Consider the following 57,671-nt stretch of genomic DNA (forward strand, 5'->3'; position numbering starts at 1 on the left):
TCGCAACCAACAGCCTCTTCTGGACATGGACCTGACCAAAAACGTACAAAGTCGAGCTCAGAGACCGTTTCGAAATTCGCTCTGGCGAGTCATATGGTGGTGGTTTTGAGAACCGGAGCGCAGCGGACATTCGGGTCCGTGAGCTCAGTTCTACTGCACGCAGTAGAACGGGGAAGCGCAGAAAACGCCATCAGACGGCCGCCAGAGCAGAATTTCCAAACGGCCTCAGGACTTGGTATGGGTGACCGTCCCCGCCGTCAGGATGCGCAGCACCCTGATTGCTTCCTCGCCGCTGGTGCGCGGCTCGGCCCGCGTCTCGATGCAGTGGATGAAATGCTCGAGTTCGCGCGTCAGCGGCATGCCTTGCCCGACCGCGACATAGGACGGCTCGTTGGTGGTGAAGGCCCATTGGCCGCTGTCCTGCCAGACCGCGTGGCGGTACACGGCAAGCTTGCGCTCCCAAGGCTCGACATCGTCGAACACCGCCATCGCCTTGGTGCCGACCACGGTCAGCCGTCGTTCGCGATAGGGATTGAGCCGCGAGGTGAAGAGATGGCTGCGCAGGCCGTTGGGAAAGCGCATGTGCAGATGCGCGAAGTCGCTGAGGTTGTCGAGGAGTGCCGCACCCTCGCCGCGCACCTCGATCGGCTCGGTGCCGGTGATGGCCAGGATCATCGACAGATCGTGCGGCGCCAGGTCCCACAGTGCATCGTTCTCGGTATGGAACTTGCCAAGGCCTAGCCGGTGCGAGTGGATGTAGCGGACCTCGCCAAGCTCGCCATTGTCGATCAGCCCCTTCAGCGTCTCGAAGGCGGGATGAAAACGCAGGACATGGCCGACCATGAAGACGCGGCCATTGTCCTTGGCCGCCTGCACCGAGCGCTCGGCATCCGGAACGGTCAGCGCGATCGGCTTTTCCACCAGCACGTCCTTGCCGCTCTCGACAGCGCGCACGGAAAGGTCGGCATGGTATTGCGGCGGCAAGGCCATGACGATGGCGTCGATGTCGTCCCGGCCGAACAGTTGGTCCGGCTCGATCGCCAGGCAATCCTGTTCGCTGGCAAAGCCTTCGGCACGCGCCCGGTTGGCGTCGGAAACCGCGTACAGCGCGCCAAGCGCCTTGAGGGTGCGGATATGGTTGCTGCCCCAGTATCCGCAACCGAGGACTGCAATGCGCGGCTTCATCTGTTTCAAACTCTAAAAACTCGTGGCCGAGACATAGCGACGTGCCCCTTCGAACTCAACCCCGGCGGTTGCAACCAAATGTCCATGCGGCAAAGCTTTTTCCGGCAATGAGAATATGCGGCGATATGGAATGCTTCGAAGCTTGACAGGCTCGCCCTCCCAACCTTATATCCGCGCGACCTTGGCGAACGCCTCGAAATGCCTTTCGATTTAAGGCGGATTTCGGGCCTTTCGCCGCCCTGGCGGGGTAGCTCAGTTGGTTAGAGCACGGGAATCATAATCCTGGGGTCGGGGGTTCAAGTCCCTCTCCCGCTACCACCCTTCTCCACGACAGAGCTTGCAGCAGGCGCGACCAATCGCGGCCAGCTACTTGAGTTGCCGACGAGGTTGGCTGGTTTATCGGCGAGCGAGTCGCAGTGGATCACCAACGTCATCGACGCGGCGCCCCGCGAGAGCCTGCATCGAGCGGCGTCAGCGTCCCTCAGTCGCTCGCCAAGCCGCCCGTCCCCGGCGAACATGTGGACGCTTCCCTGATCATTGCTTGGTGAACGCGCCCGTGTAGGTCTGGCCGGCGAGCGCATAGGTTCCGGCCAGCGTGCCATCAGGCAACATCGTCAAACTGATGTCGGCGCCATTCGGCAGGCGCCCGAGCTTCAATGTGGTCCCGACAATTCTTCCTTCACCGGCGGCCTCTCCCGGATTGTTGTCGCCCAGATTGCCCCACGCGAAGGTGACCGTCACCTTGCCGTTTGGTGAAATCGTCTGCACGGCTACCTTGGCTTCATACGTGCCCTCCAATCGCCCGGCCCACATGCCCGAAAAAGCGGCGTACTTTGTTGGAACGCCCTTCGCTGGCGGCGTAATCGTCACGGATGGATCCATGATGGTCGAACCTGCAGGAGCAGTCGCGGGAGCCAATGCAGGGGGAGCGACAACCGGAGCTGACGGAGGTTCGACAGCGGCGGGTTGCGGCTCCACAGGAGCCGATTGGCATGCAACCAGGGCAAGTGCCGCGAAGCCCAGCATCGTGTTCCGCATCAAGTTCTCCCCATCATAAGCGGTCGGTCGGCAACAGGCCGCCGAATTGCACATTATTCTGCTTCGTGCAGGTCATCAGCACGATTTTGCCGGGAACCCCGTACGAATGGGCGGCGCTTTTCCTCGTGTTTTACCGCATACCCGCTGCCCTGCGAAATGTCGGCGCCGATCGTCGCGACAGTCTAAGCTTTCTATTATAGCTTAATATATATTAGCTGTTTCTTGACAAACTGCCTAAGCTCTGGTTTCCTAATTTGACGGGTTTTTAGGCAAGTTCGTTGCGTTTTTTACGGACGGTGTTCGCATGTCAACTTTGGTTGTCGCGGACCCGCGGGGGGTGTATCTCGCCGGTCTGGAATGGGTCCTGCAAAAGGCAGGACACGATGTTGTCGCCCAGTGCCGCCGGCCTGCCGACATTCTCCTTCATGTCGCGCGCCATCGGCCCGATATCGTCATCGTCGGCTTGAACATCGCGGATCCGCAGACGATCGGTCTTTCCGCCCGGCTGAAAGCCTGCAACAGCACTCTCGGCGTCATCTTCATCATGCAGCCGAACGGCAGGCTCGACATCAAGGAAATTCAGGCGCTCGACAGCGACGGCCTGCTGCTCGACGGCATCAGCCACCGCTACCTCGTCGAATGTGTGAATGCGGTGGCCGCCGGCAAGAAGTGGATCGACCACAAGATCGTCCAGCAATTGCTGATGCCCCGATCGCAGCCCCAGCCGAAATCCAAGCTGACCGGGCGGGAGAGCGAGATCGCCGACCTCGTCTCGCGCGGGTTGCGCAACAAGATCATCGCACAGCGGCTGCATGTATCCGAAGGCACCGTGAAGATGCACCTGCATCACGTCTACGAGAAGCTGCACCTCGGCGGCCGGGCGGAATTGGCCTGGGTCGCGAATGGCAAGGATGCCGAGCATCCAGGAATAGGCCGAACCGGCCTGCTCTGATCATCGCTTTCAACCTGGCATCGACATGATGCCCGCAACCGGCCGGAAAGCCGCCCGACGGCAATGGCCCGCGGCAAAAGCGCAACCGCCCGCGCCGGCCTGATCTATCGAAGGATATATATCGTTCGATCAGGTGCGGCCATTCACCATAACACTATCGAAGCGGGAATGGACGCGCCCTCCGCGTCGGCGGCACATTGAGGATCAAAGGTCGCAATTTCATGCGCCGGCGGATGCGCTTGGGTAGGGGCATCCGGCATTTGGGGGGAGTTAACCCCTTTTCTTGATGCGTTTTGAACCGGGGAGAACCTCCATGGCACTCGACATCACAACTCAAGACATCATCATCGACGAAACCATCGGCCTTCAGGATAACGACGTTGACCCGTCCGTTGTGCCGCACAGCACCAACACAACGCTGACATACCTACTGGGTCTCGACGCGGCAGGCGGGCTGCCCTCACCGGAGGTTGCCTTCCAAAGCAACTTCGTGGTGGCTTCGGCGAGCGCGGGGGAAACCATCACCTCGGTTGTTCTCACGCAAAGCGCATCCGGGACCCCGTTTTCCACCACCGTCGGCGTGAACAGCGGAATTCAAACGATCGACGGCAATTATGTCTGGCTGTTCCAGGATGCAACGCACGCGAACGTCGTGATCGGTGTCATAGGCACCTCCGACCCGCTCGCCGAGCCCGCCGAGACCGGGCCGCTCGCCTTCTCGCTTGGGCTGATCAACACCAGCGCAACCAATGCGGATCTGTACACGGTCGAATATGTGCCGTTGCACCATCCGGACACAGCCAACCCGGACGACCGCATCGATCTGACCAACAAGGTGTTCGCATCGGTCGTGGGCACCACCGTGAACAATTTCTTAGGCTCGGCCGCCGCGCCCGGCAATCATGATTTCTATCTGATCAACTCATCCAATGACGCTTCCAAGCAGCTTCTGGTGATCGGCTTGAACGGTGGCACCGCCAACGTGAGTACACAGGGCTTCGGCGTCGACAACCAGAGCATCAATCCGAACGAAACGCTGCAGGTCGATTTTGTGACCGGCGGCAATCTGAACGCAGGCACCGCCGCGCAAATCCAGTATGGCGCGCATATCGAGACCATCACCCAGGCCGGGTTCACGATCAACCAGATAACGCCTTCCACTCCGACTGCGCGTGTGGACGTCAGCATCAGCGCCTTCAACAATACCGGCAACGAGCAAGGCACGGACTTTTTTGACGGCACCTCGACCAACCCCGTGGACATCACCGGCATCAAGTTGACGGGTACATCGGAATTTGCCTCCGTCATCACCGCTGATGGCACCTATGCCACGGGGGCCGGCAACATCACCGTCACCGGGCTCAGCGGGAGCGGGAACACCGTCACCATCACCGGGCTCGACAACGTCACGACGGTCGATGTCACCACCAGCAGCCCGATGGACCGGTTGCAGGTCAAGGGGGTCGATGCAAACGAAGGGTGCGACATCAGCGAGTTCCATTTCTCCGCGACGAGCACAAACGCCCACACCGAAGAGGTCGGCTCCTTCATCAACTTCGACGATGACGGCCCGAGCATCTCGACCACCGGCACCGAGCCGACGCTGACCGTCGACGAGACGGTGCTTGCCACCAACGACACGCGTAGCTTCGCCGCCAACTTCAGTCCGGCCTTTGGCGCCGATGGCGCCGGCACGCTCACCTATGCATTGAGCGTCGTGGCCGGCCCTTCGGGTCTGACCGACACCGCCACCAATGAGGCAGTCAACCTCTCGGTCAACGGCAGCGGCGTCGTTGAAGGCCGCACCGCCACCACCAACCTCCTCGTCTTCACCGTCTCGGTCGATGCCGCCGGCAGCGTCACCCTCGATCAGATCCGGGCGGTGGTGCATCCGACCGCCGACCCCGACGAGAGCAAGACCCTGAACGCCGACAATCTGGTCCAGCTCACCGCCACCATCACCGACAAGGACGGTGACCACCAGGCGGCCACCCTCGACATCGGCCAGAACCTCATCTTCAAGGATGACGGCCCGAGCATCTCTACCACCGGCACCGAGCCGACGCTGACCGTCGACGAGACCACCCTGGGGCCCGCCGCCACGCAGAGCTTCGCCGCCAACTTCAGTTCGGCCTTTGGCGCCGATGGCGCCGGCACGCTCACCTATGCGCTGGGCTTCAATCCCGGTGCAACCGGGTTGGTCGATACGCTAACCGGCGAGGCGGTCGTCCTCTCGCTCAATGGCGCCGTCCTTGAAGGCCGCACCGCCGGCACCAACGACCTTGTCTTCACCGTCTCGGTCGATGCCACCGGAAGCGCGACCCTCGACCAGCTCCGCGCGGTGGTGCATGCCAACCCTAACGACCCCGACGACAGCAAGACCCTGAACGCCGACAATCTGGTCCAGCTCACCGCCACCATCACCGACAAGGACGGCGACCACCAATCGGCCACCCTCGACATCGGCACGAACCTCGTCTTCAAGGACGATGCTCCGACGATCACGGTGCCGTTCGACGGTGACCAGAACGCCGGCAACGGCACCGGGACCCACGAGACCCTGCCTAACACGCTTAACGCGTCGGCCACCGGAGCCTTCGGGTACGACATCGGCGCCGATGCTCATACAGCCGCGTTCTACACCAGCGGTGGTTCTGACTTTGTCGACCAGAATGGCGCGCTTTCCGGCGTCCAGATCGGCCTGACTGGTACGATCACCGGCGGCGGTGGTGGCAATATCCTCACCCCCGACGTGACGCTCGCATCGGAGAGCCTCACGTCGGCGACGTTCAACTTCAGCTTCACCTACGACAAGGATCCAGCGGCTGGCGTCCAGACGGGCACGGCCGGCGGCACCCTCGTTTTCGACAAGGTTGCGGACACTTACACCATCCACCTGACCGACCCGCTCGAAGGTTTCAGCTTCGACGTAATTCACACCAGTGAGCTCCTGTCCAAGGTGCCCACGAGCAATACCGGCCACCCGCCGATCGTGCTGGAAAAGTTGCAGGCGGATGATCCAACTACGCCGGCTAATGAAAATTTCTACGTGCAGTTCACCGGCAACTTGATCAACAAAGCCAACCCGTTCAGCTTGACGAACAATGGTGAGGGGTCATCCAGTGACTCCACATTCACGCTCGGCGGCCATGAGATGGTGAGCAATGCCAATGAGACGTGGGTGTCCGCGACACAGGCCACCAACGGTGTCGCCGGCGACACGATCCAGAAAGGCGAACTGCTCACGTTGCGGTTCTTCAACAGCGACGTCGGTATCGTGAACGAGGCCACCACCCCGACGGCGACTGCAGGCGCCATGGCCATTAAGTTCGACGGCATCGGCAACAGCGAAGACCTGATGCTGATCCTCAACCTGCTCGACGACAAGGGCACGGCGTCCACAGCCGACGATGTTTCGATCACGCGGGCTATGTACGTGGAGAACGCCGACATCTTCAGGACAGGCCACGTCCCGGCCCCGTACAGCAGCGAGTTCACGCTCGACAACAACGACGGCCTCGTGATCATCGAGCAGAACGACTACAACGCAGCCGGCGAGCACTTCGTGTTGCAGGGTGCCCAGATCATGCAGTCGGGCAACGGCATCACCGGCAACAGCACGGCGATCAACCTGAACCCGACAACCGGCGCTGGCGGCGGCAGCAATGCGACCACCAGCCTGGTGAACTTCGACCCCACCGATAACGACGTGCTGAAGATCACGGACATCGGCTTCACCTCGACCGTGACCCAGACGCCGGATGCCCATCTCGACTTCGCCTTCAAGGTGGCGGACGCGGATGGCGACCAGACGGCGATGCAGCACATCCTTGTCGATGTCGCCTGAGACTCGACCAACGGGGGCAGCCATGGCTGCCCCCGCACCCCGCGATCTGTCGCCCGGAGATGTCAACCAGATGATGAAAAACAGACAACAGCCCCCTGCCCTGCAGGTGGTGATGAAAGAGGTCAGACGCGCCATCCGGCCGCTTATCTGGTTCAGCGGCGGCATCAACGTGCTGATGCTGACCGGGGCGCTTTATATGCTGCAGGTCTACCACCGCGTGCTATCCAGCCACAGCCTGGAGACGCTGGTGATGCTGTCGCTGATGGCGGCAGGCGCACTCGTGACAATGGCGGGGCTGGAGGTGGTGCGCGGGCGTCTGCTGGCCACCGTCGGATCGTGGATGAATGCGCGATTGGCACCGGTTCTCCTGACCGCATCGGTGGAATATGCCGCCTCGGCGCCGGGTCATGCCAACGCCCGTCCGTTGCGCGATCTGGATCAAGTCCGGAATTTCTTCACCAGCCCAAGCATCTTCCCGATCCTTGACGCGCCCTGGGCGCCGCTGTTCTTCGCCGCCATATTCGTCATGCACCCTTGGCTGGGCTGGTTGGCACTGTGCGGCGGGATCGTCCTGTTTGCCCTGGCGGTGCTCAACGAATACCTCACGCGCAAGCCCTTGACCGAGGCCGCGAACGCACAGTCGCGGGCCTATGTGCAGGCCGAGGCGGCGATCCGTAACGCCGAGGTTGTGCAGGCGATGGGTATGCTGAAGCCACTGCTGGAGGGCTGGAAGGCACAGCAGGACGAGGCAAACAAGGGACAGGTTCTTGCCGCCAACCGTGGCGGTGTCATCGCGGCCATCGCGCGTTGCCACCGGCTGGCCCTGCAAATGGCCATACTGGGCCTTGGCGCCTACCTGGTGCTTCGCAACGAGGCTTCGCCCGGCATCATGATCTCCGCCTCGATCCTGATGGGGCGCGCGCTGTCTCCGGTCGAGCAAGCGATCGGCACATGGAAGGCGACGGTCGGAGCGCGTGCCGCTTACCGGCGTCTCACCGCGGTCGCCGGGGAGCACCGGGAAGCCGCGCCGGTTCTGCCGCTGCCCCGTCCGAAAGGCAGGTTCGAGGCCGAGAACCTCGTGCTGGCCCGGCCGGGTGGCGAGCACATCCTGAAAGGCATCAGCTTCCGGCTCAACGCGGGTGAGGCCATGGCGTTGATCGGCCCGAGCGGGGCCGGCAAGACAAGCCTGGCGCGGATACTGGCCGGCGCCTGGCGCCCCTCCGCGGGGCGTGCGTTGCTGGACGGCATGGACGTTGCCCAATGGGCGGCGGAGGACCGTGGTCACTATGTCGGTTACCTGCCGCAGGACATCGAGCTCTTCGCCGGCACCGTCTCCGAAAACATCTGCCGCTTCGCGAATATCACCCCGGCGGTCTTCAACAACGTGGTCAAGGCCGCGCAGCTGGCGGGAGTCCACGAACTGATCAAGGGATTGCCGAAAGGTTACGCCACCGACATCGGCGAAGCCGGCGCGGTGCTGTCGGGCGGCCAGCGCCAACGCATCGGGCTGGCGCGGGCGCTCTATGGCGACCCGGCACTCATCATCCTGGACGAACCCAATTCCAACCTCGACCGCGAGGGTGAGGACGCTCTGATCGCCGCCCTCGGCGCGGTGAAGGCGGCGGGCACGACCGTTATCCTGATCGCGCACCGGGCGAACATGATGGACAAGGTCGACAAGATATTGGTTCTCAACCGGGGCCAACAAGACCTCTTCGGTTCACGCGACCATGTCTTCAACGAACTCGCCGCGCGCGTCCGCCAGGTAACTCAGATACCCGCAAATCCGGCGATACCGGCAAATCCCGCGCCGGAAATCTCCACCGCCGTGATCGGCGCCAGCAACGGGCCACGTCCCTCTTCAAAGCGTACGTCGCGTCAAAGCGCAATGAGCACGGCTGTCGTGGCGAACCAGGCATGAAATGAGAACAGCTATGAACGTCGTGCCGTTACCCGTCCCGCCGCCCTCCCTGCTGGAACCGGTCCCCCTGCGTCTCACGGGCGTGACGTGTACCGGCTTCGCCATCCTGTTCCTGTTCTTCGGCGTGGCCGGCGGCTGGGCCGCCCTGGCGCCGTTGGACAGCGCCGCGGTGGCCCCGGGCGTCGTGAAGGTCGCCGGCGACCGCAAGCTCATCCAGCACCTTGAGGGCGGCATCATCGCGGAGCTCAATGCCGCCAACGGTGATATCGTCAAGGCGGGCAAGGTCCTCGTGCGGCTCGACGACACCCAGGCAAAGGCGCAGCTCGACCTGATCCAGAACCGGATTGCCACGCGAGAGGCGCTGGCCGCACGCCTCAGGGCCGAGCGTGACGGCAAAGACGAGATCGCGTTTGACCCGGCGTTGCTCGCAAATCCCACCACCGCCGCGAAGGACGCGGTTGCCGCGCAGCGTGACGTGTTCGCGGCCAAGCATCACAACTTGACGGACGAGCAGGAAATTCTCAATCAGCGCCGTCGCCAGACCGAGGAAGAGATAACAGGACTGGAGCAGCTTATCGTCACCAAAGACAAGCAGATCGACGCGATCGAGGGTGAAACCAAGGATCTCGAGAGCCTGCTCGCGAAGGGACTGACCACGCGCGAACGGAACCTTTTGCTCAGGCGGCAACAGCAGGAGATCGAAGGGGATCGCGCTACCAACATCGCCGCGATCGCCCGTGCCAGAAGTGCCATGGCCGAGATCGACATGCAAATCCTGAACCTCGGCACAGTGCGGCTGAACGAGGCCGTCGACGAGTTAAGCAAGGTCGAAGCGGAATTGTTCGATCTTAGACAAGAGGAGCGTTCCGCCAGGGACGTGCTTGCCCGTACCGATGTTGTCGCCCCGGTTGACGGCATCGTCATGGATCTGAAGGTCCACACAGCTGGCGGTGTCGTCAAACCCGGTGAGACATTGATGACGATCGTACCGCTCGGACAACAACTCGTGGTCGAGGCCATGGTCAAACCGGAGGATGTCGAGACGATCGCTCCCGGACAGCCCGCGCACGTCAGCTTCCCGGCCTTCGCACGCTACAATCTGCCGCCGCTCGACGGCGTCGTGGAGATCGTGTCGGCCGACCGCATGGTGGAGGAGCGCAGCGGCGCACCCTATTTCGCCGCGACCGTGTTGATCGACAGAAACGAACTCGCCAAGCTGGAGGGTCGCAAGCTGCTGCCCGGCATGTCGAGCGAGGCGATGATCCGGACGGGCGCCCGCACCGTGCTTTCCTACCTCGCCGAGCCGATCACCCAGAACTTCCGCCGGGCGATGCGGGAAAAATAGCCATAGACAGCCCAAGCCGGGGCGCTGGGCTAGTCGCCCGGCTGCCAAGGACAGTCAGTACCGTTCGAGGAGGCGGCGTGCCCGTGAGCCACTGCGCACACGGGCGCCTGCGGAAATGCCTTTACTCGCCCAATACGACCCCGGATGCCACGATTTGTGCCGTGCGCTCGGTCAGCTTTCCGCGTTTCACAAGCGTGGGTTTGACGTAGGTCTTCTTCATCATCGCGATCCGCTGGCAGTGGCACCGGGACTAAACGACCTCGGCGCACCAACGTTCCATGGAACCCGGCGAAGGCGGCTGGCAGGCCGCCGCTCTTGTCCTTACCGTGCGCTCAACGCGACCATGCGGTCGAGCGCCGCGGTCAGGCCGTGCAGCGACACCGGGAATGTCAGTGGCGTCTCCGCATCTGTCGTGACATTGAGCTTCAGCACCTCGCCTACCCTCAGCTTTCCGAGCATGGATCGGTCAAGGGAAAACACCGCGATGCAGCCTGTCGGCAGGCAGGTCCTGAAGCGCTGTGGGGACAATGGCGGCTGATCGTCGATCTGGGGCGTCACTCCCGGATCGAGCAGGATGCCGAAGGGCAGAAGCAGGGTGGCCACCGTCGACCCGTCCGCGCGCCTCTGTATCTCCATGGCAAGCAGCCTTTGGCCGTTCTGCTGGACCTGGTCCTGTGAGAGCGAACAGACCCTGGCATTTTCCTTGACGGAGCAAGCCACGCTCCAGTCCTGATAGACTTCGCGCAGCGATGACGGTCCGTCTGGAGCCGCCGCCTGTTGTTCAGCCGACGCTGGCGACATCAACGAGAATGCGATTGCCCCGTATGCGCAGACGGCCTTGAGGCCACGCTTCATGTGCAGACCCATTCACGAATCTTGCATTTGGCCCCTGACGCCTCGCAAGCCTGCAAGGCGAGGTCTTCGGCCTCGCGGCGGGTCTCTGCCGAGTTCACGCCCCAGGGCGTGAAACGGTTCTCGACCTTGTCGGCCATGGCCAGCGCGCCGCAGTGCTTGTAGGGAAAGCCGGTCTGGTCGTCATCGGTCCAATGGCGATGGTTGCGGAAGACGGCGACGACGTTGCACGCCTTGCCGCCGGCGTTCTCGCAATGTTTCTGCGCGATGTCCTTCGCCTCCTGCCGCTTGTCGGCGCCCCAGAAGAAGCCGTATTTGCTGTCGGACTGGGAATAGGCGATGGCCGCCCAGATGCCTTTTTCCTCCTGCTGCGGCTCCGACGGCGCCACCAGGTCGGACGAGACGACGTGTCCGCTCCACAACAAGGTCAAGCCCAAAATTGCCAAAGCCCGCAATCTCATGGTCGGCACCCCTTTCCTTGATCCTGGTCGCTTCGCCTACTTCGCCGCTGACGCGACGGAGATCACCACGCAGCTTTTGCCTGTCGGCAGCAGAAGGGCCTCACCGGCATTGCCGCCGAGTTCGTAAACCTCGACCTGCCCGAGATGGTCGGTGATCTTGCTGCCCTGCGGAAGAATGGACGGAAGATCGGCGCACGGGCTGGCGAACGGCGCTACCCGCACCATCGTCCCCTCGCAACCCGAAGCGGTGGGCGATGCGAAAACGACGCCGGCGGCGGGTCCACTATAGCGTTCCGTCGCATAGTCCATGCCGACGAAGGCCTGGACGGCGTGCTTGTCGGCGGCCTGGTCGTTCCACAGGGATTTGACGCTGTACTTCGTGCCTGTCGTCAAGATCTGCCCGAGCACCGGATAGATGGTCGAACAGGCCTGCACCCCGGCCTGCTTGACATGCTCGAGGAAAGGCGTGTCCGGAAGCGCCGGGTTGGCTGTCTCGGCCTGTGCGGCGGTCGCGCTGCCGACCAGATTGGCGATCGCGGCATAATTCCCGGCGGCAAAGCCAAGGCCCGCCACGACGAGCCCCAACAGTGAAAATCCGACGACGCGCGGCCATCGCCGCCGCGTCGGTTCGACAAGCCTCTGCCGGTCGGCCTCGACGGCCTGGCTGCTGCGTTTTGCGGACATGAACTGGTCCTGCTGGCTCATTGTGCTGCCCCGGTCATTTGAGTGGCGAAAGGGCTGCCGTCAGCCCCTTGAGTGTTGCCGCGGTCACGGTGATCGTCTTGCCGTCGACGGTCGGATAGGAAATCGCCGGCGTCGCATTCTGCGAGATCTGCTGGCGCATGACGGGGCCGACCGGCAGCATGCCGACACAGACCACTTCATTGCAGCCGTTCAGGTGGACGTCGATCGCCTGGTCCCGCCCGTCGAACTTCAGCGACACCAGGCCATCGCTCCTGGCGTTCGGCGCGGTGCGGACGATCATGTAGGGCTTGCCGTCCTGCGTGGCGGCCAGCGACCAGCTGAAGGCCATCTTGCCCGAGGAATCCTCGATCACCTGAGAGACATTGCAGACCTTCTTGCGCGCCTTGAGGTTCTCGTCGCAGATCAGCGTCCAGTTCTCGAAGGGACGGATCGTGCGCTGATAGGTTCCCAGTTTCACGTCGGGCGGCAGCACCACATCCGAGGGCTTGATCCTGTAGGGCGACGCCACCTGCCCAGCGGCCGGCACGAGGCCGCCGCAGAGCGCCAGGCAGGTCAGTACGGCAAGTCCTTTCATTCCTGCCTCAGTTCAAGGTGAAGCTGATGCCGGCGCCCACGCCGACATGACCGCCGGCGGCCGTGCCCGACACGTTGCCGCGGATGCGGCCGTCCTCGCTCGTGTAGCCCGCACCGAAGGCCAAGGCGCTCGAATCCCGCCAGAAGCCGCCGCCGGCCGCGACGCTGAGCTTGCCGGGACGGTCGTCATAGCGCAGCGAGGCCGCGGCCAGCCCGATCGCCGCCGCCTGGCGGGCTTCGTCGCGTATGCCGCTGATGTCGGTATTGAGCTGGCTGAGCTTCTGGTCGGTATAGTTGTTGGCCTGCTGCAAGGTCGTGGCGGCCACCTTGTCGGTGTAGGTGTTGGACGTGCTGATGGCGTTGGTCAGGCCCTGGTTCAGCTGGTTGACATTGACCGCGTCGGTGCCCGCCACACCGGGTCCGACATTGGAGATGACCACCGGCGCGTTGACGTCGCCGCCCTGCAGCGTGATGCTGTTCTTCTTGCTGCCGTCCGGATTGGTGTCATAGACGACGGCATTCTGGGTGAGCGATCCGAGGCCCGATTTCAGGTCCTGGATCGCCGTGTTGGTGGCGTAGAGCTGCGAGCCGTTTATCGCATCGGTGCTGCCGGCGTTGATCTGTCCGGCGGCGACGTTGGTGATCGTGCGCTCGGCGCCGGCACTGCCGACGCTGACGGTGCCGATCGGGGCGGTGCCGGCGAAAGTGTAGGTCTTGCCGTTGATGACGGTGCTGGAAGTGCCGACCGCTGCCTGCGTCACTGCGCCGGAACCGAGCGCCACATCATTGGCGTTGTTGGCCTTGGCGCCCTGGCCGAGCGCCACGGCGCCTTGGCCCGTGGCGGTCGAGCCATTGCCGGCGGCGAGGCTGTTGGTGCCGCTGGCCACGCTGGCCGGCCCGATCGCCACACTGTCGGTGCCGCTGGCGGTGGAGTCGGCCAGCGTCGAATTGGCGTGGAAATACTTGATGCCGGCGCCATTGCTGATGGTGGTCAGCGCATTGTTGACGGCCGTGAACCCGTCATAGACGGTCGAGTAGGTGTTGCCCTGGATCGTATAGGTCGGCCCGGTGATCGACCCGTCGGGATTGACCGTGGTGCCGCCGCCGAAAAGGTTGCTGATGTTTTGCGACACCCCGCGCAGCTGCGAGACGTTGACGGCATCGGTATTGGCCGAGCCTGCCGCGACATTGGTGAGCTTGCGCTCGGCTCCCGCGCTGCCGATCGACACTTCGCCGGCCGAGGTCTGCGGGCCGGTGAGCGCAAAGGCCGTGTAGCCGGCCTGGGCGCCGACCGTGGTGACGGACTGCGCGCCCAGCGCCACGCTGTTGGCGAAGGTGCTGTTGGCGCCCGCGCCGAGCGCCACCGACTGGACGCCGGCCGCGGTCGAATTGGTGCCGAGCGCCAGGCCGTCGGCCAGCATGACATGGGCGTTCTGGCCGATGGCCGTTCCGCCGGGCGCGGTCTGGTCGACGATGGCGCCATTGCCGATGCCGACGCCATTGTCACCGTTGACGACCGTCGTCGGGCCGACCGCGACCGACTCCGCCCCGACCGCGAGCGAGTCGCCGGCCGTCGAATTGGCATGGAAATACTTGGTCGACGTCGCCGAGACCGAGGCGATCACCCCCTGCAGCTGGCGCACGGTCACGGCATCCTGCGCCTGCGTGCCGTCAGCCACATTGGTGATCTGGCGGTAGGACGTGGCCGTGCCGACCGACACGGCGCCGAGCAGCGTCTTGTCGGTGGTGTTGTACTGGATGAAGTTGGCAGGACCGGCCGCGATCTGGCCGGTGGCGGGCGCCACGGCCCGGTCAGCCACGGAACCCGAACCAAGCGCCACGCTGCCGTCGATGCTGGCCAGTGTGCCGCGGCCGAGCGCCAGCCCGCTGACGCCGGTCGCGGTCGCCTGGTAGCCGACGGCGGTGGAGCCGACCCCTTGCGCGAAGGAATCGGTTTGCGCCAGGCCGGCCTCGTTGGTGCGGGCGTAGCGGATGCCTATGCCGTTGGCGTCGGTATAGGCGGTCGAGGTGTCGCCGGCGATGTTGTTGATCGTGTTGCCAAGATTGGTGACGCCACTGCCGATATTGGCGATATCGGTCGTGTTCTGCGTCACCTGCTGGTTGGTGGCGAAGAGCTGCGAGCCGTTGACCGCATCGGTCGAGCCGCCATTCAACTGTCCGGCCGCGACGTTCTGGACCTGGCGCTCGGCGCCTGCCGACCCGACCGAGAAGGCGCCTGCCGGCGTGCCGCCGGCGAAGGTGTAGGCGGTGCCGCCGATCGTGGCTCCGCCAACATTGGTCGTTGCTCCTGACGTCGAATTCAGGCCGATCGCCACATCGCCGGCGTTGTTGGCCACGGCGTTGGGCCCGACCGCGACGGAATTCGTTCCCAGGGCCTGAGAATCCGGCAGGGCCGAATTGGCGTGGAAATACTTGATTCCGCCGCCGACATTGATGTTGTTGAGCGTGGCGCCGATGGCGTCGACCGCCTGGTTGGTGGCGAAGAGCTGCGAGCCGTTGACAGCATCAGTCGACGTCAAGCTGATCCGCCCCGCCGCCAGATTGGTGAGCGTGCGCTCCGCACCCGGCGCGCCGATGCTGACCGTCGAGGTCGGATTGGTGCCCTGGAAGGCATAGGTCGTACCGTTGATCACGGCGCTTGCCGTGCCGACCGCCGCCGTGGTCACGGAACCGGAGCCCAGCGCCACGTCGCCGGAGCTTGCGGCTGCGGTAGCGCCATTGCCCAGCGCGACATTGCCTGCGAGGCCGGCGGCACCAGCAGTCGAGCCATTGCCCAGGGCAACGGAGCCCTGCCCGATCGCCTTGTTGTTGTTGCCGATAGCGACAGCGCCGTTGGCCATATTGGCCGCGGTGGCGCTCGCCGTGCCGTCGCTGTTGGCGATGTTGTTGGCGCCGCCGGTGAAGGCGCCGGTGCCGCTGGCATAGCTGGGATCGCCGATGGCGACCGCGCCGTCGCCGTAGGCGGTGTTGCCGGAACCGATGGAGACAGCCTTGCCCCCGGTCGCCACCGCATTGGTGCCCATGGCGACCGCTTCGGCAGAACTGGCCTTGGCATTGTTGCCGACGGCAATGGCGCTCGTCGCCGACGCATTGGCGCCGATGCCGAGTGCCGTACTGCCAATTCCGCCGGCGTTGGCGCTGACGCCGGCGGCGAGAGAATTGTCTCCTGTCGCTTTCGCGCCGGACCCGAACGACGAAGCGTTTGCGCCACTGGCGACAGCGACGTTACCGACCGCTGTACTGGCGGTGCCACTCGCAATTGAGGTGGTGCCCATGGCGATGGCGTCCTGCGCGCTCGCATTGGCCGACTTGCCGATCGCCGTGCCGTCTACGCCGCTTGCAGTGGCGCCTAGTCCCAGGGCACTTGCGTTTGCGGCGGTCGCAGCGGCGTTGTTGCCGAGCGCTGTGGTCGAGACGTCCGTGGCCTGGGCTCCCGATCCGGCCGCGACGGAGCCTACTCCGCTCGACACGGCCGAATTGCCGAGCGCCAGCGCGAAGTTGCCCGAAGCATTGGCGACGTTGCCGAGAGCTTGCGAGTTCAACCCTCCGGCGCTGGCCTGGTTGCCAATCGAAACGGCATTCGTCCCGGCGGCTTTGGCCAGGTAACCCATGGCCGTGGTCCCGACGCCGGAGGCGGCCGCCCCGTTGCCGATTGCCGTGGACTGGTTCGCCGACGCCGTGGCGGAGGTTCCGAACGCGCTGGACCCGGTCCCGGTCGCGGATGCGCTCGAGCCTACCGCGGCCGACCATGCCCCCGTTGCGGTTGAGGCTGTGCCGAGCGCAACGGCCTCGAACGTGAAGCCGGCAGGAGCGGTGCCGCTTGCATTGGCATTCGTGCCGATGGAAACGGGAGAACCGCCGCCCGCTCCAGCGTTTGCCTTGGCGCCGACCCCCATGGCTATGGCTGAACCGTTTGCAGATGAGGCGTTGGAAGACAATCCAATCGCCACCGAGGCGCCACCCGAAGCGCTGGCCGTTGAGCCGAGAGCGACGGCGTTCGCCCCGTTTGCGGTGCTGTTGACACCAAAAGCCGATGCTCCGTCCACGAGTGCGCGGGCGTTCCCACCTACGGCAAGAGCGTTAACGCCGGTGGCGTTCGCGAAGACACCTATACCTATGGCGTTGAGGCCATTGGCACCCATCGCATAGCCGATGGCGATCGAAGCATCGCCCGTTGCGGTGATACCGGTGCCCAACGCCAAGGCGTTGTTGCCATTCACGTGGGCGTTGTTGCCAACGGCGGTTGAGGCAGCGCCGGGGGCGGTGTTGCCACAACCGATCGCTATGCTTTGCACCCCTGCGGAGGGGTTCGTGCAGTTCGCGGCGTTTGTCAGAACCCCGTTACCAATGACAACCTGCGCGAAAGCCGCCTGCGGGATCATGATCCCCATGACTGCCCCGAGCATCCCACCGGCGCCCAGCGCTCCGAGCCCCAGGCGCTTGCGCCCCATACCGAGCACGCAATGAGCCATGCGCAGCACCGCCATCAGGCGGCGGCGGAGCGCGCGGGAGCCGTGCTCGGCCCCGGCAATCCAATGCCTGGCGAAATGCGCCGTGCGATGCTGAACAAACGAGCCACTCGAAATGCGATTGTCGCTCATGGTCCCTCTCCGTTCGCCAGCGGTCGGCAAATGTCTGACAAATTCCAGCACTCGCAGAAAGCCATGATTCTGGTTTGCCGTATTTCAGGAAATTGCTATTTTGTCAGAAAAAATAGCGGCAACTTCGCAGGAGTTAACGGATAGTTACTTTAGTTAGCGCTTTAATAAGGCAAAGTAAGACAATTAAGCGATCAATATATCACCTAAGCTTCGAATTAAGCTTGCCGAAGCGAAGCTGCAGTGGCGTCAATCGCCGGTATTTCTTCATCACGGTAGTAAAATGGCTCTGGCTCGAAAAACCGCTCAAATGGGCGATATCGGCGATCGTCATGTGGGTTTCGGCAAGCAGCTTCTCGGCGAAATCCAGCCGCAGATCGAGGACATATTGATGCGGCGGCACCCCGAACGTCCGGGAGAAAGCCCGCACGAAATGATAGGATGAAAGCCCGCAAACCGCCGCCATCTCGGCAAGGGCTATCTTGCGCGTAAAATTCTGATCGAGGAATTCCTGCACCTTGCGCGCGCTGTGGGCGGAAAGGCCGCCCTTCACGTTCAGCGCCGGCTGTCGCGCGGGACTGGGTCCGGACGCCGATCCCGGAGGGCCATCATCAGGCCGCATCTTTCGGTCCCTTGATATTTCGCAGATGGAATTCAACCCGAGATCGCCCTCCCCGTTCCCCCCAAAAACAATTCGTGATTGATCGAGCTGTGGCTGCATTGTCGCTCCGGTTCATTCGATCAGTCCGGCCAGATGGCGAATAATGCACAGGCTGCATGCTATTTCGAATGACTCCCGTAATGCCTGGGTCACAGTGGTGACGGACGTATTTTGGAAAACTCCGGAAGCTTTGTAGGAAATTCCGGTCTTGGATTATCAGACGGCAGGTGTTGCCACTTTGCCATCCTGAGCCTTCGGTTTCTGCCCGGCGCATTTCCGGTCATGGTCGGTGTTCTGCCCCTGTATTTCTTCATGGTTGCAGCCAGATGACTCTGGTCCGAAAACCCCGCGAGGTAGGCGATTTCGGCGATTGCAAGCTCGCCGTCAACGAGTAGTTTTTCGGCGAAGTCCAGGCGCAGGTTGATCAGATAGCGATGCGGCGGCATCCCGAACGTGCTGGCGAACCTTGCTATGAAATGATTGGGGGAAACCCCCGCGACCGACGCCAGTTCAGCGACCATGACCTTTCGCACGAAATTCTCGTCGAGATCCTCGCGAACGCGTCGAGCACCAGCGGCGGAGAGCCCGCCCTTGGGCGACGCGGCCTGCCGGCTGCGGCCGGTGTAGGTGCGCAGCAGATGCACCCCGAACACCGTGAGCAGCGAGTCCAGATAGAGTTCGTTCGGCGGCAGCTTGCCGGTCAGTTCGGCGGTGATCATCTGGGCGATGTTGAGCGCCCTCAGGTCGACCTTGCCGAACGCAGGTGGCTCGAGCTTCACGTCGGAGTGATCGAGTTCATGCGCGGCCAACTCCGACAGCGCTTCGGGAGAGATGGAAACGACGGCATTTTCCCTGGTCTGCGACCAGGCGAAGGTGCTGTCGACTCCAGCGGGATTGACGATGAGGCATCCGACCGGCGCATCGTGTTCCGTGATCTTGTCGCTGCCGAGCGAGGCCCTGAATTTGCGCCCGGGCCTCAGCACGATGCCCGCGGAATGTTCCCTGGCCAGGAACGTCTGCGAGCCGGGACCGCGGACGGAATGGATGACGCTGCCACGCGCGGTGGCTCTTCTGGGACCGGCACTTTCTGGAATGATGTCCAGCACATATCGGGCTACCCGATCGACGCCTCGGGAAACGCCGCGTTCCCGAGCTTCGTCCGCATTTTTCATTCGCGTCGCCTCAGCCGCCTTGCCGCCGCTTGAAATCCCCTTGCCCGAACCCGGAACAAGCGTAACGCAGGCGTCTCGGCTAGGGAAGAACTCCCCCGCGCAAAGAAAAATTCTTATTCGCGAAAAGACAGAAAAAAAGACCGACCGAGGAAGTTGACGAGCATTCTATTCCACGGCGGCGGCAGGTCTGCGCCATCCCTGAGAATTCATTGCTCGTTTTTTGCGCCAAAAATCGGCAACCAGGCAGGACGGAGCGCCGAGCGGCTACAGATCACCGCGACGTTTCTCGTACAGATCCCAGGTGAGTTCGACAAAAGCCAGAAGAACATCGTCGCGGTTCCAGCCGGCCGCGACCGCCGCCTGGACGATATCATGGATGAGAGGTAGCAACTGGCGCTGGCATTCGGCCGACATGTCGCCATCCCCCACGGGAGGCGCCTCGAAGTTGAATTTCGTCATTCGGCGTTCCCCCCGCCTCCAATCGAAGTGTTATACCGCTAATTTCGCCTCCTCTGATATACAACAGATATGGCACCAAAGTACAGGAAGCCTTGGATCACCAGGGCAGCACAGGATCACGCGGTCTCAATGCTTTCCCTCGCGTCAAGTTGGTTTTCCCAGGCCGGAGTCTAGAGGCAATTTCATCGGCTAAAACGGCGCCTGGGAATAGTTTTTTCAACCGAAACACTGGCCGGGCCGCGGCCGCCATCCGCCGATGCGAGGCGCTGACCGGCCGCATTGCCTTCTGCAACCGCTCGCTGGATAGTCCCGGCAATGTTCGAGACCATTGCGACTCACTGGACCCAAATCCTGGCGATCATCTCGGTGGTGATGGCGACCGTCGGCATCGCCCACGCCGTCATGACCAAGGAGGATGTGCGCGCCGCCACCGGCTGGGTCGGCGTGATGGTGCTGTCGCCGATCCTTGGCGTGCTGATCTATGCGGTGGCCGGCATCAACCGCATTCGCCGCGCCACGATCACCGCGCAGCGTCCGTTTGCCGGCGACGCTGCCACCACCAAGATCGAGCGCGATGTCGCCGCCGAGGAGGCCCAGATCGTCGAGCGTTACGGTCAGCGCTTCACCGGCCTGCGGACGCTGGGCGACAGGGTGGCGCGGCGCGCGCTCAACCCGGGCAATGCCATCGACGTGCTGGAGACCGGCGACGAGGCATATGCCGCCATGCGCGCGGCGATCGACGGCGCCGAGCGCAGCGTCCTGCTGGAGACCTATATTTTCGACAATGACGCCGTCGGCCTGCTTTTCGTCGAATCGCTGGCCGGCGCTGTCGCGCGCGGCGTTACTGTTCGCGTGCTGATCGACGCCGTCGGCGCTCGTTACTCCGTTCCCAGCATCCTCGGCCATCTGCGCCGCGCCAACATCCCCGCCGATGTCTTCAACGGCAACATCGTCATGGGCCTGCGCCTGCCCTACGCCAATCTCCGGACTCACCGGAAGATCCTTGTGGTCGACGGCACCGTTGTCTTCACCGGCGGCATGAACATCCGCAAGGGTTTTTCGGCCGAATTCGCAGGCTCCAACAGCGCCAGGGACACGCATTTCAAGGTCACCGGACCTGTCGTCGCCGACCTGTTCTCGGTCGCTGCCGAAGACTGGCGCTTCGCCACCAACGAAGCACTGAAGGGCGACGCCTGGCGAATTGCCCCGCTGTCGCCGGCTCCCGGCCAGCCGATGCTGGTGCGGGCCGTCGCATCCGGGCCGGATGCCAGCAATGAGACCAACCACAAGCTGCTGATCGGCGCCTTCTCGGTGGCGCGCAAGTCGATCCGTTTGATGTCGCCCTATTTCCTGCCGGACCGCGAACTGATCAGCGCCTTGATCACCGCCGCGCGGCGCGGCGTCGAGATCGACGTCGTGGTGCCGGCGGTCAACAATCTCTTCCTCGTCGACCGCGCCATGACCGCGCAATTTGACCAGATCCTGAAGAATTATTGCCGCATATGGCGCACGGGGGGCCCATTCGACCATTCCAAGCTGCTTTCGATCGACGGTGTGTGGGCCTATGTCGGCTCGTCCAATCTCGACGCCCGGTCGCTGCGATTGAACTTCGAGATCGATCTGGAGGTCCTCGACGCAGGCTTTGCCCGCGAGATCGAAGCCCGGATTGGATCGGCGATCGAAGCGGCCACTCCCGTCACCCTGGACTCCTTGCGAGCCCGCCCCTTCATCATCCGGCTGTTCGACCGCATCCTGTGGCTGGGATCGCCCTATCTCTAGATGGGGTTCTCACCCCTATCTCTAGATGGGGTTCTCACCCCTATCTCTAGATGGGGTTCTCACCCCTATCTCTAGATGGGGTTCTCACCCCTATCTCTAGATGGGTTCTCACCCTATCTCTAAAAAAGTCTCTGGCTTTAACAAAACGACGTGTTTGACGGATAGTTTGGTGTCGGCCATGGAACATAAGCACAAAGACTCTATTTGAGGTGCATGGTGAGACCAGCAGGCATGGCAGGCACACGGTGCGGATGAACGGACGCAGCCTCCCGGCAACCGTGCTTTTGTCGATTCGCGACAGGCGGATGCGCAAGGCAAACGCGGCTGCGCACAAGACGACGGCCGCAACTGGAACGCTGGTCGCCTCGTACAACGTCCACAAATGCATCGGCGTCGATCGCAAGTTCGATCCCGAGCGCACCAGCCGGGTCATCCGCGAGATCGACCCCGACGTGATCGCCCTGCAGGAGGCGGACAACCGCTTCGGCGACCGTGACGGGCTTCTCGACCTGCCCCGCCTCGAGCGGGAAACCGGCCTGGTGCCGGTGCCGATTTCGGCCACCGGCAAGGGCCATGGCTGGCACGGCAATGTCCTGCTGTTCAAGAAGGGCGTCGTCCGTGACGTGCATCAGATCAGGCTTCCGGGCCTGGAGCCGCGCGGCGCGGTGGTGGCGGAGATCGAATTGAACGGAAGCGGGACGCTGCGCATTATCGCCGCCCATCTCGGCCTGCTACGCCACTCGCGCTCGCAGCAGGCCCGTGTCGTGCTCGATCTCATGAGCAGCCCGGACGAAAAGCCGACCTTGCTGCTTGGCGACCTCAACGAATGGCGGCTCGGCAACCGCTCCGCGCTCAACACGCTGCACGCGACGTTCGGGCCTCAGCCGCCGGCGGTCCCCACCTTCCCCTCGAACCTGCCGCTTTTGGCACTCGACCGGATCATGACCAACCGGCACGGAATGATCGCAGCCGTGGAAGCCCACGACACACCGCTTTCGCGCGTCGCCTCCGACCATCTGCCGCTCACGGCATTCGTCCGCCTGTAGGACCGGCTTGTCGTCCACGGCCTCGAAAAGCGCCGTGATTCATTTTGGAACGCTAATTCTCTCCGTGAGTTGATACGCATTGAACCCGTAGGAGGACGAGACGTGAAAAAGCTATTTCTGGCTTCCATGGTGGCATTGGCCGCCACAGCCGCAGTCATTGCGCCGACGCAAGCCGCAAGCGTGATTATTCAATCCGACGACAACAACCAGTATTCACCGGACGATCAGTCCGACAACGGCCAGATTGTCGTTCGCCGCCATCACCGCCAGAATTACGACAACCAATATGGCAACCAATATGGCGGCGACCAGAACGCGCAGTATGATGACAACTACAATGGCGATTATCGACGCCATCACCGCCACCACCGCTGCCATATCGAACTGGTCAAGCACTGGCGCCACCACCACAAGGTGATCGAGCAGGTCCGCGTCTGCGGCTGACCTACCCATGAAATAGCGGAACACCGCAGCGCCGTTCCCACAGGCGATCCATGGCGGCATGCAATGATGCGGCATAGTCACGCCCGTTCCAAGGACGTGGCCATGCCGCATTGCACAATTTCGCGGCCTTGCCCACAATGCAGGCATGGTCCGATCCTCCTTAGCCGTCCTGGTGATCGATGAAAATCGCATCCGCGCCTCGATCATCGAGGCCGGCCTGCGCGAGGCCGGGCATCAGCATGTCACCGTGATCCATGACGTGACCGGCATTGCCCGGCGGATCGCCGAGATCGAACCCGATGTCATCGTCATCGATCTCGAAAATCCCAACCGCGACATGCTCGAAAACATGTTCCAGCTGTCGCGCGCAGTGAAGCGTCCGATCGCCATGTTCGTCGACCGCTCCGACCAGGCCTCGATCGAGGCCGCGGTCGACGCCGGCGTGTCCGCTTATGTCGTCGATGGTCTGCGGCAAGAGCGCGTCAAGCCGATCCTCGACATGGCGATCAGCCGCTTCAATGCCTTCTCGCGCATGGCGCGCGAGTTGGAAGAAGCGCGCAGCGAACTCGAGAGCCGCAAGGTCATCGATCGCGCCAAGGGCATACTGATGAAGTCGCGCGGCCTCTCCGAAGAGGCCGCCTACACGCTGTTGCGCAAGACGGCGATGAACCAGAACCGCAAGATCAGCGACATCGCCCAAAGCCTGGTGACCGCGGCCGGGCTGCTGGGGCCGGCGGAGGACGAACGAGCATGAGGCACCAGATCACCGCCGGTTTCATGCCGCTTTTCGACAGCGCCGTTCTGGTCGCCGCGAGCGAACTTGGTTTCGCCGCCCGCGAAGGCATTGAGCTTACGCTGCACCGCGAAACCTCCTGGGCCAACATCCGCGACCGCATCGCCATCGGCCATTTCGATCTCGCGCATATGCTGGGACCGATGCCGCTCGCCTGCAATCTCGGGCTGACGCCGCTCGCCTCCGAGACCATCGTGCCGTTCTCGCTCGGGCTCGGCGGCAATTGCGTCACCATCTCCAACGCTGTCTGGGCGGGCATGGCGGCGCATGGCGCCAAACCCGATCTCGATCCGGCACGCGCAGGCGCGGCACTCGGCGCATTCATCCGTGATCGGGCAGTCGCGGGCCGCGAACCGCTGCGCTTTGCCGTGGTGCATCCGCATTCCGGGCACAATTACGAACTGCGCTACTGGCTGGCCGCCTGCGGCATCGACCCGGACCGCGCAATCGAGATCGTCATCGTGCCGCCCCCCTTCATGGCCGACGCGCTCGCCACTGGACGCATCGATGGCTACTGCGTCGGCGAGCCCTGGAACAGTGCCGCGGTCGCCGCCGGTACCGGCCATATCGTCACCGTCAAGGCGCAGATATGGCGCAATAGCCCGGAGAAGGTGATCGGCGTGCGCAAGGCCTGGGCGGACGAGAATCCCGAGGCGCTGGCGGCGCTGCTGCGCGCGCTGCACCATTCGGCCCGCTGGTGCCAGGATCCGGCCAACCACACCGAATTGGCCGCCGTGATGGCGCGGCCAGGCTTCCTCGGCCTGCCGCCGGCCGTGCAGATGCCGATCCTCACCGGCCATCTGCAATTGGGTGGCGGGGCGGAGCGGGATATCGACGACTTCTTCCTGCCCTTCGACAAGGCGGCGAATTTTCCCTGGAAGAGCCATGCGCTGTGGTTCTACACGCAAATGGTGCGCTGGGGGCACGTCGCGCACACGCCCGACAATCTCGCCATCGCCCGGAATTGCTACCGGCCCGACCTCTACCGCTCGGCGCTGAAGCCGCTCGGTGTCGCGCTTCCCGGGGCCAATGCGAAGGTCGAAGGCGCGCTCAAGGTCGCCACCGCGGTCGGCGCGACCGGTGCCGGCCTGATGCTCGGCCCGGACGGTTTCTTCGACGGCCAGATCTTCGATCCCGATGAGATCGAGAGGTATATTGCCGGCCAGAAATCGGTCCGCGCGGAAGCCTGATCATTTCCGCGCCATTCTTGTGCATTGCACAAAAATTGTGCGCGCGATGGCCCTAATGAACAATCTTTGGCCTGCCCGCCATATTGCCCGGCGCGCCATCGACCGGCATGAATCTCTGATTTCATTGATGTTTTTCCTTTCAACCGAAACTGGCACGGTTCCTGCTTTGGAATAACCAGGCCCTTCGCGGGTCACGGAACAGGCGTCCAATGGCGGGCGCCACAGGCAAAGCTGCCGCTCAGGTCAAAACGCGCTCCCGGTCTCTCGGGCGCGAAGACCTGGCCGGCGGCTTTTTTGTTTTGGAATCGCGTTCAACCGGAGACGACGATGAAGAAGACGATGAAGAACTGGATCGGGACGGGAACATCGCCCAAGGATGTGACGCGTCGCGATTTTCTGGTCAGCAGCGCCATGACGGCCGGCCTGTTCATGGCGGCCCGCAAGCTGTTTCCATCCGGCGCCTATGCCGCGACCGCCGCGCCGGAAGTCACCGGGGCCAAGCTCGGCTTCATCGCGCTGACCGATGCCGCACCGCTGATGATCGCCAAGGAGAAGGGCCTGTTCGCCAAATTCGGCATGCCTGATGTCGAGGTGCTGAAGCAGGCTTCCTGGGGCGCGACGCGCGACAATCTGATGCTTGGCGGTGCCGCCAACGGCATCGACGGCGCCCACATACTGACGCCGCTGCCTTACCTCATGCACACCGGCAAGGTGACGCAGAACAACCAGCCCATGCCGATGGCGATCGTGGCGCGGCTCAACTACGACTGCCAGGGCATTTCGGTCGCGCAGGAATATGCCGGCACCGGTGTCGGCCTCGACGCTTCCAAGCTGAAGGATGCCTTCGCCGCCAAGAAGGCGGCCGGCAAGGAGATCAAGGCCGCCATGACTTTCCCGGGCGGCACGCACGACCTCTGGCTGCGCTACTGGCTGGCCGCCGGCGGCATCGATCCCGACAAGGACGTCTCGACCATCGTCGTGCCGCCGCCGCAGATGGTGGCCAACATGAAGGTCGGCAACATGGACGTTTTCTGCGTCGGCGAGCCGTGGAACGAGCAGCTCGTCCGCCAGGGCGTCGGCTTCACCGCCGCCTCCACGGGCGAATTGTGGAAGGGCCATCCGGAAAAGGCGCTCGGCCTGCGCGCCGAATTCATCGAGAAGAACCCGAACGCCACCAAGGCGATCCTGATGGCCGTCATGGAAGCCCAGCAATGGTGCGAGGCCAAGGAGAACAAGGACGAGATGGCCGCCATCATCGGCAAGCGGCAATGGATGAACGTGCCGGTCGCCGACATTATCGGCCGCCTCAAGGGCGACATCAACTACGGCAATGGCCGCGTCGCCAAAGGTACCGACCTCTACATGAAGTTCTGGAAGGGCGGCGTTTCCTACCCCTTCAAGAGCCATGATTCGTGGTTCCTCGCCGAGAACATCCGCTGGGGCAAGTTCGCGCCGACCACCGACGTCAAGGCGCTGGTCGATCAGGTCAACCGCGAGGATCTGTGGCGCGAGGCGGCCAAGGATCTCGGCGTGGCGGCGGCCGACATTCCGGCCTCCTCGTCGCGCGGCGTCGAGACCTTCTTCGACGGCAAGGTCTTCGATCCGGCCAACCCGTCCGCCTATCTCGACAGCCTGAAGATCAAGGCGTCGGCCTAGCCGGCGCAAACGACGCCCTTGCGCTGTTTGTCGCAGCAAATCCCGACCACGGAGTTTTTCCCAGACATGTCGATCCAGACTATCGAGGATACCAAGGTGAAGGCGTTCCCCGCCAAACCGGCCGAGGTGATTGCCTTCACCGCCAAGGCGCGGCGCCGCTTCGACCCGCTCGCCATCGCCGGCAAGCTGGCGAGCACACTGGTGCCGCCGGTCATCGTCATCGCCCTCATGCTCGTCGTCTGGCAGGTCGCCTGCTCGTCGCCGACATCGAGCCTGCCGCCGCCGAGCCAGGTGTGGAACGAGGCCTACGACCTCATCGCGCATCCGTTCTTCGACAATGGTCCGCAGGATATCGGACTGGCATGGCGGGTGCTGATCTCGCTGCAGCGCGTCGCCATCGGCTTCGGCCTGGCGGCGATCGTCGGCGTGGCGCTCGGCGCGCTGGTCGGCCAGTCGATATGGGCGATGCGCGGCCTCGATCCGGTGTTCCAGATCCTGCGCACCGTGCCGCCGCTGGCCTGGCTGCCGCTGTCGCTGGCGGCGTTCCGCGATTCCAGCCCGTCGGCGCTGTTCGTCATCTTCATCACCTCGATCTGGCCGATCATCATCAACACCGCCGTCGGCGTGCGCAACATCCCGCAGGATTATCGCAACGTCGCGCGCATCCTGCGGCTCAACCCGTTCGAGTTCTTCGTCAAGATCATGGTGCCGGCCGCCGCGCCCTACATCTTCACCGGCCTGCGCATCGGCATCGGCCTGTCCTGGCTCGCCATCGTCGCCGCCGAAATGCTGACCGGCGGCGTCGGCATCGGCTTCTTCATCTGGGACGCGTGGAACTCGTCGCGGCTGCCCGACATCATCGTCGCGCTCGCCTATATCGGCGTCACCGGCTTCTGCCTCGACCGCCTGGTCGCCGGCGTCGGCGCCTTCGTCACCCGCGGCACAACGGCAAAGTGAGGAGAGCGCGATGACCGCCTATCTGAAACTCGACCATATCGACAAATCCTTCGCCCGCGGCGGCCAGGTCAGCGAGGTTCTGAGGGACATCAGGCTGACCATCGACAAGGGCGAATTCGTCTCCATCATCGGCCACTCCGGCTGCGGCAAGTCGACCTTGCTCAACCTGATCGCCGGCCTGACCAAGGTCTCCGCCGGGGCCGTGCTGCTCGAGAACAAGGAGGTCGACAGCCCCGGCCCCGAACGCGCCGTGGTGTTCCAGAACCACTCGCTGCTGCCTTGGCTGACCGTCTACGAAAACATCAACCTGGCGGTGTCGAAAGTCTTCGGCCGCTCGAAGAGCAAGGCCGAGCGGCATGACTGGATCATGCGCAATCTCGACCTCGTGCAGATGGCGCACGCCAGGGACAAGCGGCCGGCCGAGATCTCCGGCGGCATGAAGCAGCGCGTCGGCATTGCCCGCGCGCTCGCCATGGAGCCGAAGATCCTGCTGCTCGACGAGCCGTTCGGCGCGCTCGACGCGCTGACGCGCGCCCATCTGCAGGACGCGGTTATGGACATCCATTCCAGGCTCGGCTCGACGACGATCATAATCACCCATGATGTCGACGAGGCGGTGCTCTTGTCCGACCGCATCGTCATGATGACCAACGGCCCGGCCGCGACCATCGGCGAGGTGCTGCCCGTGCCGCTGGCAAGGCCGCGCCGGCGCATCGAGCTCGCCTCCGACCGAACCTTCCTGCGCTGCCGCGAGGCCGTGCTGAAGTTCCTCTACGAACGCCACCGCTTCGTCGAAGCCGCGGAGTAGCATCATGACCGAAAGATTAGTCATCATCGGCAACGGCATGGCCCCCGGGCGCATGCTGGAGCATCTCCTGGAACAGGCGCCCGGCCGCTACGCCGTCACCATCTTCAATGCCGAGCCGCGCGTCAATTACGACCGCATCATGCTGTCGCCGGTGCTGTCGGGCGAGAAGGCCTATGAGGAAATCATCATCCATGGCGATGGCTGGTACATCGCCAACAACATCACCCTCTACAAGGGCCACAAGATCGTCGCCATCGACCGGGCGGCGAAGACCGTCACCTCCGATCATGGGGTGACCGAGGCCTACGACAAGCTGGTCATCGCCACCGGTTCGGTGCCGTTCATCATTCCGGTGCCGGGCCACAACCTGCCCGGCGTGCTGACCTACCGCGACCTCGACGACGTCCAGGCCATGATGCTGGCCGCCCAGTCGCGCGCCAAGGCCGTGGTCATCGGCGGCGGGCTGCTCGGGCTGGAGGCGGCGGCGGGCCTCAACGCGCAAGGCATGGACGTCACCGTGCTGCACGTCATGCCGACGCTGATGGAGCGCCAGCTCGATCCGGCCGCCGGCTATCTCTTGCAGCGCGCGGTGGAGCAACGCGGCATCAAGGTCATCACCAAGGCCAACACGCAGGCAATCACGGGCAACGGCAAGGTCGAGCAGGTGGAACTCGCCGACGGCACCATCATTCCGGCGACGCTGGTGGTCATGGCCGTCGGTATAAGGCCGAATGCGGCGCTGGCGAAGGAGGCAGGCGTCGCCGTCAACAGAGGCATCGTCGTCGATGCCGGCATGCGCAGCAACGATCCCGACATCTACGCGCTCGGCGAATGCGCCGAGGTCAACGGCATGGTCTATGGGCTGGTGGCGCCGCTCTACGAGATGGCGCGCGTCGCGGCCCACCAGCTTGCCGGCAACGAGGCGGCCGCCTTTGTCCACATGGACACGCCGACCAAGCTCAAGGTCACCGGCATCGACCTGTTCTCGCTCGGCGACTTCGCCGAGGGCGAGGACCGCCAGGAGATCGTTCTGCGCGACGCCGCCGCCGGCGTCTACAAGCGCCTGGTGCTCAAGGACGACCGCATCATCGGCACTGTGCTCTATGGCGAGACGGCGGATGGCGCCTGGTTCAACGATCTCAAGAAGAAGCAGACCGACATTTCGCAGATGCGCGATACGTTGATCTTCGGCCAGTCATACCAGGGGGGTGCCCCGCTGGACCCTATGGCGGCCGTTGCAGCCTTGCCGGATGATGCGGAAATCTGCGGCTGCAACGGCGTCTGCAAGGGCAAGATCACAGGCGCGATCACGGCCAAGGGCCTGACCTCGCTCGACGACGTGCGCGCCCACACCAAGGCGTCGGCCTCCTGCGGTTCCTGCACCGGGCTGGTCGAGAAGCTGATGGTGCTGACCCTCGGCGACACCTACAACCCCGCCGCAGTGCAGCCCATGTGCTCCTGCACCACCCTCGGCCATGACGAGGTGCGTCGGCTGATCATCGCCAAGCAGTTGAAGACCATTCCAGCCGTCATGCAGGAACTGGAGTGGAAGACCTCCTGCGGCTGCGCCAAATGCCGGCCGGCGCTCAACTACTACCTCGTCTGCGACTGGCCGGACGATTACGCCGACGACTACCAGTCGCGCTTCATCAATGAGCGGGTACACGCCAACATCCAGAAGGACGGCACCTACTCGGTGGTGCCGCGCATGTGGGGCGGCGTGACCAATGCCGCCGAACTGCGCGCCATCGCCGATGTTGTCGACAAGTTCGAGATCCCGATGGTCAAGGTCACCGGGGGCCAGCGCATCGACATGCTGGGCATCCGCAAGGAGGACCTGCCGGCGGTATGGGCCGATCTCGGCCAGGCCGGCTTCGTCTCCGGCCATGCCTATGCCAAGGGCCTGCGCACGGTGAAGACCTGCGTCGGCTCCGACTGGTGCCGCTTCGGCACGCAGGACTCGACGGGGCTCGGCATCCGTATCGAGAAATTCATGTGGGGCTCGTGGACCCCGGCCAAGGTCAAGATGGCGGTGTCGGGCTGCCCGCGCAACTGCGCCGAGGCGACCTGCAAGGATGTCGGCGTCATCTGCGTTGATAGTGGCTACGAGATTCATTTCGCCGGCGCCGCCGGCCTCGACATCAAGGGCACCGAAGTGCTCGGCCTGGTGAAGACCGAGGACGAGGCGCTGGAGCACATCGTGGCGCTGACGCAGATGTACCGCGAGCAGGGCCGCTATCTCGAACGCATCTACAAATGGGCCAAGCGCATCGGCATCCCCGAGATCAAGCGCCAGATCATGGACGATGGCGCGAAGCGCAAGGCCTACTACGAGCGCTTCGTCTTCTCCCAGAAATTCGCCCAGGTCGACCCGTGGTCGGAACGCGTCTCCGGCAAGGACAAGCACGAGTTCCGCCCGATGGCTTCAGTCGGGTTTGCGCAGGCGGCGGAGTGAGCGCGATGAATTGGATATCGATCGGCACCCTCTCCGACATCCCGCGCCGCGGCGCGCGCTGTGTCGCCACCCCGCAGGGCAAGGTCGCCGTCTTCCGCACCCAGGACGATCAGGTCTACGCCATCGACGATCATTGTCCGCACAAAGGCGGCCCGCTGAGCCAGGGCATCGTCCATGGCGCGGCGGTGACCTGCCCCTTGCACAATTGGGTGATCTCGCTGGAGACAGGCAAGGCGCTCGGCGCCGACGAGGGCGCAGTACGCACCATCCCGGTCAAGGTCGAGGACGAGAGGCTTTTCCTGGCGCTTGAAGCGCTGGCCAGCCGCGCTGCCTGACCATGGAGATCGGCGCGGCACGCGAGGTGAGGACCACCTGCCCCTATTGCGGGGTGGGCTGCGGCGTGCTGGCAAAGGTCGCCGCGGACAGGCAAGTGTCCGTCCGCGGCGACCCCGATCATCCCGCGAATTTCGGCCGGCTCTGCTCCAAGGGCTCGGCACTGGCCGAGACCATCGATCTCGACGGCAGGCTGCTCCATCCCGAAATCCACGGCCGCCGGACAGACTGGAACGAGGCGCTCGATCTCGTCGCCTCGACCTTTTCGCGGACCATCACCGAGCACGGCCCCGATGCCGTCGCCTTCTATGTCTCGGGCCAGCTGCTGACCGAGGATTATTACCTCGCCAACAAGCTGATGAAAGGTTTTGTCGGCTCGGCCAACATCGACACCAACTCACGCCTCTGCATGGCCTCCTCGGTCGCCGGCCACCGCCGCGCCTTCGGCTCCGACACGGTGCCGGGAAGCTACGAGGATTTGGAACTTGCCGACCTCATCGTGCTGGTCGGCTCCAACCTCGCCTGGTGCCACCCCGTGCTCTACCAGCGCATCGCGGCGGCCCGGGAAAAGCGGCCGGAGATGAAGATCGTGCTGGTCGATCCGCGACGCACCATGACATCCGATATCGCCGACATGCATCTGGCGATCGCGCCCGATGGCGACGTCGCCCTGTTCACCGGCCTGCTCGCCTGGCTCGGCCAGCACAATGCGCTCGACCGCGCCTATGTCACGGCGCACACGACTGGCTTCGGGCAAGCCCTTTTTGCGGCCTCGGCGCTCGATCTTGCCGGTGTTGCCGCTGCCACAGGCCTCAGCGAAGACGAACTTGGCCGCTTCTACGGCCTTTTCGCCGCGACCGCGAAGACGGTGACCGTTTACAGCCAGGGCGTGAACCAGTCATCGTCCGGCACGGACAAGGTCAACGCCATCGTCAACTGCCATCTCGCCACCGGCCGCCTCGGCAAACCGGGAACCGGCCCGTTCTCGGTGACCGGCCAGCCCAACGCCATGGGCGGCCGCGAGGTCGGCGGCATGGCAAACATGCTCGCCGCCCATATGGAGATCGAGAACGCCGAGCACCGTGACCGCGTGCGGCGCTTCTGGAGCGCGCCTGACATTGCGCAAAAGCCCGGGCTGAAGGCCGTCGAAATGTTTCAAGGCGTGGCCGACGGGCGCATCAAGGCGCTGTGGATCATGGCCACCAACCCGGTGGATTCGATGCCGGACGCCGATGCCGTCGAAGCGGCGATCAAGGCTTGCCCGTTCGTTGTGGTGTCGGACGTGCTGGCCAGCACGGACACAGTGCGTCACGCCCATGTGCGGCTGCCCGCCACCGCCTGGGGCGAGAAGGACGGCACCGTCACCAATTCCGAGCGCCGCATCTCGCGCCAGCGGTCGTTTCTGGCGGCGCCCGGCGAGGCGCGGCCCGACTGGTGGATCATCGCGGAGGTGGCGCGGCGGATGGGATTTGCCGAGGCGTTCGCGCACGAGACGCCGGCGCAGATTTTTGGCGAACACGCCGCCCTGTCCGGGTTCGAGAATGATGGTGGGCGGGATTTTGATATTGGAGCTTATGCTGGCATCGATGCTGTAAGCTACGCATCGCTCGAGCCATTCCAATGGCCAGCGCCGGAGAGGGCCGTTCAAGCTGAGCCTCCGCCAGAGCCCGTCGCCTCGACCGAACGCCACCCCATCCGTTTCTTCGCCAGCGGCCATTTTTACACGCCCGACCGCAAGGCGCGTTTCATCGCCATCCGTCCCATCACGGAAACCCGCACCACGCCCGACTTCCCGCTCGTCCTCAACACCGGCCGCATCCGCGACCACTGGCACACCATGACGCGCACCGGAAAAAGCCCGCGTCTGTCCCAGCACATCGCCGAGCCCTTCGTCGAAATCCACCCCGCGGACGCGCAGCACCACGGCATCGGCGACGCCGACATCGTGCGTGTCTCCAGCCCGCGCGGCGACGTCCTGGTCCGCGCCCTGATCACGCCCCGCCAACGCCAGGGCGGCGTCTTCGCGCCGATGCACTGGACCGATCAGTTCGCGGCTAAGGGCCGGCTCGACGTATTGACCGCACCGCTCGTCGATCCGGTCTCCGGCCAGCCCGCGTTGAAACATGTCGCGGCCCACATCGAGAGATTTGCCGCAAAGGCCTTTGGTTTCGCCGTGATGCGCCAGAAGCCGGAACGGGTTGACGCAAGCTACTGGGCGGTTGCCAGGTGCCGAGGCGGATGGCGGGTCGAGCTCGCCTTTGCCGACGCCACCGACTGGACGGCCTTCGCCGGCTCGCTCTTCGAGGCTCCCTCGGCCGAAATGCTCGCCTATCACGACCGCGACGCCGGCCAGCACCGCATCGCCGCCTTCGACGGCGAGCACCTTGTCGGCGCCCTGTTCGTCGCGCCGGGCCCGGTCGCGGTGTCGCGCGGCTGGGCAGTCGAACAGCTCGAAGAGGTCCACGCCAGCCAGCGCGAGCGCTTCAGGATCGTCGCCGGCCGCGCCGGCGCCGATCGGCCGGACGCCGGTGCCACCGTCTGCTCCTGTTTCAACGTCGGAGCCAACCAGATCGTGGCGGCGGTGGCAGCCGGCTGCACCACCGTCGAAGCCATCGGCGGCGCGCTGAAGGCCGGCACCAATTGCGGCTCCTGCCGGTCCGAGATCCGCGCCCTCATCCAGGCTGGCCGCGTTCAAGCGGCCGAGTGAGCAGCAATCTGAGGCGATTGAGCAGTCCGCAGACCGCGCCAAACCTGTCCAACTGTTAATTCGACTTCGCCAGGCTTCGGTCATATTGGTTGATGGGGGTGAAAGATGCCACCATGGACCAGCAATTGGAAATGCCCCTGCAGACGACCGTCGCGCCACGCCGTTCGCGTCGCTGGATTCCCTGGCTGATCTTCATTGCCATTGTCGCCGCAACAGGCGCCTATCTCTATCAGCGTCCGCATGTCGAGGCGAGGCAACCCGGCGGCAGGCGCGGCGCGCAACCGACGACGATCGGCGCCGCCGTCGTCGAAAAGGGTCCGATAGACGTCACCCTCAACGCGCTTGGCACGGTAACGTCGCTCTCCACCGTCACCGTCAAGCCGCAGGTCACCGGCCCGCTCACCCAGGTGAATTTCAAGGAGGGCCAGGACGTCAGGAAGGGCGACCTGCTGGCCGAGATCGATCCCCGCCCCTACCAGGCAGCGCTCGCCCAGGCCCAGGGCCAGCTGGTGCGCGACCAGGCCATGCTCAGGGATGCCCAGCTCGACCTCGTCCGCGACCAGAAGCTGGTGGCGCAAGGCGCGGCGACACCGCAGACCCTCGACGCGCAGGTCGCCCTTGTCACGCAGGACCAGGGCTCCGTCCAGGTCGACCAGGCGATGATACAGACCGCCACCCTCAATCTCGACTATTGCCGCATCCTGGCTCCCGTCGACGGACGGGCCGGTCTGCGCCAGGTCGATCAGGGCAATTACGTCACCCCCGGCGATGCCAACGGCATCGTCATCATCACCCAGGTTCAGCCGATCAGTGTGCTGTTCACCGTGCCCGAGGATGAACTGCCCGCAATCGCGCAGCGCATGCAGCAGGGCGCCATACTGCCCACTTCAGCCTTCGACCGCGCTGGAGCCAAGAAGCTCGCCGACGGCCAGCTCGAAACGTTCGACAGCCAGATCGACCCGAGCACCGGCACCATCAAGCTGCGGGCGGGCTTCGCCAACGAGGCGCGGGTCCTCTATCCGAACCAGTTCGTCAACGTCGCGCTTCTCGTCGACGAGCATAAGGACGCGGCCATCGCCCCGATCGCGGCGATCCAGCGCGGCCTGCCCGGCACTTTCGTCTATCTGGTCAACCCCGACAGCACGGTCGCCGTGCGCAAGGTCACGCTTGGCGTCACCAATGGCGAACGCGTCGAGATCCTCGCCGGCCTGAATCCGGGCGACCGCGTCGTCGTCGACGGCGCCGACAAGCTCCGCGACGGCGCCCACGTCAACCTTCAGCAGGACGGCCAGGCGCCGGCACCGGCACAACCCTCGGCACCGGCCACGGCGCAGTCACCGGCATCGGCTGCCGCGCCAGCCGGGACAGAGCCTCAGTCACAGTCATCGGCGCCGGACCAGCCCGCATCGGCTACGCCAAAGCCGGATGATACGAGCAGGCGCAAGGGCCAGGGCCGCAAGCATCGTCACGCGGAGTCCGGGCAGCAGCAATGAGCCCGTCGCGCGCTTTCATCCTGCGGCCGGTGGCGACATCGCTGTTCATGGTCGCCATCATGCTGTCCGGCCTATTGGCCTATCGCTATCTGCCCGTCTCCGCCCTGCCCGAGGTCGACTATCCGACCATCCAGGTGCAGACCTTCTATCCCGGCGCCAGCCCCGACGTCATGACCTCCTCGGTCACCGCGCCGCTGGAGGTCCAGCTCGGCCAGATCGCCAACCTCAACCAGATGAACTCGGTAAGCTCGGCCGGGTCCTCGGTCATAACGTTGCAGTTCAGCCTGGCGATCTCGCTGGATGTCGCCGAGCAGGAGGTGCAGGCCGCCATCAACGCCGCCGGCAATCTTTTGCCGGCCGACCTGCCGGCGCCGCCGATCTACGCCAAGGTCAATCCGGCCGACGCCCCGGTGCTGACGCTGGGCCTGACCTCGGCTACGATGCCGCTGCGCGACGTGCAGCAGCTTGCCGACACCAGGCTGGCGCAGAAGATATCGCAGATGCCGGGCGTCGGCCTGGTCAGCCTCAGCGGCGGCCAACGGCCTGCCGTGCGCGTCCAGGCCGATCCGCGCAAGCTCGCCGCCTACGGCCTCAATCTCGACGATCTGCGCACCACTTTGGGCAGCGCCAACGTCAACACGCCGAAGGGCAATTTCGACGGGCCGTCGCGCGCCTACACCATCAACGCCAACGACCAGTTGAAGAGCGCCGGTGAATACAATTCGCTGATCGTCGCCTACAAGGACGGCGCGCCCGTTCGGCTGAGCGATGTGGCCGATGTGGTCGACGCCACCGAGAACAACCGGCTGGCCGCGTGGATGAACGGCACGCCGGCGATCATCCTAAACATCCAGCGCCAGCCCGGCGCCAACGTCATCGACGTGGTCGATCGCATCAAGGCGCTGCTGCCGCAGCTCCAGGCCTCGCTGCCGAATGCCATCGACGTGAAGGTGCTGACCGACCGCACCACCACCATCCGCGCCTCGGTGCGTGACGTCGAATACGAGCTGACGCTGTCGATCATGCTGGTCGTGCTGGTCATTTTCGTCTTCCTGCGCAGCGCGCGCGCCACGCTGATCCCGAGCCTGTCGGTGCCCCTGTCGCTGGTCGGCACGCTTGGCGTCATGTACCTCTTCGGCTTCAGCCTCGACAATCTGTCTCTGATGGCGCTGACCATCGCCACCGGCTTCGTCGTCGATGACGCCATCGTCGTCATCGAGAATGTCGCGCGCTATGTCGAGGAAGGCGCGACGCCGCTGCAGGCGGCGCTGAAAGGCTCGCAGCAGATCGGCTTCACCATCATCTCGCTGACCGTTTCGCTGATCGCGGTGCTGATCCCGCTCCTGTTCATGGGCGATGTCGTCGGCCGGCTGTTCCGCGAGTTCTCCATCACGCTCGCCACCACCATCCTGATCTCGGCCGTGGTGTCGCTGACGCTGGTGCCGATGGCCTGCGCCAAGCTGCTCAAGCCGGCGGCGGCGGTGCGCGAGAACGCCCTGCAGCGCGCCAGCCGCGACTTCTTCGACTGGGTGATCCGCGGCTATGGCCGGGCGCTGACCTGGGTGCTCGACCGGCAGACGCTGATGCTCGTGGTGGCGGCGGCCACCCTGGTGCTGACGGCGGCGCTCTATGTGATCATCCCCAAGGGGTTCTTCCCGGTGCAGGACACCGGCGTCATCCAGGCCATATCAGAGGCGCCGCAGTCGATCTCCTATGCCGCGATGGCTGGGCGCCAGCAGCGGCTGGCCGCCATCATCCTTAGGGATCCCGACGTCGACAGCCTGTCTTCCTTTATCGGCGTTGACGGCACCAACACCACGATGAATGTCGGCCGCATCCTGATCAACCTCAAGCCGCATGAACAGCGCGGCGCTGATATCACCGAGGTCATCGCGCGACTGAAACAGGAAGCCGGCGCCGTGGCCGGTGTCACGCTCTACATGCAGCCGGTGCAGGACCTGACCATCGACGGCCAGGTCAGCCGCACCCAGTATCAATTCGTGCTCCAGGACGCCAATGCCGACGAACTGGGAGAATGGACGCCGAAGTTGCTCGCCAGGCTGAACACGCTGCCGCAGCTCGCCGATGTCGCCAGCGACCTGTCGAACAGCGGCCTTGCCGTCTTTGTCGACATCGACCGCGACCAGGCCGCCCGCTTCGGCATCACGCCGGCAACGGTCGACAACGCGCTCTACGATGCTTTCGGCCAGCGCATGGTCTCGACCATCTACACCACGTCAAGCCAGTCCCGCGTCATTCTCGAAGCCGCCCCGTCCGAACAGGATTCGCTCAAGGCGCTCTCCTCGGTCTACCTGCCCTCATCGACGGGCGGCGCCCCGGTGCCGCTGTCGGTGGTGGCGACCACCCATGTCGCCACCACGCCGCTGCAGATCATCCATATGGGGCAATTCCCCGCCACCACCGTCTCGTTCAACCTGGCGCCTGGCGTCTCGCTCGGCGAGGCCGTCACCGCGATCCAGCAGGCGCGGGCCGACATCGGCATGCCGCTTAGCATAGTCACCAGCTTCCAGGGCGCCGCGCGTGCCTTCCAGGCTTCGCTCGACAACACGCTGTTCCTGATCCTGGCGGCTGTGATCACTGTCTACATCGTGCTCGGCGTGCTCTATGAGAGCTTCATCCATCCGATCACCATCCTGTCGACACTGCCTTCGGCCGGCATCGGCGCGCTGCTGGCGCTGATGATCGCCGGCCAGCACCTGACCATCATCTCGATCATCGGCATCATCCTCTTGATCGGCGTGGTCAAGAAGAACGCCATCATGATGATCGACTTCGCCCTCGACGCGCAGCGCCATGAAGGCAAGACGCCGCGCGAGGCGATCTACCAGGCCTGCCTGCTGCGCTTCCGCCCGATCCTGATGACGACGCTGGCGGCGATGCTGGGCGCATTGCCGCTGATGCTGGGCACCGGCGTCGGCTCGGAACTGCGCCATCCCCTGGGCGTCTCCATTGTCGGCGGCCTGTTGCTCAGCCAGTTGCTGACGCTGTTCACCACGCCGGTGATCTATCTCTGGTTCGACCGCCTCGCCGCTCGTCTGCGCGGCGTCGAACCCAACCTTCCTCACGCTCATGGCGCGGACGCCAGGCCATGAACCTGTCGGTCCCCTTCATCCGGCGGCCGGTGGCGACGACGCTGCTGACCTTCGGCCTGCTGGCGGCCGGGCTGGTGGCGTTTCCGCAATTGCCGGTGGCGCCGCTGCCGGCGGTCGACTACCCCGTCATCTCGGTGACGGCCTCGCTGCCGGGCGCCAGTCCCCAGGTGGTGGCCAACACCGTCGCCAGCCCGCTCGAGCGGCATCTCGGTCAAATCGCCGACGTCAACGAAATGACCTCGTCGAGCAGCGTCGGCAGCGCCCGCATCACTTTGCAGTTCGGGCTGGATCGCGACATTGACGGCGCCGCGCGTGACGTCCAGGCGGCGATCAACGCCGCGCGCGCCGACCTGCCGTCCAGCCTGCGTTCCAACCCGACCTATCGCAAGGTCAATCCAGCCGACGCCCCGATCCTCGTCCTGTCCATGACATCGGACACGCTGTCCAAGGGCCAGCTCTTCGATGCCGCCAGCACCGTGCTGGCGCAGAAACTCTCGCAGGTCGACGGCGTCGGCGAGGTGTCGGTGGGCGGAAGCTCGTTGCCGGCGGTGCGCGTCGAGCTCAACCCGCAGGTGCTCTACGACTACGGCATCGGGCTGGAGGATGTGCGCGCAGCGCTCGCCTCGGCCAATGCCCACAGTCCCAAGGGCGCCATCGATGTCGGCGACCAGCGCTACCAGATCTACGCCAATGACCAGGCCAGCCAGGCGGACGCCTACCGCTCGCTGATCGTCGCCTACCGCAATGGCGCGCCGGTCCGGCTTTCCGATGTCGGCCAGGTCAGTGATTCCGTCGAGAACATCCGCAATGCCGGTCTCGCCAACGGCAAGCCGGGCGTGCTGATCATCCTCAACCGCTCGCCCAACGCCAACATCATCGCGACGGTCGACCGGGTGAAGGCGCTGCTGCCGTCGCTGCGGGCCTCGATCTCGCCCGCCATCGAACTGTCGCTGGCGGTCGATCGCTCGACCACCATCCGCGCCTCGCTGAGCGAGGTCGCGCAGACGCTGGTGATCGCCATCGGCCTGGTGATCCTCGTCGTCTTCGCCTTCCTGCGCGACGTGCGCTCGGCGCTGGTGCCGATCGTGGCCGTACCTGTATCCCTGGTTGGCACGCTTGGCGTCATCTACCTGCTCGGCTTCAGCATCGACAATCTGTCGCTGATGGCGATGACGGTGGCCACCGGCTTCGTCGTCGACGACGCCATCGTCGTGCTGGAGAACATCGCCCGCCACACCGCTTCCGGCATGGGCCGCATGGAGGCGGCGATCAAGGGTTCCCAAGAGGTCGGCTTCACCGTGCTCTCGATGAGCCTGTCGCTGATCGCGGTCTTCATCCCGATCCTGCTGATGGGCGGCATCGTCGGCCGGCTGTTCCGCGAATTCGCCGTCACGCTGTCGGCGGCGATCCTGGTCTCGCTCGCAATATCGCTGACCACCACGCCGATGATGTGCTCGATCCTGTTGCGCCCCGAGGGAAAACGCGAGCACGGCCGGCTCTACCGCTTCAGCGAACGCATCTTCGAGGCCATGCTGGGATTCTACCGCCGATCGCTATCCTGGGCACTCGACAATCCGCTGCTGGTCATGGCGGTGCTGGCAGCCACGCTCTGCCTCAATGGCTACCTCTATGTCACCATCCCAAAAGGTTTCTTCCCGCAGCAGGATACGGGACGGCTGACCGGTTCGATCCAGGCCGACCAGGCGACCTCCTTCCAGTCGATGTCGCAAAAGCTCAGCCAGTTCGCCGGCATCGTGGGCAAGGATCCGGCCGTCGACGCCGCGGTCGGCTTCACCGGCGGCGGCCAGACCAATTCCGGCTTCATGTTCGTGTCGCTGAAGCCGTTGGCCGAGCGCAAGATCTCGGCCGACCAGGTCATCGCCAGGCTGCGGCCCAAACTGGCTGGTGTGCCGGGCGCCACGCTCTTCCTGCAGGCGGTGCAGGATATCCGTGTCGGCGGGCGGCAATCGAACGCGCAGTACCAGTACACCTTGCAAGGTGACAGTTTCGACGAACTGGCGGAGTGGGCGCCGAAGCTAGCGGCGGCGCTGCAGACGGAGCCCAGGCTGACCGACGTCAACTCCGACCAGCAGAACAAGGGCCTGGAAGCCGATGTCACCATCGACCGCGATACGGCAACGCGCCTTGGAATCACGGCCAGCCAGATCGACAACACGCTCTACGACGCCTTCGGCCAACGCCAGGTCTCGACCATCTATGTCCAGCGCAACCAGTATCACGTGATCATGGAAGTGGCGCCGCGATACTGGCAGAATCCGGACGCGCTTCAGAAGGTCTATGTCAGCACGTCCGGCGGCTCCGTGCATGGTTCGCAGGCGAGCAATGCGGTTGCCGGCACATTCGTTGCACCAGGCCGGTCGGCCAACGCCCAGTCGGTCGCCGCCGACGCGGCGCGCAACCAGGCCAACAATTCCATCACCAGCACTGGCAGGACGGCGGCCTCGACCGGCTCGGCGGTCAGCACCGGAGCCGAGACCATGGTGCCGTTGTCGGCCGTCGCGCATTACGGCCCCGGCAGCACGCCGCTGTCGGTCAACCACCAGGGCCTGTTCGTCGCCACCACCCTGTCCTTCAACCTGGCGCCGGGCGTCGCGCTCAGCGAGGGCGTCGCGGCCATCAACGCGGCCGCCGACCGCATCGGCATGCCGGCCACCATCCATGGCAGCTTCCAGGGCACGGCGCGCGTCTTCCAGGACTCGCTCTCCGACCAGCCGCTGCTGATCCTTGCCGCGCTGATCGCCGTCTATGTCGTGCTGGGCATTCTCTACGAAAGCTACGCGCACCCGCTGACCATTCTGTCGACCTTGCCGTCGGCCGGCGTCGGCGCCTTGCTGGCGCTGACCCTGTTCAACACCGAGTTCTCGATCATGGCGCTGATCGGCATCATCCTCTTGATCGGCATCGTCAAGAAGAACGCGATCATGATGATCGACTTCGCGCTGGCCGCGGAGCGCAACGAGAACAAATCGGCGCATGACGCCATCCACCAGGCATGCCTGCTGCGATTCCGCCCGATCATGATGACGACCATGGCGGCGCTGTTCGGCGCCGTGCCGCTGGCGATCGGCCTTGGCGAAGGCGCGGAGCTGCGTCAGCCGCTCGGCATCGCCATCGTCGGCGGCCTGATCCTGAGCCAGATCCTGACCCTCTACACGACACCGGTCATCTACATCTATGTCGATCGCTTCAGCCGCTGGTGCCGGCGCCTGCGTTCGCGGAACCGGTACCCCTGGCAGGCAAATGTGCAACCGGGAGAGTGAGCCGGCTCTCTCCGCCGATCACAAACTGTCAACTTTGCGTTCCTTGCCGTTTAACGGTTCGGAAGGCCCCTATATCGAGGATACGGGCCACGAACCGCCGGCGATGAGAGGATCATCGCGACGCGACGGGAGCAGATTGCCCGCGATCGGAAAGCGATAGCCTTACCGCTTTTCCCGTTGAAGGGAGGCGCGACCATGCGCAATTTTACACCGAAGATCATCGCAATCGCATCGCTTCTGGCAGCGGTGCCACTATCGAGCGCCTACGCAGTGCATCGCCACCGGGCCGAACCGGGCGGCATGTCCGTCGAGGCAAGGGCGGTCCTGGACCAGTTGCAGGGCGTCAAGCAAGGGATTGTCGAGGCCATGGACGCCAAGGCGATCACCCCGCAGCAGGAGCATGATCTGATGATGCAAGCCGACAGCATCCATCGCTCGGCCACGGGTGGCGGCGCATACCAGAGCTTGCTCGGTCAGATCGAGAAGCTGGACCAGCAACTGCAGGTCGATACGGGCGGCGGCACATACATGGGCGACGGCTCCGATGGCGGCTATTACCCGAATGGCTGACGCGGACCGCTCATGATCGCTCGGCGCCCCAGACAGGTTTCGGGGCGCCGGTTTTTCCATTCGACGCTGGCGTAAGCAAGGCCAAAGCCTACTGGACCGAGGCGATGGCGCAGATGGAAGCAGTGTCGCCAAGGCCCTGGCAGATGGCGGGACCGCTGAGGCGCGGATCCTCGACCAGCGCCTCTACCTCGCCGGCAACTGGCTGGCCGGTGAAGAAAACCGGCACAGGCTGCCCGCCGCCATGGATGGTGGCGTTGTCGGCAACAACGCTGGCGGTGTCGGCCGGCTGCACCACATCGGAGGTCCGCACCACCAGATCGGCGCCGACATAGGTCAGGTCGTAATTGGCCGAGGCGGCAAGACTGCCCTGCTCGATGGCATAGCGGCCCGACGCGCTTGCCGTGGCTGCATCGGTCGAGAGCGAGCCGGTCAGCGTGTCGCCGCCAACCAGCCCCAGCCCGCCAATCGTATAGGTGAGCGGCGGATTGGCCGAGCCTTGCAGCCGGCTTTGCGCATCGGCGATGACTGTGATCGCCCGCTTGCCGATGGTGAAATCGGCGCCGGCATAGGTGATGTCGTAGTTCGAATTGTCAGCATTGGTGATGGTGCCCTGGCCGATCGCATAGATTCCGACATTCTCACCCGAAGCGCGATCGAGTGCGCCGACAAGGGCCGCACCATTGCCAAGCCCCGATGTGGTGTAGCCAAGCGTCGGATCGGCATTGCCGTAGATTTTGCCCTGACCGGCATTGGCGGTCACGGTGATCGCCCGTTTGCCGATGGTGAAACTGGCGCCGACATAGCTGATATCGTAGTTCGCGTTGGCTGCGTTGGTCAGCGTGCCTTGCCCGATGCCATAAGTGCCGACGTTCTCGCCCCCGCCGCGGTCGAGCGTGCCAACCAGAGCCGCGCCATTACCAAGGCCGGTATGGCTGTAGCCAAGGGTCGGATCGGCATCGCCATAGGTCTTTCCCTGGCCGGAGTTGGCCATCACGGTGACCGTCCGTTTGTCGATGGCGAAATCCGCACTGGTGAAGGTGATGTCATAGTTCGCATTGTTGGCATCGGTCAGCGAACCCTGGCCGATGGCGTAGGCACCGACATTCTCACCAGCGGCCCGGTCAAGGGTTCCGACCAACGCCACGCCCTTGCCTAGATCTGAATAGGTGTAGCCGTAGGATGACGGGTCGGCATTGCCGTAGGTCTTGCCCTGGCCGGAATTGGCTGTGACCGTGACCGCCCGCCTGGCAATGGTGAAATCATTGCTGACGAAGCTGATGTCGTAATTCGCATTGTTGGTATCGGAGAGCGTACCCTGGCCGATCGCATAGGTACCGGCATTCTCACCGACCGCGCGGTCAAGCGCACCGACGAGCGCCACGCCGGTGCCGAGATCCGAGTAGGTATAGCCATAGGACGACGGATCGGCATCGCCATAGGTCTTGCCCATGCCGGCATTGGCCGTGACGGTGACCGCCCGCCTGGCGATGGTGAAATCGGCGCCGACGAACGTGATGTCGTAATTGGAGTTCGCGACATCGAGCGTGCCCTGGCCGATGGCGTAGGTGCCGGCATTTTCGCCCGCCACGCGGTCGAGGCTGCCCGTCAGCGTCAAACCGCCAAGATTGGAAACCGAGTAGGTATAGGCGGCCGGATCGCTGTCGCCATAGACCTTGCCTTGCCCCTGATCGACGGTGACGGTGATGGCCCGTTTGTCGATGGTGAAGTTGGCGCCGGCGTAGCTGATGTCGTAGTTCGCGTTGTTGGCATTGGTCAGCGTGCCCTGGCCGATCGCATAGGCGCCGGCATTTTCGCCGGCAACACGATCGAGCGCGCCGACCAGGGCGACGCCATTGCCGAGGTCCGAAACGCTGTAGCCGTATGACGATGGATCGGCATCGCCAAAGGTCTTGCCCTGGCCCGGCATCACCGTCACCGTCACCGCCCGCTTGGCAATGGAAAGCCGGCCCGCGCTGTTGAAGGCAAGGGCGTAGCCGTTGAGCGCAGCGACATCGCCGGCATCGATGGTGATCGTGTAGGTCCCGGCTCCGAGCTGCTGGGTGGCAAGCGGATTGGGGGTAGAGAGCGTCGGCGCGCCGGCGAAGGCGGTGGTTGCACTGTCGCCGAGATAGGCGTTGGCAACACCTGCCTGATAGCCCGACACCGAATAGGTGAGCGTCGGCATGGTGTCGCCGTAGATCTTGGACGCATTGCCGGAGGTGAAGGTCAGCGTCGGCTGGTAGGCGAAGACGTAGCGGTTGCCGCTCGCGCTCACCGCGCCGCCGGCTGCCGTATTCCACACCGCCGTGTCGCCGCTGTCGAGGTTGCCGAATGTGTTGCCGGTGGGTGCTGCCGCGTAGACCAGCCAGCGCCCGGCTGTCGCGTTGACGGCATCGCTGCCGCGGCTGTTGATGAACTTGCCGCCTGCCGCCAGCACCGGATTGGTTCCGCTGACCTTGGCGCTCGCTGCGATCGTCAGGTCGCCTGATGTCTGCAGCTGGACCTGCCCTGTTGTGTTGGCGCCGGTCGTGGTCACGCCCCGCGCGTTGGCGACGCCGCCGATCACGAGGCCGCCCAGATCGACCAGGTTGACCGATCCCGCATTGGCGGCAATCGCGCCGACCTGGTTGCCGGCATTGGTCAGGTTGAAATTGCCCGTGCCGCCGAGCCACAGCGATCCTGCCGCCAGACTGCTCGTCTGCGTAACCGCGCCATTCGACGACAGCGCCAGCGTGCCACTGCCGATCGATATCGCCTGGTCGAGCGCGAAAATTGTCGCCGCCGTTTCGATCTGCCAGTTGGCGAAGGTGAGGTTGCCGACATAGGTCGACCCCACGGTGGTATTTGCGATGTTTTGCAACGCCGAGAGCGACGTGATCGAGCTGTCCGCTTCGTCGAGGCGCCAGTTGCCGTAGACGTTGAGGTTGGAGACATTGCCGCCCGATAGGCCCGTCCGCAACGTCACCGCGTTCTGCGCGCCTGAGGCATCCGGGCCGCCATCCTGCACCGTATAAACCAGCACGGCGCTGCCGATCGTGCCATTCGGCGTCGCGATATAGTAGTAGCCGTTGACGCCGGTGGACACCGTGCCGAGGTCGAAGCCGTTGGCGACAGCCGTTACCAGCCCGGGATTCTTCACATAGTAGGGTTGGCGCGTATCCGACGACAGCGGGGTTACGCCGCTGTCCTTGTAGGCGATGCCGGAGATTGCTTGCACGCCGTTCGGGTAAAAACTTTTCAGGTAGGGATACAGGCCCTCCGAACCGCCGCCGAAGGCCGCACTCAATCCATTCGCCGCGCCGTTCTGGAAGTCGCTGGTAGCGAGACCGGTGACAGTGCCTGGGTTGCTGCCGCTGCCGAAAGCATTGGTCAGGCCCGATGTCGTCGTATCGAAGGCGCCATTGGCGACGGTGCCAAAATTGACCCCGACAAACCCACCCACCTGCGTGCCGCCGTTGATGCCACTTGCCGGGCCGGTTGAATACGAGTCGCTGATCGATCCCTGATTCAATCCGACAAATCCGCCCACAAAGGACGAACCAAGAACCCAGCCTGTCGAATAGGACTGGCTGATGGTTCCCGACGCCGTGTTGGCGCCAACCAGCCCGCCGGCGGAATTATAGTCACGCGCGTTCACCCCGACCGTCGAGAACGACCGGGTGATCGAGCCATCATTCTGGCCGACCAGTCCGCCCGTCGCGCTGGCACCGTGGATCTGGCCGCTTGCCCAGACACCGGAAATGGAGCCTTTGTTCCAACCGGCGATGGTGCCCGTCTCGTAGGAAGCCATCACCACCGCATCGACCAGCCCGACATTGCGCACCACGCCCCCACCGCCGATATAGCCGAACAGGCCAGCGTAGTTCGCGCCCCCCGGCGTGGACCTTAGGTAGTTGATGGTGTTGCCGAGACCGTCGAAGGTGCCGTTGAAGCCGTTGCCGCTGTTGAGGATGTTGGTGTTGCCGTCGGTGCCGAGCGGAATGAAGCCCTTGGGGCCATTCCAATTGTAGGTGGCGGTCGCGTCGATCGTGTTGGCCAGCGCATAGCGGCCACTGAGACCGCTGTTGATCGCCTGCAGGCCGTTGACGTCGTAGATCAACGTATAGCTCTGGCCGTTGATCGAGAGCGCCTGCGCGCCGGGCGTGCCGGTAAATGTCACGGCGGCGCCAAGCGCATAGGACATCACGCCGCCGCTGCCGCCATTGTTGGTGACCAGCGACAGGCCGCCGACACCGCCGATCGTGGCGCCGGCGTTGAAGACGATCGAATGATAGGCGCTGAGCGTCAGCGTGTTGGCGCTCCAGGCGATCGGCGCGGCGATGGTGATGTCGCCGGCCTGCGAACCGCCGCCACCCGTCGAGATGGTGACGTTGGCCAGCGCCAATTGGTTCTGCAGCGTGGTGACGTTGATGACGCTGTCATTGGAACTGGCGGTGAATCCGCCGCTATCGGCACCATTCGAGATGGTGACGTTGTAGGGATCGAGCAGAAGATCGCCGGTGTCGCCGAAGCGGGCGCGCAGGTCGACGGAACCGGTGAAGTCGAGCCGCTGCTTGCCGGACACTTCGGCAAAGCCGCCATTGCCGCCATCCTCGCCACCGCGCGCGGAGATCTTGCCGGCGAATTTCGTCTGCTCATCCGACCAGACGATGACCGTGCCGCCGTCGCCGGTGCCGGTGGCGTCGGCGCTGATTGTCGTGGCCGCATCGATCTCGGTCGTCGTTGCGCGTTGCAGCGTGCCGGAGCCCTGCTTGTCGCCGCCGATCCTGACCGTGCCGCCGCCATCCCGGCCCGAGGCGTCGACCTTGGCTGCCTTGAGCTTCAGCTTGCGGCCGGTGACCGTGATCTTGCCGCCCTTGCCGCCTGCCTTGGCCGAGGCGTCGAGCGTGCCTGTAATCTCGACGGATCCTTCGTCACCGCCAAGCACGATGGCGCCGGATTGACCCGACACCGTGCGCGCCTCGATGACACCGGACATGTTGACCGCCTGGCGCGCGGCATCGCGCACCGCCGCGGCCTTGAGCTCGACCGTCCCGCCATCGGCGCTGATCAAACCGGAATTGCTGACCAGCGCGGTGCTGCCATCCGCCCTGGTCGGCACGGAAACCTGCAGGAAGCCGTCGCCGGAAAGATCGAGCGTCGCCTTCTCGCCCGAGCCCAGCCCGACCTTGCCCAGCGGCACGCTGATCGAGCCGGCATTGTCGACGCTGCCGCCGATCAGGGCCGCATAGCCGCCACGGCCGATCGAGACGGATCCTTCGTTTGAAACGGCAGCCGAGGCGCCCTTGCCCTGGAACGTCAGCTTGCCGGCCTTGAAGTCGTCATCGCTGATGTCGAGCGAGGAGCCGACGAAGCCGGCGGCGCTGACCTTGCCGGTCTTGGAGATGGCGATGCCGTTGGGGTTGACGAGAAAGACCTGGCCGTTGGCGTTGAGCTGGCCTGATATGGTGGATTTGGTGCCGCCGGTGACGCGGTTGAGCATCGTCGAGGACGATGTCGGCTGGTCGATGTTGACGGTCGCCCCCTCACCGATCGAAAAACTCTGCCAGTTGACGATGGCCGAGCTGGTCGACTGCTTGATGCTGAGCTGCGAGGATGACGGGTTCGAGATGGTGACGCCGCCCGACGCAACGCTGCCGCCGGTCGGCAGTTCCTGCGCCCGTGCCGATGTGAAGCCGACCAGTGCCGTCGACGCCAGCAGCAGAGCCATCAGCGGCGCGCTGGTGCGGTTGCGGCGATGCGTTGAAAAGTCCTGGCTTCGCATGCTCACGCCTCAGAACTGGATGGCGCCGGCGAGCGAAAAGCGATCGCTGGTCGGCAGATGGTCGTCGCGATGCTGGCGGCCCCATTCCAGGGTCAGGCTGGCGTTGGTCACATCGCCCGCAAGCGCCGTGCCGACCTTCAGGCCAAGCCCGTAGGACGCGCCGACAATGTCGGCCGTCTCGAGCACGGTCGGCATTTCGAGATGGACCTGGCCGACAGCGCCGAAAACATAGGGCGACAGCGAAACGATGCCGCCGGTGAACGGCACGTACCAGGGCGAGGACACCTCGCCGCGCAGCATATAACCGGAATCGCCCTGCAGCGCGCCGGCGTCGAAGCTCGACAGGCCGTTGGACCCGGTGAGCCCGATCTGCTCCGACTGCAGCAGCGGCTTGCCGAATGAGGTCTGCGCACGGGCGTAGAGATCAAGGCCGAGATGAGTGGCCAAAGGCTGGCTGTAGCTGGCCGAGACCTCCAGTTTCTGGAAGTCGGCATCGGCGCCCTGGCGCGACAGCGGCAGCAGCGGTGTGGCGTCGGCGGCCGAGCGCGCGCCGAGCCCGTCAATGCCGAACGAAGCCACGACATTGCCGGTAAAGACCCCGCCGAGCGGCGTGAACCAGGTGGCGTCGGTGCCGAACCTGACGATGCGCAGCCGGTCCTCGGCGATGGGCAGCGAGACCGGCGTCACCGCATTGAGGAAATCGTTCTGCGCGTCGAAGGAGAGTTCGCTGCTGACGGTCAATGCGCGGCCGCGGATCCAGGGATAGCGAAGCCTGGCCGAATATCGCTCGAATTCACTGCCGAAGCCGAGCGTGCCCGGCTCGGCGGTCGGGTTGGCGCGCGTGCGGGTGGCTTCCAGGTTGAGTGTCAGCCCGTCATAGCCGATCGGCACGACGATGCCGGCGGCATAGTTGCGGTTTCGCGGGGCATCTGTGAAGAGGCCGCTCTCGCCGCCGTCGGGATAGCCGCCAATGCGCACATAGACGAGTTCGCCGAGACCAAGCAGCGAGTTGAAATCGACGCCGACGCCCGTCGACCAGCGCTGCAGCGATGGCGAGAGCGAGTTGTCCACGGTGGCCTGGCCGCCACGCGGGCGGTACTTGCCGTCGATGACCAGCACGCTGGCGCCCTTCGCCGTGCCGGCCTGCAAGGTCGAGCGCAGCCTGGCGCCCGGCGTGTCGCCGGCCAGGAGCAGCTTGCGCTCGATCGCCGACAGCTTGATGCTTTTCTGCCCGACCAGCGGCGCCAGCGTTGCCTCCACCCGCCCGCGTATGCGATCGGGCAGGTTGCTGGTGTCGATCCGCTCGAGATAGCCGTCGATGACGACGAGCCTGAGCCTGGCGCCGTCGTTGAGTTTCTGCGCCGGCAGCACGATCCGAACCAGAGCGTAGCCGGCCCGGCCATATTCGGTCTCCAGCGCGCGCGCCGCGGCAAAGATCTCCGCCGCCGTCACCGTGCGATGGGCAAGGCCCGCGACGAGCTTGCGCGTCGCCTCGGCCATGTCAGGCAGGCCGCCCTCGACGCTGACGTCCCTGAGCTTGACCTTCAGCTTTTCGGCGCCCGCCGGCGCTTGGAGACCCGAACCTTCCGGGATGGAAACGCCGACCGTGTCGGTTTGCGGTGGCGGCCGGAAGCTTGGCGGCGTGATCTGGCTGGCGGTCTCGGCGAACGCACTGGTCTGAAACGACAGACATGCCGTGGCGGCCAGCAGGATCGGCAATATTCCACGCGCCGACGGCCCGCCGGAAACAGGCAGGCCGTCGGCATTCTTGCCAATCGCGATTTTTTCTCGATAATCCACTCAGTCACTCGCATTTCGAAGTAGAACGCGGCAAAGCTTCGCCGCCGCGCGATGTCTTATCGCTCGTCAAAACCACGGCTGGTCTGCACTCATGTCCGAAAGGCGTGCCCCCGCCGCTCGGATGAGGCGGAAACTATGCCTGGCCCTAAGGAAGGTCAATTCAACGGGCGGCCGTTCGGCTGACTATTATTGGGAGGGGTTTTCCAAGCCATAGCAATCAGTTAGCGGACTGAACCACGAACCCGTCACTGTCGATCCGAGCCTCGGCTGGCCTTGTTCTCCGCAGCTGGTACGTCTGGACACAAGTGTTGAAGGCTGAAAAAAGGAACGCAACTTTGCTGCCCGAGTTGATTCAAGAGATCAGGAGATCCGCGCTGAATCTGGAAGACATAGCGGCCCATCCGGCCTTGCACCGCTACGTACAGGAACAGTCGCAGTCCCTGATCCGAATCTATGAGGAAACCCCGCGACTGGCTTCCATCTTTGCCACGCAGCAGCGCTGGCTGATGGCCCATGTCGGCCTTGCCATGCATTTCCGGCGCGACCCGAACGACCGCCGCAAGGAGCTGACCGTATCGCGTTTCATCGAGGTCGTGCACAAGAACGCCGTGGCCAGCCGCAACACGGCGGATGCTTTCATCAAGGAGATGCTGCACTACAACATCGCCGAGTATGTGGCCGGCGGCGACGGCCGCACGCATCCCCTGCAACCGACGGCGGCCACCATCGAGCGATTCACCGGCTGGGTGACCGCCCATCTGCGCACACTTGACCATATCGATGGCGGCGACCGGCTGGGCCGATATCTGGATCGGCCGGACATGCTTGCCACGCTGCAGCCGCTGATCGCTGACGGCCTGCTGGCCTCAAAGCCGGTGCGCGAACCCAACCAGACCTTTTCCCTGTTCATCTGGCTCAACAATGGCGGCATCGTCATGGATTGGCTGATGTCCGGCATCGATCCCGACCATGCCGGCCTGGAACGGATTCCGACCAGCGTGGTTTCGATCGGCGATTTCGCCAAATGGCTCAAACTGTCGCGGACCCATCTTGGCCGCAAACTGCGCACCGCCGAGGAACTCGGCAGCATTGGCTGGCTCGGCCAGCGAGGCCATTCGGTGATGTGGGTGTCGCACAGATTCTACGAGGAATACATGACCGTGCAGGCCGCCAAGCTGGCTGTCGTCGACAACGCCTTCAAAGCTTGTTTTCCGCGGTCGCAAGGCGATGACTGAGCCGCGCCCCGCGCAAATTAGGTCGGACAAGAAGAGATTACCGATTTACGCTTCCTCGCGGCAATGAAGCTGCGTCCTTGACTGTGCCACCGCACGCACTCACCCACTATTGATGGCCAGTGTCTGGACACGAGCCCCGAAGGCTGAAAGTGTACATTTGCGTCGCGACAAGGGGGCTTATCGCAGCGGGGGAGAATGACGCTAACGTCGGAAGAGATTGCCGGTCATCCGGCATTGCATCGTTGTGTCCGCGCCCAGGCGCAGGCGATGAACCAGATCTATGAAACGAACCCGCGGCTTTCCTCGGTGTTCGCCACCCAGCAACGCTGGCTGATGGCCCATATCGGCCTTGCCCTGCATTTCCGGCGGGAGCCCGGCGACTATCGCAAGGAGCTGACGACGGCGCGTTTCATCGATGTGATCCGCCAGAATTCCGTGGCCAGCCGCAACACCGCCGACGCCTTCATCAAGGAGATGCTGCACTACGGTTTCATCGAGTATTTGCCCGCGACGCAGGACGGCCGTATCCGCCCCCTGCAGCCGGCGCCGGCTTCGCTGGGGCCGGTCATAGGCTGGCTGATGGCGCATCTGCACACGCTGGACAGCCTCGACGGTGCGAACCGGCTGGCCCTGTACCTGGCCCGGCCGGACGCACTGGCCATGGTGCAGCCACGGATTGCCGATGGCTTGCTCTCCTCCAACCCGGTGCGCGAGCCCAAGCAGACTTTTTCCCTGTTCACCTGGCTCAACAATGGCGGCGTCGTCATGGATTGGCTGTTCTCGGGCGTGGATCCCGACCATACCGGCCTCGATCGGATCCCGACCGGCATCGTCTCGATCGGCGATTTCGCCGAGTGGCTGAAATTGTCGCGAACGCACCTTGCACGCAAGCTGCGCGCCGCCGAGGACCTCGGCAGCGTCGGCTGGCTCGGCCAGCGCGGTCATTCGGTGATGTGGGTGTCGCGCGACTTCTGTCAGGAATACATGAGCGCCCAGGCGGTGAAGCTGGCTATCATCGATGCCGCCTTCGCCGAAGCCTTTGGTCCGGCGGCTGGCCGCTGACCGGTACGGCATCCCCACGCGGGGGATGCACGAATCCGTCGAGCCCGCTAGCACTCCAATTGCCGCTCTGCGCGCGGCGCCATGATTGGAGAGGACCCCGCATGAAAAGACGCTACGAAAGGCCGACGCTGGACAAGCGTCAGAAGCTGTCCAGCATTACAGCGGCATGTACGCCCTCCACCTGCGTCGATTGATGCTCGCCGAGAATCACCGACGCTGACCTTGGGCAGACCCCGGCGTTCTCAGTCGATGTCGAACGAGACGCCCTGGGCCAGCGGCAGCGCCTTCGAATAGTTCACCGTGTTGGTGGCGCGGCGCATATAGGCCTTCCACGCATCGGAGCCGCTCTCGCGGCCGCCGCCGGTTTCCTTTTCGCCGCCGAAAGCACCGCCGATCTCGGCGCCCGAAGTGCCGATATTGACGTTGGCGATGCCGCAGTCCGAACCGTCGACGCCCAGGAATCGCTCGGATTCCTGAAGGTCGCGGGTGAAGATCGACGAAGACAGGCCCGCACCCACCGCATTGTGTTCGTCGAGCACGGCGTCGAAATCGGAATATTTCATCACATAGAGGATCGGTGCAAAGGTCTCTTCCGTTACCGGCGAGACCTGTTTCGGCATCTCGACCAGGGCCGGATGCACATAATAGGCATCCGGGTGGCCGTTCTCGACCCGCGTACCGCCGGTCACCTTGCCGCCATGGGCGGTGGCTTCCTTCAACGCGTTCTGCATGGCGTCGAACGCGGCCTTGTCGATCAGCGGCCCGACCAGCGACGAGGTCTCCAGCGGATTGCCGACCGACACGCTCTGATAGGCCTTCTTCAGGCGCGGCACCAAGGCATCGTAGACGCTCTCATGCACGAACAGGCGCCGCAGCGTCGTGCAGCGCTGGCCGGCGGTGCCCATGGCGCCGAAGGCGATGGCGCGCAGCGCCATGTCGAGATCGGCGGTCGGGCAGACGATCCCGGCATTGTTGCCGCCGAGCTCCAGCACGGCACGCGCAAAGCGCTTGGCCAGGCGCGGGCCGACGTCGCGGCCCATGCGGGTCGAGCCGGTGGCCGAAACCAGCGGCACCTTGGGATGGTCGACCAGGATTTCGCCGACGGCGCGGTCGCCGATCAGCACCGGCGCCAGACCCTGCGGCGCATCAGTGCCGAAACGCTTGACCGCGCGTGCAAGGATCGCCTCGCAGGCAAGCGCCGTCAGCGGTGTCTTCTCCGACGGCTTCCACACCACAGCGTCGCCGCAGACCAGCGCCAGTGCCGCATTCCACGACCACACCGCGACCGGGAAGTTGAAAGCGGAAATGACGCCGACCACGCCGAGCGGATGCCAGGTTTCCATCATGCGATGGCCCGGACGCTCGGTGGCGATGGTCAGGCCATACAATTGCCGGGACAGACCGACGGCGAAATCGCAGATGTCGATCATCTCCTGCACTTCGCCGAGCCCCTCGGACGGGATCTTGCCGACCTCGATCGAGACCAGCCGGCCAAGCTCGGCCTTGTGCGCACGCAATTCCTCGCCGAGCAGCCGCACCAGTTCGCCGCGCTTCGGGCCGGGCACCAGCCGCCAGGACTGGAATGCCTTGTGCGCGGCATCAATCGTCTTGGCCGCATCGGCCGGCGAGATGGTCTTCAGCGCCGCGATCTGTTCGCCCGTCACCGGGCTGTGCACGATCAGGTCGCCGCCGACAAGCGCGTCCTTGGCCACACCCAGTTTGGCCAGAAGCTCGGCCGTTTCCTTCGCTATGGTCATTTTTGTCCCTTTCAGATCCCGTCGTCATCATATGGCGTCGGGTCAAAGCCTCGCGCCATTCGCCCGCATGCCGAAATGGCACTTCAGGCACAGTCATGGCGTGGCCTTACTCGTTTCAAGGGAAAATCGCCACCCCGGCATGGTCTAAGCCCTGGTGACACGATTGAGCCAGATGGGCAAACGCGGCTCAGTTGGCCTTTTTCGCCGGCACACGCACGGCGCCGTCCTTCATCAAACGGTCGATATGCATGCGGATATGGGCCGCTTCCGCCGCCGTATTGGCCAGCGCGATGGCGCGGTCGAAGGCGACGCGTGCCTCCTCGCCCCGGTCGAGTTGCATCAGCAGCCCGCCCTTGAGGCCGAAGAAGTGAAAATAGCCGGAAAGCCTCTCTTCCAGCGGCTCGATCATGGCAAGGGCGGCTTCGGGGCCGCGTATCTTGGAAACCGCCACCGCGCGGTTGAGCGTGATGACGGGCGACGGCTGCATCTGTTCGAGCAGGCCGTAGAGCAGGTCGATCTCAACCCAGTCGGTGTCCTCGGCCTTCTCTGCCCGGGCATGCAAAGCGGCGATTGCCGCCTGCACCTGATAGGGACCCGGCTTGCGATGGCGCAACGCCTTGTCGACCAGCGCCAGTCCCTCGTCGATCATTTTGCGGCTCCACAGGCCGCGATCCTGGTCCTCGAGCAGCACGATCTCGCCGTCTGCGTCGAAACGGGCAGGCGCCCGCGCATGCTGCAGCAAAAGCAGCGCCGTCAGCCCCATGATCTCCGGCTCGGTCTGGAACAGCCGCAGCAACAGCCGGGCGAGCCGGATCGCCTCCTCGCACAGCGGTGCGCGGGCCGGCGCCTCGCCGCTGTTGGTCGAATAGCCTTCGTTGAAGATCAGGTAGACCATCGCCGCCACCGCGGCGAGCCGCTCGGAGCGTTCGACCGCGCCCGGCGTCTCGAACGGCACGCCGGCGTCGGCGATGCGCGCCTTGGCTCGGGTGATGCGCTGCTCCATGGCGCTCTCGCCGACCAGGAAGGCGCGCGCGATCTGCTTGACCGTGAGACCGGAGACGATGCGCAGCGCGACCGCGATCTGCTGCGTTGCCGGGAGGTCCGGATGACAGCAGATGAAGAGCAGCCGCAATATGTCGTCGCGATAGTGCGCGCCATCCAGCCGCTCGGCGATGTCGCTCTCGGCATCCTCCAGATCGGAGATCTGGTCCTCTTCCGGCATCGGCGCCTGCTTGGCGCGCTTGCGCACCGCGTCGATGCCGCTGTTGCGGCCGACGAAGATCAGCCAGGCCGCCGGGTCGCGCGGCGGCCCGTTCTGCGGCCAGTTCTTCAACGCCCTGAGACAGGCATCCTGGAAAGCTTCCTCCGCCGTATCGAGATCGCGGAAATAGCGCAGCAGCGCGCCCATTGCCTGCGGGCGGGCGGCGCTGATCGCGGAGCTGATCCAGGCAAGTTCGGTCATAGGGCAACCCCGGTGGGATTGAACACCGAGACCGGCCGGATCTCATAGGATCCGCCGCTCGGGTTGACCTCGGAGAGCTCACGGGCGAATTCGACGGCCTCGTCGAGATCGGCGCATTCGAGCGTGTAGAAGCCGAGGAACTGCTCCTTGGTCTCGGCGAACGGCCCGTCGATGACGACCGATTCGCCTTTCACTTTCCTCAGCGTCGTCGCCGCCGTCGTCGGCAAAAGCCGCGCCACCGGGCCAAGCCGGCCGGCCTTGGCGTACTTGTCCTGAACGTTGAGGAGATTGGCCATGACTTCGTCATCCTGCGCCTTGCTCCAGGAGCTGACGACGTCTTCGGAGGCATAGCAGAGTATGGCGTAGAGCATGGGTGGTCCTTTTCTGTATCAAAGGACGAAACAGTATGACCGATCCCGACACGACGTCGATAAAAAAAGACGGATAGAGCGACCGTCAATTGCCGCCGGTCACCGTTCGTGCGTCTTCAACCATCTCAGCACGAGCGCTTCCTCGTCATCGAGACCCTCGATGGGCCGCTTGCGCTTGTTGGCTTCCGCCATTTCGGCCAGCAGCCGCCCCTGCGACCATGCTTCGAAAACCTGCGGATGAATATAGCATTTGCGGCAGACGGCGCGTGTGTTGCCCAGCCGCTCGGCCACCGTGTCGATGACGCTGTTCATCACCCGCCTTTGCTGGGCTTGGGCTTCGGGCAGCTCCGTCTGTGCAAACAGCGACGCGGCGTGGATGGTGCCGCCCCAGGTGCGGAAGTGCTTCGAACTGAACGCATCGCCGGCGGCGCCCCTGATGTAGCGGTTGACGTCGTCGGAGTGGACCGGGCGTCGGCTGCCGTCCTCGTCGAGATACTGGAACAGCTTCTGGCCCGGCAGGTCCTGCGCCCCCCGCACGATACGGGCGATACGGCGATCGACCAGCTTCAGTTTCCATTCCTTGCCGGACTTGCCCTTGAAGGCAAAGCGCAGGCTCGATCCCCTGATGTCGACATGGCGGTCGCGCAACGTCGTCAGGCCGAAGCTCTTGTTGTCACGCGCATAGGCGGCATTGCCGACGCGGATCATCGTGTTGTCGAGCAGCCAGACGACCGCGGCGACGACGCGTTCGAACGGCAGTCCGTGGCGGCGCAAATCGCCGTCTATCGTGCGCCTCAGCTTGGCCAGGCTTTCGGCGAAGGCAACGAGGCTCGAATATTTGACACCGTCGCGTTCTTCGGCCCATTGCGGATGATAGCGATACTGCTTGCGCCCCCGCTGATCCCTGCCGGTCGCCTGGATGTGCCCATCGGCATCAGGCGAGATCCAGACATCCGTCCAGGCCGGCGGAATGACGATCGCCTCGATACGCGCCCTGGCGGCGTCCGAGACCGCTTTCCCGTCCGGTCCCTTGTACGAAAATCCCTTGCCGGTCTTCAGCCGGCGGATACCGGGCTCGGCATCGCTGACATAAGTCAGCGCGGTGTGCTTGGCCGAGCTTTGCGCCCCATTCTTCGGCGCAACGTCGTCGTCGGTTGGCCGGCCGTGCGGCAATCCGGGTCTCTGCAGCATGCAAGCTCCACGCAAATATGCGTAGATAAGCTGTTGACCGACGGCTGGTTCCACGCCCGCGCGAAAGTCGGCTGTCGCGGCAAGCGAACCTTGCGACTACAACACGCCCTGCAATTCGACCCGCGGCGCCGACAGCCGCCGTCGCACCGCGAGCTTGAGCCTATAGCGCAGACAGCGCCAGGCTTCTGACCGCCGCTTTGGCGCGGCCGCGGCCACTGCCAGGAAGCGCTCGGCGATGTCCAGGTCGCCGCGCGCATAGTGGACGCGGGCGATCTTGAGGGCGACAAGCCCCTCCCTGGTCTTGAGCGCCGAGACCGGGATGCCGCAATTGGTGAGCGTGCGCAATTCCCGGCGCCACTCCAGGAAGCGCCGCACCGGGTTGATTGCAAAGCGGTCGTCGGAACGGGCCGGCGAAACCTCATAGACCATGACGGGTTGCGGCGTCATGGCCAGCGAAGCCTTGCTCATCAGCCGCGCCCAGAACAGCGTGTCCTCGTCATAGGCAAGGCCCACCGGGAACCGTGTATCGCCAATCAGTTGCCGGGACGCCAGCACGCTGCCCACCGCGACGGAACGTATATCGCCTTTCACATAGGCCGATGCATTTGCCAGGC

The 57,671-nt window shown here is 64.3% G+C and carries 39 protein-coding genes and 1 tRNA gene (1 of these 40 running past the window's edge); 22 read left to right on the plus strand and 18 right to left on the minus strand.

Annotation, left to right across the window (positions count from 1 at the left end; translation table 11 throughout):
* Nucleotides 1-225: 225 nt before the first annotated feature.
* A complete protein-coding gene (locus QQK95_RS02465; RefSeq protein WP_284268540.1) occupies nt 226-1,185 on the minus strand; it encodes a Gfo/Idh/MocA family protein in 960 nt (319 codons plus the stop codon).
* 241 nt (nt 1,186-1,426) lie between these two features.
* Between QQK95_RS02465 and QQK95_RS02470 the strand changes: the two genes are divergently transcribed.
* Nucleotides 1,427-1,503, plus strand: a tRNA-Met gene (locus QQK95_RS02470).
* A 216-nt stretch (nt 1,504-1,719) separates the two neighbouring features.
* On the opposite strand, the gene QQK95_RS02475 is transcribed toward QQK95_RS02470, so the two are convergent.
* Nucleotides 1,720-2,223, minus strand: coding sequence for a hypothetical protein (locus QQK95_RS02475; RefSeq protein ID WP_284268542.1), 504 nt, complete (start codon nt 2,221-2,223; stop codon nt 1,720-1,722).
* A 304-nt stretch (nt 2,224-2,527) separates the two neighbouring features.
* Between QQK95_RS02475 and QQK95_RS02480 the strand changes: the two genes are divergently transcribed.
* From QQK95_RS02480 to QQK95_RS02495, 4 genes are all read left to right on the plus strand, one after another.
* Entirely contained in the window at nt 2,528-3,175 is a 648-nt protein-coding gene (locus QQK95_RS02480) for a LuxR C-terminal-related transcriptional regulator (protein WP_284268544.1), read from the plus strand.
* Nucleotides 3,176-3,488: 313 nt separating this feature from the next.
* Nucleotides 3,489-7,022, plus strand: coding sequence for a DUF5801 repeats-in-toxin domain-containing protein (locus QQK95_RS02485; RefSeq protein WP_284268546.1), 3,534 nt, complete (start codon nt 3,489-3,491; stop codon nt 7,020-7,022).
* A 73-nt stretch (nt 7,023-7,095) separates the two neighbouring features.
* Nucleotides 7,096-8,943: a type I secretion system permease/ATPase gene (locus QQK95_RS02490; RefSeq protein WP_284268837.1), complete on the plus strand. Its 1,848-nt coding sequence runs from the start codon at nt 7,096-7,098 to the stop codon at nt 8,941-8,943.
* Nucleotides 8,944-8,956: 13 nt separating this feature from the next.
* The gene (locus QQK95_RS02495) at nt 8,957-10,288 is read left to right on the plus strand and encodes an HlyD family type I secretion periplasmic adaptor subunit (RefSeq protein WP_284268548.1); all 1,332 of its coding nucleotides are present in this window, start codon (nt 8,957-8,959) and stop codon (nt 10,286-10,288) included.
* Between the two features lie 121 nt (nt 10,289-10,409).
* On the opposite strand, the gene QQK95_RS02500 is transcribed toward QQK95_RS02495, so the two are convergent.
* The 9 genes from QQK95_RS02500 to QQK95_RS02540 form a co-directional block, all read right to left on the minus strand.
* Nucleotides 10,410-10,508 carry a putative RiPP precursor gene (locus QQK95_RS02500; protein ID WP_193364014.1) on the minus strand — a complete coding sequence of 33 codons (99 nt, stop codon included), beginning with the start codon at nt 10,506-10,508 and terminating at the stop codon, nt 10,410-10,412.
* A gap of 101 nt (nt 10,509-10,609) precedes the next feature.
* On the minus strand, nt 10,610-11,155 hold the full coding sequence (locus QQK95_RS02505) for an invasion associated locus B family protein (RefSeq protein ID WP_284268552.1): 546 nt from the start codon (nt 11,153-11,155) through the stop codon (nt 10,610-10,612).
* On the minus strand, nt 11,140-11,601 hold the full coding sequence (locus QQK95_RS02510; protein ID WP_284268553.1) for a DUF4189 domain-containing protein: 462 nt from the start codon (nt 11,599-11,601) through the stop codon (nt 11,140-11,142). Before QQK95_RS02510 ends, QQK95_RS02505 begins: the two co-directional genes overlap by 16 nt.
* Before the next feature lie 36 nt (nt 11,602-11,637).
* Nucleotides 11,638-12,306, minus strand: a complete 669-nt coding sequence (locus tag QQK95_RS02515) for a hypothetical protein (protein WP_284268555.1) — start codon at nt 12,304-12,306, stop codon at nt 11,638-11,640.
* Nucleotides 12,307-12,319: 13 nt separating this feature from the next.
* Entirely contained in the window at nt 12,320-12,880 is a 561-nt protein-coding gene (locus tag QQK95_RS02520; RefSeq protein WP_284268557.1) for an invasion associated locus B family protein, read from the minus strand.
* Nucleotides 12,881-12,887: 7 nt separating this feature from the next.
* Complete coding sequence (locus QQK95_RS02525) at nt 12,888-17,501, minus strand: beta strand repeat-containing protein (RefSeq protein ID WP_284268559.1); 4,614 nt, start codon at nt 17,499-17,501, stop codon at nt 12,888-12,890.
* Between the two features lie 199 nt (nt 17,502-17,700).
* Entirely contained in the window at nt 17,701-18,219 is a 519-nt protein-coding gene (locus QQK95_RS02530) for a helix-turn-helix domain-containing protein (RefSeq protein WP_284268560.1), read from the minus strand.
* Nucleotides 18,220-18,308: 89 nt separating this feature from the next.
* A complete protein-coding gene (locus QQK95_RS02535; RefSeq protein ID WP_284268562.1) occupies nt 18,309-19,331 on the minus strand; it encodes a helix-turn-helix transcriptional regulator in 1,023 nt (340 codons plus the stop codon).
* A gap of 264 nt (nt 19,332-19,595) precedes the next feature.
* The gene (locus QQK95_RS02540; protein ID WP_284268564.1) at nt 19,596-19,790 is read right to left on the minus strand and encodes a hypothetical protein; all 195 of its coding nucleotides are present in this window, start codon (nt 19,788-19,790) and stop codon (nt 19,596-19,598) included.
* A 315-nt stretch (nt 19,791-20,105) separates the two neighbouring features.
* Here QQK95_RS02540 and QQK95_RS02545 point away from each other — a divergent pair, with 315 nt between their 5' ends.
* The 15 genes from QQK95_RS02545 to QQK95_RS02615 all read left to right on the plus strand — a co-directional run bounded on the left by QQK95_RS02545 (nt 20,106) and on the right by QQK95_RS02615 (nt 42,415).
* Entirely contained in the window at nt 20,106-21,569 is a 1,464-nt protein-coding gene (locus QQK95_RS02545; RefSeq protein ID WP_284268566.1) for a phospholipase D-like domain-containing protein, read from the plus strand.
* Between the two features lie 245 nt (nt 21,570-21,814).
* Complete coding sequence (locus QQK95_RS02550; RefSeq protein ID WP_409371647.1) at nt 21,815-22,615, plus strand: endonuclease/exonuclease/phosphatase family protein; 801 nt, start codon at nt 21,815-21,817, stop codon at nt 22,613-22,615.
* Between the two features lie 102 nt (nt 22,616-22,717).
* Nucleotides 22,718-23,059, plus strand: a complete 342-nt coding sequence (locus QQK95_RS02555; RefSeq protein WP_284268570.1) for a hypothetical protein — start codon at nt 22,718-22,720, stop codon at nt 23,057-23,059.
* A 145-nt stretch (nt 23,060-23,204) separates the two neighbouring features.
* Entirely contained in the window at nt 23,205-23,813 is a 609-nt protein-coding gene (locus QQK95_RS02560) for an ANTAR domain-containing response regulator (protein WP_284268572.1), read from the plus strand.
* A complete protein-coding gene (locus QQK95_RS02565) occupies nt 23,810-25,042 on the plus strand; it encodes a CmpA/NrtA family ABC transporter substrate-binding protein (RefSeq protein WP_284268574.1) in 1,233 nt (410 codons plus the stop codon). The genes QQK95_RS02560 and QQK95_RS02565 overlap by 4 nt, the downstream gene beginning before the upstream one ends.
* A gap of 327 nt (nt 25,043-25,369) precedes the next feature.
* Complete coding sequence (locus tag QQK95_RS02570) at nt 25,370-26,698, plus strand: CmpA/NrtA family ABC transporter substrate-binding protein (RefSeq protein ID WP_284268577.1); 1,329 nt, start codon at nt 25,370-25,372, stop codon at nt 26,696-26,698.
* 66 nt (nt 26,699-26,764) lie between these two features.
* The gene (gene ntrB, locus QQK95_RS02575; RefSeq protein WP_284268578.1) at nt 26,765-27,655 is read left to right on the plus strand and encodes a nitrate ABC transporter permease; all 891 of its coding nucleotides are present in this window, start codon (nt 26,765-26,767) and stop codon (nt 27,653-27,655) included.
* Between the two features lie 10 nt (nt 27,656-27,665).
* Complete coding sequence (locus tag QQK95_RS02580; protein ID WP_284268580.1) at nt 27,666-28,463, plus strand: ABC transporter ATP-binding protein; 798 nt, start codon at nt 27,666-27,668, stop codon at nt 28,461-28,463.
* Between the two features lie 4 nt (nt 28,464-28,467).
* On the plus strand, nt 28,468-30,918 hold the full coding sequence (nirB, locus tag QQK95_RS02585) for a nitrite reductase large subunit NirB (RefSeq protein WP_284268582.1): 2,451 nt from the start codon (nt 28,468-28,470) through the stop codon (nt 30,916-30,918).
* A 5-nt stretch (nt 30,919-30,923) separates the two neighbouring features.
* Nucleotides 30,924-31,253 (plus strand): nitrite reductase small subunit NirD, encoded by a 330-nt coding sequence (gene nirD, locus QQK95_RS02590; RefSeq protein ID WP_284268583.1) that lies wholly within the window; start codon nt 30,924-30,926, stop codon nt 31,251-31,253.
* A 2-nt stretch (nt 31,254-31,255) separates the two neighbouring features.
* The gene (locus QQK95_RS02595) at nt 31,256-33,958 is read left to right on the plus strand and encodes a nitrate reductase (RefSeq protein ID WP_284268585.1); all 2,703 of its coding nucleotides are present in this window, start codon (nt 31,256-31,258) and stop codon (nt 33,956-33,958) included.
* Between the two features lie 113 nt (nt 33,959-34,071).
* Nucleotides 34,072-35,451: an efflux RND transporter periplasmic adaptor subunit gene (locus tag QQK95_RS02600; RefSeq protein ID WP_284268587.1), complete on the plus strand. Its 1,380-nt coding sequence runs from the start codon at nt 34,072-34,074 to the stop codon at nt 35,449-35,451.
* A complete protein-coding gene (locus QQK95_RS02605; protein ID WP_284268589.1) occupies nt 35,448-38,564 on the plus strand; it encodes an MdtB/MuxB family multidrug efflux RND transporter permease subunit in 3,117 nt (1,038 codons plus the stop codon). The genes QQK95_RS02600 and QQK95_RS02605 overlap by 4 nt, the downstream gene beginning before the upstream one ends.
* Nucleotides 38,561-41,845 (plus strand): efflux RND transporter permease subunit, encoded by a 3,285-nt coding sequence (locus tag QQK95_RS02610; protein ID WP_284268591.1) that lies wholly within the window; start codon nt 38,561-38,563, stop codon nt 41,843-41,845. Before QQK95_RS02605 ends, QQK95_RS02610 begins: the two co-directional genes overlap by 4 nt.
* A gap of 195 nt (nt 41,846-42,040) precedes the next feature.
* Complete coding sequence (locus QQK95_RS02615; protein WP_284268593.1) at nt 42,041-42,415, plus strand: hypothetical protein; 375 nt, start codon at nt 42,041-42,043, stop codon at nt 42,413-42,415.
* An 88-nt stretch (nt 42,416-42,503) separates the two neighbouring features.
* Here the strand turns inward: QQK95_RS02615 and QQK95_RS02620 are convergent, their stop codons facing one another.
* Both QQK95_RS02620 and QQK95_RS02625 read right to left on the minus strand, forming a co-directional pair.
* Nucleotides 42,504-48,179 carry an MBG domain-containing protein gene (locus tag QQK95_RS02620; RefSeq protein ID WP_284268595.1) on the minus strand — a complete coding sequence of 1,892 codons (5,676 nt, stop codon included), beginning with the start codon at nt 48,177-48,179 and terminating at the stop codon, nt 42,504-42,506.
* Between the two features lie 9 nt (nt 48,180-48,188).
* On the minus strand, nt 48,189-49,979 hold the full coding sequence (locus QQK95_RS02625; protein ID WP_284268597.1) for a ShlB/FhaC/HecB family hemolysin secretion/activation protein: 1,791 nt from the start codon (nt 49,977-49,979) through the stop codon (nt 48,189-48,191).
* 506 nt (nt 49,980-50,485) lie between these two features.
* Here QQK95_RS02625 and QQK95_RS02630 point away from each other — a divergent pair.
* Nucleotides 50,486-51,214, plus strand: coding sequence for a hypothetical protein (locus QQK95_RS02630; protein WP_322791205.1), 729 nt, complete (start codon nt 50,486-50,488; stop codon nt 51,212-51,214).
* A gap of 195 nt (nt 51,215-51,409) precedes the next feature.
* Entirely contained in the window at nt 51,410-52,276 is an 867-nt protein-coding gene (locus QQK95_RS02635; RefSeq protein ID WP_284268607.1) for a hypothetical protein, read from the plus strand.
* A 242-nt stretch (nt 52,277-52,518) separates the two neighbouring features.
* On the opposite strand, the gene amaB is transcribed toward QQK95_RS02635, so the two are convergent.
* The 5 genes from amaB to QQK95_RS02660 form a co-directional block, all read right to left on the minus strand.
* Nucleotides 52,519-54,033, minus strand: coding sequence for an L-piperidine-6-carboxylate dehydrogenase (gene amaB, locus QQK95_RS02640; RefSeq protein WP_284268608.1), 1,515 nt, complete (start codon nt 54,031-54,033; stop codon nt 52,519-52,521).
* A 187-nt stretch (nt 54,034-54,220) separates the two neighbouring features.
* Complete coding sequence (locus QQK95_RS02645; RefSeq protein WP_284268610.1) at nt 54,221-55,495, minus strand: RNA polymerase sigma factor; 1,275 nt, start codon at nt 55,493-55,495, stop codon at nt 54,221-54,223.
* The gene (locus QQK95_RS02650) at nt 55,492-55,866 is read right to left on the minus strand and encodes a YciI family protein (RefSeq protein ID WP_284268612.1); all 375 of its coding nucleotides are present in this window, start codon (nt 55,864-55,866) and stop codon (nt 55,492-55,494) included. Before QQK95_RS02650 ends, QQK95_RS02645 begins: the two co-directional genes overlap by 4 nt.
* Before the next feature lie 99 nt (nt 55,867-55,965).
* Nucleotides 55,966-57,057 (minus strand): DNA topoisomerase IB, encoded by a 1,092-nt coding sequence (locus QQK95_RS02655; RefSeq protein WP_284268615.1) that lies wholly within the window; start codon nt 57,055-57,057, stop codon nt 55,966-55,968.
* Nucleotides 57,058-57,153: 96 nt separating this feature from the next.
* Nucleotides 57,154-57,671: the 3' portion of a glycosyltransferase family 2 protein gene (locus tag QQK95_RS02660; RefSeq protein WP_284268617.1), read on the minus strand. 421 nt of this gene lie beyond the right edge of the window; the window shows 518 of its 939 coding nt (coding positions 422-939); its start codon lies off the right edge, out of view; its stop codon occupies nt 57,154-57,156.

The sequence above is a fragment of the Mesorhizobium huakuii genome, assembly GCF_030160235.1.
Lineage (GTDB): Bacteria > Pseudomonadota > Alphaproteobacteria > Rhizobiales > Rhizobiaceae > Mesorhizobium > Mesorhizobium huakuii.

Excerpts from the sequence above, each read along its gene's own strand:
- QQK95_RS02580 (WP_284268580.1), top strand. The coding sequence starts at position 27,666 with ATGACCGCCTATCTGAAACTCGACCATATCGACAAATCCTTCGCCCGC.
- QQK95_RS02510 (WP_284268553.1), bottom strand. The coding sequence starts at position 11,601 with ATGAGATTGCGGGCTTTGGCAATTTTGGGCTTGACCTTGTTGTGGAGC.
- QQK95_RS02655 (WP_284268615.1), bottom strand. The coding sequence starts at position 57,057 with ATGCTGCAGAGACCCGGATTGCCGCACGGCCGGCCAACCGACGACGAC.
- ntrB (WP_284268578.1), top strand. The coding sequence starts at position 26,765 with ATGTCGATCCAGACTATCGAGGATACCAAGGTGAAGGCGTTCCCCGCC.
- QQK95_RS02495 (WP_284268548.1), top strand. The coding sequence starts at position 8,957 with ATGAACGTCGTGCCGTTACCCGTCCCGCCGCCCTCCCTGCTGGAACCG.
- QQK95_RS02505 (WP_284268552.1), bottom strand. The coding sequence starts at position 11,155 with ATGGGTCTGCACATGAAGCGTGGCCTCAAGGCCGTCTGCGCATACGGG.
- QQK95_RS02535 (WP_284268562.1), bottom strand. The coding sequence starts at position 19,331 with ATGAAAAATGCGGACGAAGCTCGGGAACGCGGCGTTTCCCGAGGCGTC.
- QQK95_RS02485 (WP_284268546.1), top strand. The coding sequence starts at position 3,489 with ATGGCACTCGACATCACAACTCAAGACATCATCATCGACGAAACCATC.
- QQK95_RS02610 (WP_284268591.1), top strand. The coding sequence starts at position 38,561 with ATGAACCTGTCGGTCCCCTTCATCCGGCGGCCGGTGGCGACGACGCTG.
- QQK95_RS02520 (WP_284268557.1), bottom strand. The coding sequence starts at position 12,880 with ATGAAAGGACTTGCCGTACTGACCTGCCTGGCGCTCTGCGGCGGCCTC.
- QQK95_RS02605 (WP_284268589.1), top strand. The coding sequence starts at position 35,448 with ATGAGCCCGTCGCGCGCTTTCATCCTGCGGCCGGTGGCGACATCGCTG.
- QQK95_RS02560 (WP_284268572.1), top strand. The coding sequence starts at position 23,205 with ATGGTCCGATCCTCCTTAGCCGTCCTGGTGATCGATGAAAATCGCATC.
- QQK95_RS02615 (WP_284268593.1), top strand. The coding sequence starts at position 42,041 with ATGCGCAATTTTACACCGAAGATCATCGCAATCGCATCGCTTCTGGCA.
- QQK95_RS02635 (WP_284268607.1), top strand. The coding sequence starts at position 51,410 with ATGACGCTAACGTCGGAAGAGATTGCCGGTCATCCGGCATTGCATCGT.
- QQK95_RS02570 (WP_284268577.1), top strand. The coding sequence starts at position 25,370 with ATGAAGAAGACGATGAAGAACTGGATCGGGACGGGAACATCGCCCAAG.
- QQK95_RS02540 (WP_284268564.1), bottom strand. The coding sequence starts at position 19,790 with ATGACGAAATTCAACTTCGAGGCGCCTCCCGTGGGGGATGGCGACATG.
- nirB (WP_284268582.1), top strand. The coding sequence starts at position 28,468 with ATGACCGAAAGATTAGTCATCATCGGCAACGGCATGGCCCCCGGGCGC.
- QQK95_RS02650 (WP_284268612.1), bottom strand. The coding sequence starts at position 55,866 with ATGCTCTACGCCATACTCTGCTATGCCTCCGAAGACGTCGTCAGCTCC.
- QQK95_RS02500 (WP_193364014.1), bottom strand. The coding sequence starts at position 10,508 with ATGAAGAAGACCTACGTCAAACCCACGCTTGTGAAACGCGGAAAGCTG.
- QQK95_RS02480 (WP_284268544.1), top strand. The coding sequence starts at position 2,528 with ATGTCAACTTTGGTTGTCGCGGACCCGCGGGGGGTGTATCTCGCCGGT.
- QQK95_RS02475 (WP_284268542.1), bottom strand. The coding sequence starts at position 2,223 with ATGCGGAACACGATGCTGGGCTTCGCGGCACTTGCCCTGGTTGCATGC.
- QQK95_RS02565 (WP_284268574.1), top strand. The coding sequence starts at position 23,810 with ATGAGGCACCAGATCACCGCCGGTTTCATGCCGCTTTTCGACAGCGCC.
- QQK95_RS02620 (WP_284268595.1), bottom strand. The coding sequence starts at position 48,179 with ATGCGAAGCCAGGACTTTTCAACGCATCGCCGCAACCGCACCAGCGCG.
- nirD (WP_284268583.1), top strand. The coding sequence starts at position 30,924 with ATGAATTGGATATCGATCGGCACCCTCTCCGACATCCCGCGCCGCGGC.
- QQK95_RS02630 (WP_322791205.1), top strand. The coding sequence starts at position 50,486 with ATGGCCCATGTCGGCCTTGCCATGCATTTCCGGCGCGACCCGAACGAC.
- QQK95_RS02645 (WP_284268610.1), bottom strand. The coding sequence starts at position 55,495 with ATGACCGAACTTGCCTGGATCAGCTCCGCGATCAGCGCCGCCCGCCCG.
- QQK95_RS02595 (WP_284268585.1), top strand. The coding sequence starts at position 31,256 with ATGGAGATCGGCGCGGCACGCGAGGTGAGGACCACCTGCCCCTATTGC.
- QQK95_RS02530 (WP_284268560.1), bottom strand. The coding sequence starts at position 18,219 with ATGCAGCCACAGCTCGATCAATCACGAATTGTTTTTGGGGGGAACGGG.
- QQK95_RS02515 (WP_284268555.1), bottom strand. The coding sequence starts at position 12,306 with ATGAGCCAGCAGGACCAGTTCATGTCCGCAAAACGCAGCAGCCAGGCC.
- QQK95_RS02545 (WP_284268566.1), top strand. The coding sequence starts at position 20,106 with ATGTTCGAGACCATTGCGACTCACTGGACCCAAATCCTGGCGATCATC.
- QQK95_RS02490 (WP_284268837.1), top strand. The coding sequence starts at position 7,096 with ATGAAAAACAGACAACAGCCCCCTGCCCTGCAGGTGGTGATGAAAGAG.
- QQK95_RS02525 (WP_284268559.1), bottom strand. The coding sequence starts at position 17,501 with ATGAGCGACAATCGCATTTCGAGTGGCTCGTTTGTTCAGCATCGCACG.
- QQK95_RS02465 (WP_284268540.1), bottom strand. The coding sequence starts at position 1,185 with ATGAAGCCGCGCATTGCAGTCCTCGGTTGCGGATACTGGGGCAGCAAC.
- QQK95_RS02600 (WP_284268587.1), top strand. The coding sequence starts at position 34,072 with ATGGACCAGCAATTGGAAATGCCCCTGCAGACGACCGTCGCGCCACGC.
- amaB (WP_284268608.1), bottom strand. The coding sequence starts at position 54,033 with ATGACCATAGCGAAGGAAACGGCCGAGCTTCTGGCCAAACTGGGTGTG.